Below are 57,671 nucleotides of genomic sequence, written 5' to 3'. Positions count from 1 at the left end.
ACCTGACCGGTTATGTCACGCCCGATACGCTGGTGCGGTTCGGTTACAGCAAGGGCATTACGCGACCCGAGCTTGCATCGCTCAACCCGACGCTGGTGCTGGACGTCAACAGCGGCAACGGATCGCTCGGCAACCCTGCCCTTCGCCCGCAAAAGGCAGACAGTTTCGACCTGTCGTTCGAGCATTATTTCTCGCCGATCAACTATGTTTCGGCTGGCCTGTTCTACAAGAAAATCGACGGCTTTTTTGCCGGCATATCTTCGTGCCAGACCGTTGCGGGCGCCCCCACGCCCATTTCGAATATCAACTGTTCGGGCAACCAGTATTTCCTGACGCGAACCGAAAATGCCGAAAAGGGCACTGCCAAGGGCATCGAACTCGCCGGCCAGACCTTCTTCGATTATGATTTCGTGCCGGACTTCCTGCACCGCTTCGGGGTCGTCGGTTCCTTCACCTATGTAGAAACCAAGAACCCGCTGACGCTGAACGGGCAGCGCGTCACCACTATGCAGCCGCTGACGTCGAAATATTCCTATTCGGTCGCGGGACTGTATGAGAATAATGCGATCTCCGCGCGTGTCGTCTACACATGGCGATCAAAGGCGGTGCTGTTCGGCGTAGCGGCCAACCCGATCGATGGCCGTTACATCCGATCCTTCGGGTTGCTGGACGCATCCCTCAACTTCAAGCTGCCGCATAATTTTTCCGTGTCGCTCACGGCATCGAACCTTACCAACCAGGCGGCGGATCGCTTCGTCGGCGAACCGGGCCTGGCGACGGGCATCGAACGCCAGCACTTCATCAATGGCCGCAATTTCGGCGCAACGTTGCGTTACAGCTTCGGCAGCTGACCCCCCCCGGAACCGGGGCTGTCGCAGATCGCGGCGCCCTGGCTCCTTTCACCCTGATGGCCCGCTGATCGGGACATGAACTGAACATATCTGCTGTACGATGAACGTCGCAGATCAATCCTTGAAGGCATAGGCGGGAGAGCATCAATGGCGTGGAAACCAGCGCGGCGATCGGTTCTGGCGGCGATCGGTGCAGCCGCCGTCAATGGCGCAGGCGTTGCCTTGCCGGCCCGCACGCCATCGCAGCGCCCTGCCCTGACCGTCACGTCCCCCAACGGCAAGCTGGTGGCGTATCTCGATCTCCCGAGCGGAAAAGCCGATTATCCGACATGGTCGGCGACCTTTGACGGAAAGCCGCTGCTGGAACGTTCGACCCTGGCGCTGACACTGGCCAATGGCCGCCTGCTGGGCCCTGGCGGGCGCTATATCGACCATGTCATTGAGGCGATCGACGCAAGCTGGACGCCGCCATACGGGATCGCGTCGACTTATGACGGCAAGGCCAACCAGATCGAAGCCCGGTTCGAGGATCGCCGCACGCGCATCCGCTTCGCGATCCGGCTGATGGCCCATGACGATGGCGTCGCCATCCGCTTCGTGCTGATGGCGGCACCGGGCAACAGCGTGCAACTGGGCGGCGAAGCGATCGAGCTTCGCCTGCCAGCCGGCAGCGAAATCTGGAGCAGCCGCGACGAAGGCGAATATGCCCGCTCTGCGCCGGGCCGGATCAATCCCGTTCCGCATCCCGATTTGACCCGCAGCACCGACAAGGGCGCGTTCGCCGACACCCCGCTGCTCGTCACCACGCCAGCAGGCCTCGCGCTGTCGGTCAGTGAGTCGGATCGGCTGCACTATCCGCGCCTCATGTTCCAGCCGGGGAAGGACGAGCAGAGCGTCGCCACGCGACTGATGCACTTCCCTGGTCGCGCGACGGGCTATTCCGGTCCGGGCGAGACCCATGCGGCGCCGATATTTTCGGTCCCGGTGCCGTTCACGACCCCGTGGCGGCTCATCATCGTCAGCGAGCGCCCTGCCGGACTGATCGAAAAGGCCGGGCTTATCGCTACCCTCGCGACGCCAAACCGGCTGGGTGACACTGGCTGGATCAGGCCGGGCCGCGCCTTTCGCATTCGCAAGCCCTATTCGCTCGCAGGCGCCATGGAAGGCATTGCGTTCGCTGAAAAGCGAAAGCTGGATTACATCGAATTCGATGCCCACTGGTATGGCGACGGCACCGACGCCAGCGACGCGACCCGCCCGATCGACGGTCTGGACATGCCCGCCATCGTCGCGGCTGCGGCGAAAAGGAACATCGGCACGATCCTGTATGTCGACCGGGTGCCCGCCATGCGCCAATTGCCCGACATCGTCGCGACCTTCCGGCGGTGGGGCGTCGCCGGCATCAAGTTCGGCTTCATCTGGGAAGGGCGGCAGGAAGATGTCGATTTCATCTACGACCTGGTAAAGACATGCGGTGAGAACCGCCTCTTGGTGAACCTGCACGACAATCTGCGCCCTGCCGGCCTGGAGCGGACATTGCCAAATTATGTCGCGCTCGAAGGCGTGCGGGGCAATGAGCAGTTTCCGACCGCACGGCATAATGTGACACTCCCGTTCACGCGCGCCCTGTCGGGGCCGATCGACTACACGATCTGTTACGACCATTACAAGAATCTGACGACCAACGCGCATCAACTGGCGATGGCCGCCGTCTATTATAATCCGCTGACCTTTCTTTACTGGTACGACGTTCCGTCCAAATATGCCGTGGGGGCGTGGCCAGCGCTGCAATGGTTCGACGAATGCCCCACGACCTGGGACGAGACCCGCGCCATCGATGGACGACCGGGTGAATTTGTCGCGGTCGCAAGACGCCATGGCAAGCGATGGTTCCTGGGGGCGATGACGAATGAGGACGCACGCAGCATTACGGTTCCGCTCGCCTTCCTTGGCCAGGGCCGTTGGCAAGCGACGATCTTTGCAGACGGCGCCGCAGGACAACAGCCGCGCGCCACCCCGGTCATGATCTCCAGACGAACCGTCACAGCCGGAGACCGCTTGCAGATCGCCATGCAGCCGTCCGGCGGGCAGGCCGTGCTGTTCGAACCCACCGCTTGACACACCATGCAGCATATTCGCCGCCGGGCATCAGCGGCACCACGGACGGAGAGAATGTACATCCGCATGAGACGCACCCTCGCCCTGCTTGCCATCCTGCTGCCGCCCGCGTTGGCCAGCGTTCAGGCCGTCGCCGCCGACGAACCGAGGCTGGCGTTCAACCCCGCCAATATCAGCCGGGTGAAGACGCTGATGGCGAACGATACAGAGGCCGTCCGCCGCTGGGCGGTGCAGAAGGCCATTGCCGACGAGGCGCTCTCCACGACGCCGCGCGGGGATCGCAAGATCGATGCCGCGCTGGAGGCGCTGGCACTCGCTTTCCGCGTGACCGATGATCGCCGCTATGCCGACAAGGCACGCGCCCTGCTGCTGGACCGCGCGGACCGCAAGGACTGGCTGACCGACATGCCCCTGGCGCGCCGCGATCCGCCATGGAAATCGGACCTTGGCATGGGCTATGCAGCGACCAGCAGCGGCATCGCCTATGACGCCATCCGCGCGACGCTGTCCCCGGCAGATCGCAAGCGCATAAGCCAGGGCATCATCCGCGGCGCGATCGAGCCCATCATCAACGACTGGATCGATGGTCGGGCGCGCATCCATGCGCTCGACACGATGGGTCATAACTGGTGGGCGCATATCGTTTTCGGTGCCGGCGTCGCAGCCCTGGCCCTGCGCGATGACGATCCGCGTGCGTTGGAGTGGGCCCGGCGCATCGACCAGGCCAGCGTCGAATGGTATGGCTTCGCCGGCTCCCGGATCGAGAGCAAGCCGCAGACTTACGGGTCTGACGGCGCCTATTCGGAGACGGTCGGCTATGCCGAACTGGGGCTGCACAGTCTGCTGATCTTTCGCCGGTCCTGGGTAGAGACATTCGGCACGCAGCCTTCGCCCATTCCCCACCTGAACAAGGTCGCCGACTATTTCCTTGCCGCCGCCTATCCTCGGAGCGACGGCTGGGTATCGGTGAATTTCGGCGACAGCAGGCCGCCCAGTTGCGGCTGTCACACGCTGGCGGATCTCTGGGCGCTGGGCGACCGGAAACCGGACTATCTGACCTACATCAACGGCTTCGCGCATGTGCCGGAGAAGGACGCCTGGGGGGACGCGACCAACCTGCCCTACCTGCCTGACGCCGCAGCCCGGCAGTCGGCGCAAACCGCCGTCGCGCGGCCACTCACCACGCTCTTCACTAGCCAGGGCTTGCTGACCATGCGCAAGGACTGGAACGCGGATTCTACCTTTTTCGCCCTCAAGTCCGGTTTCACCTGGAATCACAATCATGCCGACGCCAGCAGCTTCGTCCTGTACCACAAGGGCCGCAGCCTGATCGCCGATTCCGGCCATTCGAGCTATTCAACGCCCGAATATGACGGATATTATCGGCAGAGCGTGGCGCATAATGTCGTCACGATCGATGGAAAGGCGGAACCGCCGTCCGACCTGTATGACGGGTCGCATTTCACCGGCGCGATCGACCATCTGATCGACACGCCCGACATGCGTTTTGCCTGGGCCGACGTGACGGGGCCAACGTCTCGCTATTTTCAGCGTAATTTCCGTAATATCTTCTGGATCGGCGACACGATCCTGATCCTGGATGACCTGCGCAGCTGGGATATCGGGCAATATGAATGGCTGCTCCATTATCAGGGGGAAGCCAGGAAGGTCGGCAAGATCGTGCAACTGCGCGACGGCGACGCAGGTGTGGACGTGATGCCTCTCTTCCCGAGCGAACTGCCCGACGGCGGATTGCCGACCGATTACCCCTATGCGATGAAACTGGTCGAGCATGACGGGCTGAAGGATGGCGAGCCCAAGGTCCGGCAAGCCTATCTCGCTTTCCAGCCAGCCGGGAAAAGCGATCGGGAAAAATTCCTGGTCGCGCTGCAACCCCAGGAAGAGGGTAAGGCCGCATCCGCCATCGAGCGGATCGAAGGGCTGAACTGGATCGGCGCCCGGATCATCGGCGCGGACCGGATTACCGAAGTCTATTTCAACCTGCTCGCGGACGGGCGGCTGCGCCATCGCAACGCCAATACGACGATCGCGGGATATGAAACCGACGCCTATATCTTCGCGCTGAGCTGGCCCAGGGGCCAGGCACGCCCGAAGCAACCCGACCAGATGACAGTCATCAACGGCAGCTATGTGCGGCGTGACGGCAGCCTGTTGTTGGACAGCCTGGCGAAAATGTCGCTGCACGTCGATCAGGGTCGCCGCCGCACCGTCACGCTGGGCGTCCAGCCTGATGGCGCTGTTCGACTGGCCTGCAACGCCGACCTGTCGGTCGGCGGCAAAGCGATTGCGTGCAGGGAGGGTATCGGAATCTTTACCAAGCAGGGCAATCGCATAAAGGAATGATCGATGCCAAACGCAGGACATAGTCGCGAAGCCCTGTTCAAATCTTTCGGAATCGGGATTGCCATCTTCTTCGGCGCGGCCGGCATGGCGGCGCAGGCTGCCAGCGAGCTGCGGACATACCCTGTTCCGCCGGCGCTGCTCTATTCCGCGCATAATGACGACTATACCGTTCGCGTTCGCCAGCCGGGCGGCCCGTGGCAGGATCTGTACGAATATCGGGTGCAGGTCGACACCGATACGAAGCGGAATGCGTCGATGGTCTATTTCGACTTCGCGGGTTCGGTCGAGATCGAGGTGCAGAAGAATAATGGCATGGCCCGGTCGGTCGGCGTGTCTCCGCTCTCCAGCAGCGTCCGCCCCATACTGACCGGATCGATCGCCCGGCTCACGCTGAGTGCGCCTGAGCGCCTGTCTCTACAGTTTGACGATGATCGACTTCGCAATCTTCACATAATCGCCGGACCATTGCCCGCGGCGCGTCCGGCCGGCAACCATGTGCGCTATTTCGGACCGGGTATGCATACGCCGCCTGCGGGAACCGACATTTTTCCGGTCAAATCGGGCGATCATATCTATTTGGACGGCGGCGCGGTGCTCAAGGGCGGCGCATTCGACCTGAGCGGTCTCGATGACGTCACGATATCGGGACGTGGCCTCATCTGGGATCCGGGCCGGGGAATCGATCTGGATCGATCGCGCAACATCGACATTGGCGACCTCGTCCTGGTCAACAGCGATCGCAAGGATGCCGCCCGCATCATGAACATCCGCAATTCGAGTAATGTAAAAGTGCACGAGATTACCGGCTTCACGTCCGGCAAATGGTCCGACGGCATCAACATTTCAACGTCTCAGCATGTCCTTGTCGATGGCGGATATCTGCGCGTATCGGATGATGCGGTCGTCGTCTATGCCGTGGCCGACTGCCCCCTGTGCCGCCAGCGTGCGGCCCAGACCGGCGTGCCCGACGCCAACCCACCGGGGGACACCCATGACATCCAGGTGCGCAACCTGCGTATCTGGAACGATGTGGCCCACGCGCTTTATATCGGTCATTTCGGGGACAATGACGTTCCACGAACGATCCGCGACGTGACGTTCGACAATATCGACATCGCTAATCTCGATGAGGATGATCCCGACTGGGAAGGCGCCATGGCGATCTATTCCGGTGACAAGACGCTGATAAGGGACATTCGCTTCAGCAACATCCGCGTGGATCGGATCGAAGAAGGCAAGCTGATCCATGTCGTTGCCGGCAACAACGCCCGGTACAACAAGGCGGCCGGTCGCGGCATCGCCAACATAGCGTTCCGCAACATTCGTTTCACGGGCGCTGGAATGCCAGGGCCGTCAGTCATAAAGGGCCTGTCGCCTGCGACTGCCGTGCGCAACGTGACGATCGAGAACTTCGTCATAAAGGGCGCGCGAGTCCGGTCTCTCGCGGACGCCGATCTGGATGTCGGCAGTCATGTGGAAGACCTTAAGCTGCAATAAGCATTCCCTTGCATACATCAATTGTCTTGCGCGACTGCTGAGGCATCGCTATTAAATTGTTATCGATATCACATAAGGCGCTCGAACGGTTTGATCGCCGCATCTGGTGCGCTGCCACAGCGGCGGGTGAAGAGCCGACGATAAGGCTGCGCCGATAGAATTCGACGGTCTTCGACTGTCGGATCGGGGGGGAAGGGTTTCTGCACGGACACTTCCTCCCCGTCCTCCCCCAAACTTGACGGGCTGCCAACCTCCCTGGCGGCCCGTCTTTCCTTGGAGTGGCGCAGAGCGCTCCGGGTCAGCGGACCCGAAAATCCTTCACGAACGGACCGACCTCCACATCGTCAGCGCGCAACAAGGTGTCGCCAACACGCACATTTTCGATGGAAATGCCACGCACGGCGCGATCGGCGGCAAAGCCGGACACCACCGATGGATTAATCATGCCCGTCCTGAAACGGACATTGCGCACGACGACGTCCTCAATGCCGCGTCCCGGCGCAAGGCTATATTTGTCGTTGAACAGCACGCGGAAGTTGAAGATCATGCCCTCTTCGATGCGGTCGATCCGGATATCTTCGAAAACTATCTTGCGGACCAGATTATTGTCCCCGTCGGTGATGGCCAGCGCGCCCTGATAATTGCGGTCATCCTCATCATGGCCCAGAATGTCGATGTTGCGGAAAATCAGATCCTCGATGACGCGCGGCTCATCCTTGCTGCCGTGCAGGCCGATATTGATAGGATGGGCGACGTCGGCCCACAGGGTCGAATTCGTGACGCGATAATGGCGCGCATCGCCATGATGCTCCCAACGATCGGCGTAGATCGCAATGGAATCATCCGACGTGCGCAGAAACACATTGTCGATCTCGACGTCGGAGCAGCTCATCAGGTCGATGCCGTCGGTCCAGCTGCCGACGCTGAACGTCTTGAAATTGCGAACGGTCAGGCCCGACGACTGGCCGCACAATATGGTATAATGGACCGGATTGACGACCACCGGACCGTCGATGAGGACATTGCGGGCGTTGACGACCGTAATGCCTTCCTTTCCTCCTTCCAGCAGGCCATGGCCGATCACGCGGACATTCGTGGCATTGCTGATATCGAGCTGCCCCTTCACGATGGCGCCGCCCGCGACATAGACGGTCTTGTTCGACGGGATCGGAAAGGACTGTTTTCCTGCCGGCAGCATGTGGATACCCGACCCGAAATAAATCAGGTTGGGATCGGTACGATCGGGGACCGCGGGTTCGGGCGGATTGGCGAACAAGTGCAGATTGTGCAGACGGTCGCCGTCAAATTCGACCGACAGGTTCACCGGCCGAGCCAGCGTGAAATAGGCGATATTGCCATTGAGCCGGGCCGTAATCGCCTTCGAGCCCGGACGGATTTCCACCGCCCTGACCGCGCCGTCATTTTTTTGCACGGCGACTTCGACGGGGCCGTTCATGCCGAAATTGACCATGGAGGCAGGCTGTGGATTGTCGCCATCGACCCGTACGCGATATTCGTACAGATCCTTCCACGGACCGCCCGGTTCACGAACCCGGACGGTGAAACTGTCGTCATGATAGTCGTAGAGCGCCTTGCCGGGCGGGTTTTCGTAAATTATCGGCTGGGCGTCCAGCCGCTCCCCACCCGTCAGGGTACCGAGGCTCATGGCGGTCATGAACATCATGGTCTTTTTCATCGGGATATCCTGAACCAGTCAAAATCGGCATGACCAACGGTGGTCGCAACAGCAGCGGGAGTGCCGGAAGATGCCTGCGCGAACAGGCCGATCTGGGTTCCCACCCATCGACCGGGCCGCGTCTGGAACGGCGCTCCCAGCGGCGTGAAGTCAGTCCCATCAAGGCTGTAGCTGAACATGACGTTCATATGCGTCTCTTTCAGCATGGATGGCCAATAGGGCGAAAATGCCGGTGGCGGGACGCCAATCGTCACCGGACTGGCGTGGATCCGAAGCCATAGCCGGCCCGATGGGACGCGCGGGCCGTTCGCCACGGCCATCGGCACGCCCGGCAGGGCGTCGACCTTCGCGACCTGCACGACACGCATCCCCTCGGCCCCCTGCTCCACGCCGATCCACGCGAAATTCATGCCGTGCACCGACAGCCCCGCCCTCTCCCCCACGCGCAACGGAGCAAAGCGCAGGAGCGCGGTGGCGGTAAATTCGAGGGCAGGCAGCTTCTGCGACAGGATGGCGCCGTTTTCATAATGGTCCTGCGATCCTGTCACGGATTTCAGACGCAATTGCCCATCCTTTACGGCCATCCAGTCGACGGCCGGGTTGCTGCCGAACTGCCAGGCCAGCGATATCGGGCCGGCAAATTCATCATCAGCCGCCGGCGCGGCGCGATCCTGCTTTGGCAGACGGGGTTTGCGATGGCGCAGGACCGGCTCCCCCCTGCCGTCGCCGTCCGGGTCTGCGCCGATGACCGGCCAGTCCTTCGCCCATCGCATCGGTTGCAGGTGCACGATGCGGCCATAGCTGTCCCGGTCCTGAAAGTGCAGGAACCAGTCCTCGCCCGCAGCGGTCGAGACCCAGGCCCCCTGGTGGGGGCCGTTGATCGCCGTGCCGCCCTGATCCATCACGTTCCGCCCTTCATAGGGACCGGTTATGGACTGGCTGCGGAATACGCCTTGCCATCCGCCCTTCACGCTGCCGCTGGGCGCGAAAACATAATAATATCCGTTGCGCTTATAGAGTTTTGGCCCTTCGGTCGTCTGCCAGGGACGATTGCCAAGACTGGTCCCTACCGGGGGCATGGTGTCGCCGTTGATGATGACCTGTTCTTCGCCCTGCGTCGCCGTGCCATCGGCGTTCAGGCGCTTGAGCGCTATGATATTGGCTTTGCCTGCGCGGCTCTTGGCATAGGCATAAGCAAGCCAGCCTTGGCCATCTTCGTCCCAGAAGGGTGCCGGATCGATGATTCCGGGTGTGGCGTCGACCGGAACCGGCGCACTCCACGGCCCGCGCGGGTCGTCTGCGGTCACCAGAAATATTCCGCGGTCCGGATCGGGATAATAAATAAGAAAACGGTTCTTGCGATAGCGGATCGCCGGCGCCCAAACACCGCCGCCGCGGCGCGGCACCCGATAATGATCTTCTGGTAGGACTCGGCTTAGCGCGTGGCCGATCAGGGTCCAGTTCACCAGGTCGCGCGAATGAAGGATCGGAAGGCCGGGAACATCGGTGAAGGAGGAGGCAGTAAGATAATAGTCATCGCCGACCCGGATCACGTCCGGATCGGAATAGTCGCCGATCAGGACGGGATTGCGATAGCTGCCGTCGCGCTGGTCGGCAAACCAGCGTCCGTCGTCGCCGTACGGGTTTGAGGCCGGGGCGTTGGCCCCGGCGGCGACCAGCGGAGCGAGGCAAAGCCAAGCCAGAGACCGCGTCATGTCTCTTTCCTTTTCCGACAGTTCAATGCGCGCCCTGGGCGGCAAGAAGATAAGCGCCGATGAGGCCTGGCGGTTCGGTGCAAACGGGTGGCACGATCCGTTCGGCCATCGCCTCCACGCTGGTGGCTCCGCCGAAATAGCCCGCAAGCAGTTCCGCCGTCCGCTGATGGATGATCGGGAAAAGGCGCTGCTGCTTCATCACGCCACCACCCAGCACAATCCGCTCGGGCGCCATAGTCAGGAAAAGCGTCATGCAAAGCTGGGCCAGATAATGCGCCTCGACGCTCCAGAACGGATGATCGTCGGGGAAATGCGATGGCGTGTCGCCCCAAAATGCCGTGGCGGCTGGCCCGCTGGCAAGCCCCTCGAAACAATCTCCATGAAACGGACAGACACCAGCAAAGCCATCATGTGCAGGATGTCGCCTCGGCAGAATATGCCCGGCCTCCGGGTGGCCGATCCCATGCACCGGCAACCCACCGCTGACCAGTCCAACGCCAATTCCGGTTCCAACAGTGACATAGGCAAGTTGCATGATGTTCGCACAGGCGGCTTCGGCAAGCGCGGCTGCATTGACATCGGTATCGATCGTCGCTGGAATGTTCAGAATGGCCCGGGTTCGCGCGAGCATATCGGCGCCTTCCCATTGCCGCTTGGGCGTGGTCAATATCCGACCATATCGATCGGCGGTCGGCCGCAGTTCGACCGGACCGAAGCTTGCAATACCGATCGCTTCGATAGGACCATGCCGATGAGCCTGGTGGAAAAATGCAGCGACGTCGGCGAAAGTCGAGTCTGGATCACGCGTCGGAATCGTGGTCGTCTCGATCGATCCCGAGTGAATATTGCCAATCCCGCACACAAATTTAGTGCCGCCAGCTTCAATGGCGCCATAAATCGTCATAGATATTTCCTCGGCTTGGACGAGAACTCCGGACTTCAGTCCGCCGGACTGCCCGCTGATGCACGTTTCACCAATGTGAGCATCTCCCGCACATGGCGAACTTCAGGCTTGTTTCCAGTTCGAGCCTCACGGATCTGCTCGCTGAGCAGAGCGACCGCGCGCGAGGCCATATCGGAAATAGGCTGGCGAATTGTCGTCAATTCCGGCCAGATGGTGGACGCGACCTGAGCATCATCAAAGCCGACTACGCTGAGATCATCAGGTATGACGAGCCCCATCCCGTGCGCTATCGCCGTAATCGCGGCAGCCATGTCGTCATTGCTCGCAAAGATTGCAGTCGGTCGCTCCGCACCACCGAGCAACTGCCGCGCGGCGTCGAGGCCTGATCGATAAGTAAAAAGCCCCGGAGCGATCCAGTCATCCTTGATCATCAGGGAAGCGCCGACCATCGCTGCGCGAAACCCCTGCTCCCTTCGTTGTGAAGGCGAATGTTTGGGGTCCCCTTGCACGAACCCGATTTTCCGATGCCCCAATCCGATCAAATAGCGCGTCATATCATAAGCGCCTTTGTAATCGTCCACAATGATCGCGGACACGCGCTCGCGTGGAATGGCAGTTGCAAAAGCCAGCGGAATGACTTCGGAACTCAAGGCAAGGTCTAGCAGCACTTCGGAATCACACAGCGGCGGCGGCAATATGACACCACCGATACGCGACTCGATCAGCCTGTGCAGGCCCTCGACTGCCTCCGCTTCGGTCCGCCCCGGCTCGATCAGAAACTGGCACCCGCTCTCGCCACTTTGGCGAAACGCCCCCATCAGGAAGGCACCCAGGTTTGACGACGATGGATTGGAGTAGATCGCCCCTACACGAACGGCGCTGGAAAAGCTTCTGGCGTTGAGATTAGGGGAATAATTGAGTTCGGCGATCGCCAGATTGACCCGCTCGCGCATGGCTTCGCTGACGTGACGCTTGCCCGTCATGACGCGGGAAACCGTCATGGAGGACACGCCGGCATGACGTGCAACGTCATGGATGGTAACAACCGGACGCTGAGCGCTTTTCACGCCTGCGTCTCTATCCTCATTATCGTCCGCCATTTGCCGAAACGTCCTCACCCAGTTTCCGGCTATCCACCGGCCGGTATGATATCGATAACCGATTTGTCGGTGGTGTCAATCAATAGCGCTTGCCAACCGAGATCGAAAGCGGCATATTTGATATCGATAACAGATCATGAGGATGCCGTGCCCCTTTCCCGACAGCGCAACTATGCAACCCTCAGCGCTTTTCTGTTCTGTTTCTTTTTCGCTCAGGCCATGGCGATTTCACTCTTGTCCATCTGGCTCACGCGCTCGCTGCACTTGAACGGGGCTCAGGCCGGAACCGTCTTTGCCGTAAACTCTGTTGGGGCGATGCTGGCGCAGCCTGCCTATGGCTTCCTCTCCGACCGCATGGGCTTTCGCAAAGTCGTACCCGTCTGCATCGCGCTGCTCGTGATACTGGCTGGTCCGTTCTTCCTGTTCGTATATGCTCCGCTTCTCCGATGGAACCTGCCTGCGGGTGCCATAGTAGGCGGTATCTACCTCGGCTTCACCTTCATGGCGGGCAGTTACGCTCTGGAAAGCTATGTCGATCGGGTCGGTCGCAGATATGATTTTGAATATAGTCGCGTGCGTCTTTGGGGATCGATCGGCTTTGCAACCGCAGCCGCCTTCTCGGGCCGGCTCTACAATGTCGATCCGGCCATCAACTTTTTCCTGGCGAGTGCGGCGGGCCTCCTGCTGCTACCGCTTATCCAGCTTGCGCGGATCGAACCCGATCCAGAAGCGCAGGCAGCGGCCGACCGTTTGAAGCTGCAGGATTCGCTGGAGCTGTTCTCCGACCCGAAATTCTGGCGTTTCATGATCCTTATCCTGGGGGTGACAAATCTCTACCTTGTGTACGATCAGCAGTTCCCCTTCTATTTTTCATCCCTCTTTCAGACCCCCGAACATGGAAATGCGATGTTCGGCTACCTCAACTCGGCTCAAATCTTCGTGGAGGCGGGAGGGATGTTCATCGCTCCATTGATCATTCGCCGCATCGGCGCGACACGCGGCCTGCTGCTCGCAGCAATGATCATGATCCTGCGTATCGCCGGTTCGGGTCTCGCCATCGGTCCGATCACTATCTCGATATGCAAAATGGCCCACGCAATCGAACTTCCGATCCTTGCTGTATCGATCTTCCGTTACATCGCCTATCATTTCGAAGCACGCTTCGCTGCTACCGTTTACATGGTCGGCGTCAGCTTCGGCCATTCGCTGGGCTTGGCGGTATTGTCGCCGCTGGTCGGCATCAGCTATGACAGGATTGGCTTCCAGCACAGCTATTTTCTGATCGCCGGCTTTGCCCTTGTTTTTTGGATATGGTCCTGTTTTGCCCTCGCGCCCACGCCCGCCGAATATGTGCCGCGTCGGCGCCGCCCTATTGACCCTGGGAGCGGGAGCGCAGCTGCGCAAGATCTTCAGCCCCTTGAGGATAAGCCATAATGACAACGATATTGTATGAGCCGTTAGCCGCTAGGAAACTGGAACGCCCCGATCGGCAGGAACTCGACGCAAGGATTGCCGCGGCGTTGGCTCGGGTGGACAGAATGCTCCCCCAATTTGGCGAGTATTTCCCTGCCCCGTCCAGCGAAAGCGGCATTTATGCGCCGATCGACAATGTCGAATGGACCAACGGCTTTTGGACCGGCATGCTCTGGCTGGCCTGGCAGTTAACTGGTGAAGAACGATTCAGGTCGGTGGCTGAGCGGAACATTCAGTCGTTTGCAACCAGGGTCGAACGCCTCGTCAATGTCGATCATCATGATCTTGGGTTCCTCTATACCTTGTCGGCCTGCGCCGCATATCGGCTGACCGGCGACACGCTTGCACGCTCGTCGGGTCTGGAGGCCGCTCGCCTGTTGCTGAAGCGTTTTGATCCCGTTGCGAATGTCATTCAGGCCTGGGGCGACATGAAAGACCCCAAGCAGAGGGGACGCATGATCATCGACTGCAATCTCAACGTTCCGCTGCTCTACTGGGCCTCCCGTGAAACCGGGAACAAGGATTTTGCCGCCGCCGCCGACAAACATCTTGCCCAAGCGGCAAAGCTCCTCGTGCGCGCCGACGCCTCGACTTTCCACACCTTCTATGTCGATACAAAAACAGGGAAGCCCCGCCACGGCAGCACACATCAAGGCCATTCGGACGACAGCAGCTGGGCGCGCGGGCAGGCATGGGGCATCTATGGCTTCGCGCTCGCATGGCGGCATACGTCCGATCCCGCTTATCTCGATATAGCATCCAAGCTGGCGAATCATTTCCTCAATCGCCTGCCTGGCGACGGCATCTGTTGCTGGGATCTCATCTTTACCGACGAAGTTGGCACGCCGCGTGACAGTTCGGCGGCGGCGATCGCTGCCTGCGGGTTGCTGGAACTCGCCCAGGCATTGCCTTTGTCAAACGAGATGCGCGAAACCTATGAGGCGTGGGCCGCTGCAATCGTGCGGACGCTGGGGGACAACTATCTTGCACCGCTGGAAGGCTCCAATGCTGTCCTGCTCCACGCGGTCTATCATATGCCCAACAAGGCTGGCGTAGACGAAGCCTGCATCTGGGGAGACTATTTCTACCTGGAGGCGCTCATGCGCCTGCGTCATCCGTGGGAGCCTTACTGGTCATGAGCGGCAAGGTACAGCGCCTTGATGTCAAATCCGTCCAAAAGCCCTGGGGACGAACGGATCTGCCAAGCCATTTCGGACGGACGAACGATATGCCGATCGGCGAAATCTGGTTCGTCGGCCCCGAAACGATGCAATTACCGATTTTGGTCAAGTATCTTTTCACAAGTGCCCGGTTGTCGGTTCAGGTTCATCCCGACGACGACCAAGCTCGCCATGTCGGATTAACCGGTGGGAAATCGGAATGCTGGTATATCCTGGACGCTGAACCCGGCGCGACAATTGGCATTGGGTTGAATAGCCGGATGCATGAGGCTGAATTGCGCGCTGCTGCACTGGATGGTCGACTTGAAGAATTGATCGACTGGAAGCCAGTGAGTGCCGGTAACTTCTATTACATACCCGCCAGAACGATCCACGCGATCGGAGGCGGCATAAAGCTCATTGAGGTGCAGCAAAATAACGATGTTACCTATAGGATCTATGACTATGGGAGGCCACGGTCTCTTCACCTGGATGAGGCGTTGAAGGTCGCGCGGCTTGAGCCATATTGCCTGCCGGAGCGCCGCCTTTCCTCCGATCAGTCTGAACCGCTCGTTGGTGGAATTGGCAGCCCTTTCATCCTTGACAGCATTGCGCTGCGCCGGGGCGAAACCCGGACATTGGAGGGTGGCCCCATCTGGCTTGTGCCTATTTACGGAAGCGGCACCATAAATGGCGTGCCTTGGTCGGCCGGCGAATGTTGGTTGATTGAAAGCGGAGCGGCGATCGCCGCTAATGGGGACGCCTATCTCTTCGCTGCGAGGACCAACCCGACATCGACATGAAGGGCGGTTAAAGGGCGGATACAAACTAGACTTCGGCCGGCCTCAAATTTTCCAGAAATCAGGAGCGACCCAAATGTTCGACAAGACCTATTACGCCACACACCCGGACATGATGGAGTGCGTGAGCAATGATGAATTGCGCGATCGCTATCTGATCGACGGCCTGTTCCGCGACGGCGAATGCGTGCTGAACTATACCCATGCCGAACGCTTCGTCATCGGCGGGGTCAAGGTGACCGACGCGCCGGTGGCGCTGCCCGTGCAGACCGAGCCTGCATCGGCTGCCGGCCATCCGTTTCTCGAACGACGCGAACTGGCAATCGTCAACGTGTCGGGGGTCGCGGGCACGGTTACCGTTGATGGCGAAGTCTTCACGCTGGGCAACAAGGATTGCCTTTACGTCACTATGGGCGCGAAGGACGTGATCTTTGCAGGCGCCGGCGCGCGCTACTATCTTGCCTCTTGCCCGGCGCACAAGGCGTTCGCAACCCGCAAACTGGGCATTGCAGACGCCAATGCGCTCGAACGCGGCTCGCTGGAGGAATCCAACGAACGCACCATTTATCAGCTCGTGATCCCCGGCATTTGCGACAGCGCGCAATTGGTCATGGGCCTGACCGTGCTGAAACCCGGCTCCGTGTGGAACACCATGCCCCCGCATATTCACGAGCGGCGCAGCGAGATTTATTTCTATTTCGAGCTGGAAGCACCAGCCGATCGGGTGTTCCATTATATGGGTGAAGGCGACGCGATGCGCCACATCGTGATGGCGAACGAGGAAGCGGTGATATCGCCGCCCTGGTCGGTGCATATGGGATCGGGCACCAAGAGCTATGCCTTCATCTGGGCGATGGGCGGCGAGAATCTCGACTATACCGACATGAACGTGCTGGACATCTGCCAGCTCGCCTGAACCTTCTCTCCCTTCAGGGAAGGGTAGGGGATGGTATGTCCGTGACCCCCCTTCCGAAACTCCCCCCAACCCCTCCCTTGAAGGAGGGGGAACAGGAACTTCCATGACGAATTGCTTCGATCTCAGCGGCAAGGTGGCGATCGTCACCGGGGCCAATACCGGCATCGGCCAGGCGATCGCGCTGGCGCTGGCAGCGGCGGGCGCAGATATTGCCGCGGTGGGCCGGACGCCGGCGGACGATACGGTGGACAAGGTGCGTGCGCTGGGGCGCAAGGCGGTAATAGTGTCGGCCGACCTGTCGAGCATCGAACCGGTGCAGGGCGTGATCGACGAAGACGCTGGAAAAGCTCGGCGGGCTCGACATCCTCGTCAACAATGCCGGGATCATCCGGAGAGCCGACAGCGTGGACTTCACCGAGGAAGACTGGGACGCGGTGATCGACACGAACCTGAAGACCAGCTTCTTCCTCTGCCAGGCGGCCGGTCGTCACATGATCGCCCGGGGATCGGGCAAGATCGTCAACATCGCGTCCCTGCTGTCCTTCCAGGGCGGCATAAGGGTGCCGAGCTACACCGCGTCCAAGAGCGGCGTCGCGGGCCTCACCAAGCTGCTGGCGAACGAGTGGGCGGCGCGCGGGGTGAACGTCAACGCGATCGCGCCGGGCTATATCGCGACCAACAACACCGCCGCGTTGCAAGCCGACGAGACACGCAATCGCCAGATCCAGGAACGCATCCCGGCCGCGCGCTGGGGCGAGGCCGGCGATATCGGCGGGGCGGCCGTATTTCTCGCGTCGAGCGCCGCCAACTATATCCACGGCCACACGCTCGCCGTGGACGGCGGCTGGCTCGCGCGCTGAGATAACATGGCGGGGGAGCCAGGCGTCAGGGTGCGCCCGTCGATTGCCCCACATCGGTGCATGGCGTCACGTCATCGATCTTGCCCGTCCCGCCCGTCATGGTGAAACGCAGCACCGCGGCATTGAAGCCCAGGGGGTTTTCCATGTTCATCATATGCCCGCTGTTGGGTATGATGACCTGCGGCACGGTGGGAAAGGCCGTCACCAGGCCGTTGCGACGCCCCCGGTCGGCGTCGCCCGTCAATATCTGCACCGGCACCGGCCAGGCTCGCGCCCGGAGCCGATCCACGAGCGCACGTCCCAGCAGCAATCGCGGTTCGAGATGGAGCGGCTGCCAAGCTGTCCATTTCGCGATCTGCGCCCACAATCCGGGGCGGATCGCGCCGACGCAGCCACCCCCGCGCCTGGTCAGATCGTCCAGCCATCGGCGCTTGAACGCCTGGATGCCACCGGCGCGCAGGGCCGCAATTTCAGCCCGACGGCTCGCGACGGCCGTCGGCGTCAACGGATCATCCGGCGCGGGATAAAAGTCGAACAGGTCTCCGCTCGCTGCCGTCACCGACAGCAGTCGTTCGGGATGAAGCGCCAGCATGTCGAGTGCAACCGTACCGCCCAGTGAAAGGCCGACGACATGTGCGCGGGCAATGCCCAGATTGTCCATCAGCAGCCTGAGATCATCGGCGTGAAGCCGGTTCTCGCCTTCCTGCGGCATGGTCGATCGGCCATAGCCGCGCAGATCATAGCGAATGACGCGAAAATGCTGCGACAGAGCCGCCATCTGCGGATCCCACATCGTCCGATCGAGCGAATGACCGTGCAGCAGAATGAGCGGCGGCCCGTCTCCCGACGCTTCCCAATATAGTCGTCCCCCCGCTATGGGCGCATAACCATGCTGCCAGCCGCGCGCGTTGTCGGCCAACGCATCGCGCGCCAGGACCGGCAGGACCGATCCTGCGAGAAAGGACGAAAAGCCCAACGCCTTGGCCTTCTCGGTATCCACCTTGGCCAGAATGAAGCCCCAGATACCCGACCGACGATCGACCCATGGATAGGCACCAGCCCAGCCAGGACTGGACAATAATGTCGCGCGGCCGGCGCCGTCGATTTCCTCGCGCCATTGTCCGAGCCCATAGACTCCGCTGAAAGAACTGGCGCGGGCCTGATCGACATATTCGCCCGGCATCAGCATGGCCGATCCCAACTGATCGCGCTCCATTTCCTCGATTGCGTCGGACGACAACAACCGCCGTCCGTGCCACATCCCGCCGCCGGCGATCATTTGCAGAAAACGGGCATAATCGCGCAAAGTCGTATGCGCGCTGCCGCCGAGCATCGGGCTGAAACCCGGTTCATCCGGCACCGGGGCAAATCCGGTCGCGATCATCCCCAGTGGTCGGGCGATGCGCGTCTGAAACAGCCTGTCCCATGTCTGCCCGGTAGCGCGTTCCGCCATGCGGCCGGCCACCTGCATCGCCAGCCCGCCATAGCGAAATCGCGTACCCGGATCGGCATCGGGCGCCAGCGGCGCGATATGGGCGACCGATTCCGCCAGCGTCGCATAATGATCGCGGGGACGGCTGGGAGGCTGATAATCGGGATAGCCAGCCGTGTGCGAGAGCAGTTGGCGCAGTGTTGCCCGCGCCATTGGCCCAGTCAGCTCTGCTATCCACTTGCCGGCCGGGTCGTCCCACCGCAACTTGCCCTCGTCGACGAGTGCGGCGATCGTCGCGGCTGCCAGCCATTTGCCGGCCGATGCGACATGAACCCGGGTATCGGCGCGATAGACACCGAAATAGCGTTCAAGCAGGACATTGTCGGCCTGCCCCACGATGAGCCCCGCACCGGGGTAAATTCCCTCTGCGACCCAGGCTTCGACGCGGTCGCCCAGCGGACTGAGGTCGGGGGCCGCCGGAGCGACCGGCTGCGCCGGAGAGGGCGTCAACCACATCGCCGCAGCCAGCAACCCAGCCCCCTGCGACAGGTGCCTCGCTCTCATGGGGTCGGCGCCGCGATTTGCGGATCGAAAAACACCACGGTGGTGCGGGGGGCCATCTCCACTTGTGTTCCTGCCTCCATGGTCTGTCCGGACACCAGTTCCTGACCCTGATGCCGGGGAACTGTGAACAGGAAGGGCTTGGTGTCGCTCATGTTCACCGCGATCGTGTAGCCCGCATAGGACAGGATATGGTTTTCGCCGCGTCCCGCATAGATGCTGTCCTCGCCGGGGGTGAGCGCAATGCCTTCGGGTGGCTGCGCCAGCGGCAGACGCTCGCCCGCCTCCGCCAGCGACAGGCCATAATCCTTGTTGAACGAGGCGTCCTTGAGCAGCACCAGCTTGTCGGGACGGGTCCAGAACAGTCCGCTCGGCACGAACCCGGTCGCGACCGGCACCGTAGCGATGCGATTGCCGCGCGGGCCGCTCAACCAGACCCGGCCAAGCTTGCTGACGCCGCGATTACCCCGCCACCATAGCGATGCGTAGAAGCGTTCATCGCCCCGTTTGATCGCCACCACGCCGTCCTCCGCATCGGCAAAGGCGAAGTCCGGTTGCCCCGCCGTCATAGGCAACCGTTCGGGCCGCGCCGGCATGGCCGTCATCGCCTGCACATCGTCGATGATATCGAGCAGACCATAGGCCTGACGGAAGCCCGGCGCAGCCACGGCCTTCTCCAGTTCCGGCCATAGCTGGTTGTCCTGCACCATCTGCTGCGCATAGCCCACCAGCCGGGGATCGGCGGTCAGCACCGCCGCCTGGAAGGGGCTGGACGCCCCGGCATGGGCGACCTGGACATAGGCGATTTCGCCCGGCGCCTTCAGGTCGCGCCATCCGATGTCGGCCATGTTCCGCATCGCGGCGAAGCCATCATCGTCGGCCGTCGGGTATCGGAAATAACCGCGCGCGGCCGCGATCTTCGCCAATTGCGCACGAATTTTCGGATCGCCTGGCTGGCCGGGCGCCGGACGGGTGGCATTATAGATCGCCGCCACCCAATTTCCGACTTCGCCATAATTGCCGACATAGCCCAGTTCGCGCGTCAGCCCCTTTCGTGTGACGAGATGGTAGCCCTTTGCCACCTTGTAGGGCTGCGCCTTGGTGCCGTCCGGGCCGCCTGCATCATAACTATGCCCTCCATCCGGCAAATCGTCGCCGCGCCATTCCTCGATGCCAATCGCTTCGTACAGATAGCGTCGCGCCTTGTCTTCCGGCATCGCCTTGTCGGGGGCCACGATCGCCAGACCGCGGTTGGCATAATAGATGCCCCAGCAATCGACGATCATGGACTGGTTCGTGTAGAAGCGCCGATGCGTGCGGAGCCATTCGCGGCTGGCAAGCAGCATTTGGGTCAACGCCGCGCGACGCGTCGTGGTGCCGCCATCCTTCCACGCGATTGACTGATCGAGCAATGGCTCGAACGCTGCGGGATCGGTCGTTAGCGCTTCACCCAGGGGGCCGAAGCCAAACCAGTCGGGGTTCCAGGTCGCTTTGTCGAACTTCACCAGATCGGGGTTTTTCGCATAGGCCGCGGCATAATCGTCCAGGCCCTTTACGATCGTGGCCAGCACGCGCGGATCCCTAGCCAGCTTGGTCCATGTCTTCATGCGGAAATGCGCGAGAAAGGCGATCTCGTGCTGGCCGAGCGGACGTTGCGCGTTAAGCAGTCCGTTGACGGTCCCCTCGATCCGGGCACGGATTTTACCAAGCACCTCCGATCCGGGCGTGCCTGACGCGATCTTGCCCTCCCCAGACCGCTTGGTCGGTGTCGTTACCGTCCCATCGGGCAGGCCGGTGATATCGAGCCACGGATCATCATGGGTGAACAGATCATATAGTCCACGCGACGGCGTGGACATGGCAAGTTGAAATTTCTTGAAGTCGTTCGCGTAAGAAAAGATCGGCCCGCTCGCCTCGATCGCGCAGTCGATCGTCGATCTGCCCTTCGTCACAGCATCCGGCAGCCGATAGGTGCGGTAGAAAAATGCGCCGGGAAATGGTGGATGCTTTGCGCCATAGTCAAGTTGGTCATAATCGCTCAGGAGCCGATCGCCGACCTGCTTGCCGCCGCAGATGAGCGTCAGATTGCCATCCACCGCCTCGCCGCCCCAGAGGCGGCTGGTGAAGAAAGTCGGCTTGACCGGATCGACCTCGATGCGGAACGCGATTGCGCCGCCTCTCCACCCGCCATCCACCGCGGCTTCGATGCGCAAGGCGCGCTGCCCCAATCCGCCAGATGACGCGCCGCCATTTTCGATCCGGACGTCGTGCTGTCCGCCTGCGCCCTCCCGTGCCAGGGCGACATGATCGATCGTTCGCGCTCGACCCGGCACTGCAAGCACGGCCGAAACCATGACCGACGACAGCAATAATGTTCGCATCTCGACTCTCCCGATCTGTTTTTAACATCGCATTCCTCGGACACCGGCATCGCGTCACCTGCCATTCCGCGAACAAAGCCTCCGGCGACTGACCCCATTTCCGCCCACCCCCGTCCGCACAAAGCCTCCCACGCCTCGGTTGAGCACTGGCGCGGACCGAAAGGTCCAGACCGTCGAGGACAGAGAGATATCGATATCCGGCTTACATGCTGAGATTGGCCAATCAAGAACATGGCCGGCTTTTGGCAACCGGATCACTAAAAGAAAACTTAGCATTTGAAGGCAAAAACAAACTTTGATATCGATATCAGACAATGACGATTCGAGCCTTGGTGTCAAGGCAAGATTGGCCTGCAATGTCGGGCGATGGTTGGAGGGGATAGAATATGATTACGAGATGTCCGGTTGCCAGTCGGTCGACTTGGGGAGCCGCGCGCATAGCCACCACATTGCTGGCGACCGCATCGCTTGGCGCGATTGGCGTGGCACAAGCGCAAAGCTCGCCCACGGAGCGGCGTCAACCGGCCGCGACACAGCGCCCGGCCGCGCGTTCCAGCGGCAACGAAGAAATCATCGTAACCGGCGTGGGTCGGGCGACATCGGCACGAAAAGCCAACGCGGCCTACTCCGTACTGAACGAAGACGACATGTCGAAGTTCACGCCCATCAGCGCTGACGACATGCTGCGCGACATGCCCGGTGTCGTCGTGGAATCCAATGATGGCGTCGCCCGCAACGAAGTGTTCACGCGCGGCATGACAATCGGAACGGGGTCGAACACATCCGGATATTTCTGGACGACGATCCTGGAGGACGGCTTGCCCGTCATTCCGTTCAAATTCGGCGGTTTCCAGGACGGCTATTTCTATCGTGCGGATATTTCCACCAGTCGTGTAGAATCCATTCGCGGCGGCTCTTCCGCAACCGCAGTTTCGACATCCGTTGGCGCGACATTCAACTACATCACCGGACCCGTAAAGCCTGGAGGCAGCATTCAGGCCCGGCTCGGCCTGGAAGGCGATGACCTGCATCTGTCCTGGAAGCAGATAGACGGCCAATTTGGGTGGACCAACAAGAAGGGCGATTTCGGCCTGGGCATCAGTGGCTTCTACCGCACGTCGAACGGTCAGGTGAACCCCGGCTATAATCTGAACAAGGGCGGGCAGGTCCGGTTGCGCGCGACCAAGGAATATGTATCGGACAATGGCAGCGGCATGTTTCTGCTGGGCTTCAAGCATCTGGATGATGTCAACGCCGAGTTGACCGCATTTCAACAACCGACCTACGGCTATCTCAACACCGAAGAAATCCCCGGCTTCGGGCGAGACGCGAACCTGTATCTGAAGGGCGGCAAGCAAACGGTTCCGAACTATTTCAAGCCCGGTTCCCATTCGCTCGATCCAACCGACGGCTTCCGATACAAGCAGGATGCCGCGACGTTCAATTGGAACCATAGCACAGACAATGGCTGGACTTTTGCCAGCGCCGTCCGGGTTCAGAAATCGACCTATCGCGGCCAGGGGTTCAAGACGGATACGCCGGTATCGCTGACGTCATCGGCGGCGGAGCGCGAACGCTACGGATTGAACATCAACAATCTGGATCGCACGCCAGGATATTATGAATTCCGCGATGGTAACGGGTCGCTCGTCGCCAGGGTGGCCAACAACGTCAATGGATCACAGTTGGGAACCAATTATCGCACCGGCGCGGCATGTCCGCGCGTCACCGCCACGACGTTCCAGTCCAATAGCCTGTGCGTCACCTATAATAGCCTGCCCAATCGCGACATAGACGTACGCGGCGGCGTCGTGACCGGAGCGGCCCCAAACGCCAACGGCACCTACACGACCGCCACCTTGCCCGTGGGTGCTGCATCGCAGGATCTGGTTTTGCGTACGCGGGTGGAGGATACATATCGCGCCTCAAAGGACATCATGCTGAATTTCTCGGTCGGGCATGAAACGCGCGAACTGGCGATCAACGCTGGCGTCTATTTTGCGCATTCGAAACAGCTGAACAACAGCTGGGCCAATGGACAGGGTCTGTCTGCATGGGCTGACGGGCAGGTTGAAAATCTGAACGTCACCTATGTGACGCAGAGCGGCACGACCTATCAACTGACCGATCCGGGCGGATGGGGCTATTATGGCACCGGCATGTTCGCAACCGTAACGCAGGAAGCGAAAATCACCGAAATCGCACCACGGGCCGAGTTGCGTTGGTCGCCCAATTCGCATTGGGATTTCAACGCCAGCGTCAAATATGATCATTTCGACGCCAAGACCAACTCCATAACCTACGACACGCGCAACGCCGCGGCGACATCGCTGACCAATGGCGGCTTGGATGGCAACCCGCTGACGGTTTACGACAATCTCTATTCCGTCGTGACGCCCAGCAAGGTCATCTCGGCGAAACGATCGCTCGGCGTGTTCAATTACAGTGTCGCTCTTGGATACAACTTCAATCCAAACCACAAATTCTACATACGCTATACAGACGGCAAGCAGCCGGCGATGGGTATCGTCCAGCGCTACACGACCACGGCGACGCTGGTACGGCCGCTCGGACCGACCGCTTATGTGAAGGGCTATGAAATGGCCTACACGTTCAACATGCCGCGCGTGAACGGGGCGATCACTTACTTCAAGCAGAATTTCGCGGTCAACGACTACCCCACCGCTATCGATACAGACAATGTAACGACCTATCTGCTGCCTGAAAACTTCAACAAATATTTCACGCGCGGTATCGAAGCATGGGCACGCGTTCGCGCCACCAGGGCGCTGGAGTGGTCGCCGTCCGTGACGTTCCTCAACGGACGGACCAAGGCGGCCTATAACTGGCTCAACACGGGGGCCAACGGCCTCGGCGCGGCGGACGACGTGCTGCGGATCGATTCCGGCGGCCTGGCGCGTTCGCCCAAATGGACCATCAGCAACGTCCTGTCCTATCGGCTGGGCGATGTCCGCCTCAACCTGCGCCATCGGTGGATGTCGGCCCGCCGGCTCAGCACCAACGCGCTCGACCAGCGCACTCTGCCCAAGCAGGATAATCTGGATGCGTCGATCGATTATCAGCCTCGGCGTGGAACGCGGATCATCTTCGACGTGCGCAACGTGATGAACAAACAATATATCTCTGCCTAAGATCCGGTACTCGGCACGAATCTTCCCTCGGGTATCCAGGCCTATGACGTGGCTCAGCAACTACCGGATTCTCTGTTCCTCCTGCGTCGCAACGCACCTCGATCCATGTGGCTGACAATCCGCCAGGATTTTTGACGGCGGATCGATACACAAAAACGGAAAAGGGGAAGAGGCAGACGCTTCCCCTTTTCTGTCCTGAGCGGTTTGGGATATGATTGCATCCTCCACCGCTTTCAGTTTCATTAGCCCCGATCCATGTAGCAGGAAACAATTTCGCCTGATTGGATATCGCTACAGCTTGGCCGGAACTATTTAGTGTTGAGGCTTTATGTCCGCTGACCATGACCTGCAACTCGTCGCTCCCTTCAGCCCCACCCTCATGAAAGCGACAATACCACCCGACCTCATCGCCGCCCTGAATACGCACGCCGACGCGATCACGTCTTCAAGGGAGCAGGTCGAGGCTCGGGACTGGTCGCGACATCTTGCAGGTGTGGTCAGCCAAGAAATCAACGTCACGGACCTGATACGCGCGACACCAGCCTTTTCTGACTTTCTTTTCGATATCGCCCGGGTCTACGCCTATCGTTGCGAGAATGCGTTGCTGCATTTCACCGATTATGATTCGACCGATGAACTGCGTGACACGACGCTGCGCATCGAGATCAAGGAAGGGTGGATCAATGACATGTTGGCCGGCGATTACAACCCGGTCCATTTCCACCAGGGCTGCCATTTCAGCAGCGTCGGCTTTCTTGCTCTGCCACCCGATTTTGAGGCAGAGTTCGCCTTGGGGAAGGCGCGGCAAAATACGGCGGGATGCCTCCAGTTCATCGACAGCCGCAGTGCGGTCGGCGTGAAAAATCTGTTCACGATCAAACCGGCAATTGGTGACTTCTACCTCTGGCCATCCTGGATGCTGCATTGCGTCTATCCATTCAAAAGCGCCGGTATTCGACGCTCGATCGCAATCAATCTGGCTTTGAAATAGGAATGGCATAGCTGTAGCGCCGCCAAGTCATCTCCCCCGGCACGATCGCGGACATACTCCTGCATTCGACCCGTGGCGACCATGCCCGCCCCACCCCCGCGAAATCGCGGAAAGTAGAAATCAGGGCGTCCCGCATCGACGACGAGATCGTAGGCAGTTGCCAATATGCCCGCGGGCGGCGCAAGAACGACGCACTGCCTACCGCCTCCTCCAGCTCGCCTGGCCGCCGCCTGAGCATTTCCTATGAGGGCGCGACGATGATCTCGCTCGCCATTGCCAAGGAGGCAAGCAATCTGTCGGCTGTCGAGGCCGGTGCCCGCGTCGCGGACGGCGGTGACATCATCGTCAACGCGCTTCCAATGTAGGATTTTCTCTGGTTTATCCTGTTCGATGAACCAGCCGCTCCCTGCCCACACCCCTCGTCTGCAAGGTGCGTCGCCGGCGCGTGATCGGCGCGTCGGGGGCGCGTGGGTGACGCGCCGCCGTGACCCGACAGGCGCGTCGGTGACGCCTCGGGGGCGCCTGGCAGGCGCGTCGCGAGCGCTTTACGGCCGCTTCGGCCAAAAAATGCGCGACGACAGTGTGAACTTCGGCGGTGACGCGTCGCCGGTCGGCTTACCCCTTGCCCGGCGCGTGGTCGAGCAGCGTGGCCATGTCGCCGGCGGGGCTCGCGCCCGGCATGGCGGCCATGGCGCGGGCCAGCGTGTCGCCGTCGGCCGATCCGGGCGCGCCGGTCAGCAGATCGAATACGGCTGCGGTCCTCAAGCCGACGAAGCTGGCACGGTAGCGGCTGCGCAGCGTCGTAAGCGCATCCTCCCGCCCCAGCATGGCAAGCGCGATGGCGTGGCGCAGCACCAGGGTCTGGTCGATATCGCCAAACGATCCGGCGCCGGGCAGCGCGTCCGCCGTTTCGTCCGCCAGCCCGCGCCAGTCGCGCTGCTGCCACAATATTTCGGCCCTCAGCGCCGATGCGCCGGGCACATCCTGCAACACCGCCAGTGCCTCGGGCACGCGGCCGATCCGGGCCAGCGCCACCGCCTCCACCCGCTTGCGGGCATGGACCATGGCATCGGGGAAGCTCGGATCAGCGGACCGCTTGAGCAGGTCGAGCGCCCGGTCGGGCCGCCCGGCCAGGATATGCAGCCCGGCGACCCGCGCCGACAGGGGACCGCGCGCCAGGTCGCCAGCACGGTGGAACAGCTGATAGTCCAGCAGGTCCGCCGCCCGGCCATAAATGCCCGCCGCCTGCAAGCGTTCGGCCAGGCGGCTGACCAGCAGGTCGCCTCCCGCACCGCTGGGGGACAGGTCGCGATAATCCCAATACAGCCCCGCCGCCTGCTCCAGCGGCAATTTGCGCGCCGGGTCGAGCGCATCGGCCAGCTTCGCCTGGAGGCCGGGCAGAAAATCCGCGCCCTGTTTCGCACCGTCGAAGTAGCGGAACAGCGTCGCCCCCGCCGACAGCGCGCCGCGCAGGTCGCCGCGATCCGCGCTCAGCCGGTAGCTCAGGCGCAGCGCGCGTTCCTCGATCGCGTCGCCGCGCCAGGCATAGCGCAGCGCCGCCAGCCGCTTGAGCGCGCCGGTATGGTCCAGCGCGCCGTTCGCGACCTCCGCCTCGATCTCGCTGAGGCGCGCGTCCATGCGCAGCGCCATCCCGCCCGACTGCTCGACGCGGGCGAAGCGCAACCGCGCCTGGTCCGGTCGGCCCAGCGCCAGCTCGGCCCGGCCGCGATAGAGATTGGCGGCCGGATCGCGGTCCGGCACGCCCATCAGCCAGCGCAGCGCGTCGGCGGGCCGGCCCGCCTCCACCGCCGCGCGCGCCGCGGCCAGCGCGAACAGCTTGCGCCGCGGACCGGCAAGGGCCGGGGCCGCGCAGCGCATCTGCCCCAATGCCTGCTCGGCAAGGCCGTCCAGCGCCAGCGCCCGCATCCGCCAAAGGCAGGCTTCGGCATTGTCGGCCAGCGTCGCGCCCGACAACATCGTCGACGCGTCCTCGAACCGGCCGAGCTGGATCAGTGCCGCGCCGCGCGCCAGCCGCCAGGCATCGACCATGGCCAGGTCGGGGTCATCCTGGCGCATCACGTCCAGCACGCCCAGCGCCTCGGCCCCCCGCTCCTGCCCGATCAGGCTGCGCGCATAATCCCAGCGCACCTGCTGCCGGTCCGCAGCCCGCGCGGTGGCGAGGCTGCGCCAGGCGCCGTCCTGCTGGACGATGCGCCAGCCCGCGCCGTCGGTGATCGCGGGCTGCTGCGCGAGTTGCGCGGCGAATCCGGGCAGGCGGGCGGCGGGCAGGCTCGGCCTGGCGGGCGGGGGCAGATCCGCGCCCAAGAGCAGGGCGGTCGATCCGAGCAGCAGCAGGCGCTTCACGACAGTGCTCCCGGCATCGGCCCGAACCAGGCGAGGAGCGCGCCGCCGACCGCGCAGCCCAGCAGGAACAGGCCCGCCAGCAGCAGGAACCGGCCGCCGCCCGGCTTCGCGGCGGGTGCGGGCAGGCGCGGCGGATCGGCCACCGGCGCGGCCTCCACGCGGTCGCCGCGGCGCCGGGCCGGCTGCGGCGTCGCCGTGCCGGAAGAAAAGACCCGAACCTTGCCGGGCCGCTGATCGCTGCTCATCTGCACCTGCCTCAAGACATTTCCCTCTATTATAGAAGAAGTGGGGCGCCGGAGCGGTCGAAGGGCCGCAGAGAATCTGACGCGGCGCCCGAACCGGAGGTATTGATGATCCGTTCCGTTCTGGGCCCCAGCGCCCTGACCGTCAGCGCGCTGATGGCCGCGTTCGTCGCGGGCGCCTCTCCCGGCCATGCGCAGGAGGCGCAGGCCGACACCTTCGTCACCATGGAAGAAATCAGCGTCCCGATCATCGACGCCAGCCGGGTCGAGGGGGTGTTGCGCGTCTCCATCATCCTGCAGGCGCGCGACGCGGAGGGAGCGGCGGGCCTGGCACGGCGGATGCCGGAACTGCGCGCCGCCGGGCTGGGCGCGGCAATCGAATTCGCGCGGCTTCATGCCTCCCCCTTCACCCCGGTCGACGTCCGCAAGCTCTCCGCCCAGCTGACGCCCGCGCTGATCAGCGTGGATGCGGGGATCGCAAGGGTGCTGATCGTCAAGGTCTCCGCGCTGGCGGCCTGACGCCTTCATATTGAGAAACAAAAAGGCCGCTCTCCTTGTCGAGAGCGGCCTTTTGCCTTGTCTATTTCCCGGCGGCGGGCGGCGCGCGGCGCGAAGGCGCTGGCCCCCGCCCTGCCAGCGGGGGCCGCTGCTGGATCACCTTGCGCCCCGCCAGCGACATGGTGAGTTCCGCCGCCGCGTTGGGACTCATCGCCGCCATCAGCAGCGCGGTCGATCGTTCCCGCATCCGCCGGGCCACCTGCGTCTGCACCTCCAGGTCCAGCTTCTCGAAGATCGGCGCGGCGCGGGCGGGCTTCATCGTCTGGTAGATGCGGGCCAGATCGTCATAGGGCTGGCTGGGCGGAGTTGCCGCCCCCGCCTGCGCGCCCGCGGCGTCGGCCTGCTCCTGCCGCGCCCGCATCTCCGCCGCCAGCCGCGCCTCGCCGGCCTTGGCCGCCTGCTCCCGCATGTCCAGCTTGCGCTTTTCCGCCGCCAGCGCGCGATCGCGTTGCGTCATGCTGTCCTGGAGCGATACGCCGAGCCGCGTCGCGACCTCGCCATCCGCCCCCAGCGGCGCGGCGAGCGCCAGGGCGTTGGCGATGACCCCCACCCCCGCCGCGCCGAGCAGCAAGGTGGACGGCCGGAGCGCAAATTGCAGCAGGCCATTCCCCTGGGGCGGCGCTACCGTCCGGATCGCCATCATGCGTGCCCCGCAACGCGCGTATCCGCCGTCACCGATGGCAAGAGGACGAGATTGGTGGGCTGCTTCCCCTTGCCGGACGTGGTGCGCGACCGCGCCTTGCGCGATCCCTGACGCCGGGCCGGCTTGGCAGGTTCAGCCGCCTTTGCTTCATTCTGCGCGGCTACGGCCTCCAATATCCGTTCGGCCACGGCATTGCCGATCCCGACCATCACCGACAATTCGTCGCGCAACGCTTCGCTGCTGGCAGCCGCGCGGCTCTGCGCCACCACCTCGGTGGCGAGCATCATCTTCAGTTCACCCAGCACCGCCCTGGCCTGCCCGGTCGCTCGCTCAAGCTGCGCCACGCTGTCATGAAGCGCGGAGGAACGCAGTTCGCGCACGCTCCTGCTCAGGCGCAAAGTCTGTACGATCACGGCCATGCACAGCAGCATCAGGATCGCATTGCTGAAAGTCGCGAGGCTCATCTGGGAAATCCTTTCGAGATGTCGGTTGCCATGCGGATGGCGATATTTTGGGAACGCTGGCCGATATGCGCCTGGCCGAGCGGCACGCCGCCGCACTGGACCTGAAGCGCATCGTCCGGGCTGCGGTTAAGGGCGATGGTCTGCCCGACCTTGAGGCCCGTCACTTCGCGCAGCGGCATCTGCTTTTCGCCCAGCACCACGTCGACGGTCACGGCGGTGCTGGTGAGTTCGCTTGCCATATGCGCCTCCCACATGCGGTCGCGGCCGAGCTTTTCGCCCATGAAACGTTGCAGCAGCTTGGCGCGCACCGGCTCCAGCGTGGCATAGGGCAGGAGGATGCTGAACTTGCCGCCGCGTCCCTCCATATCGACGCGGAAGGTCGCGACCGCAGTGATGTTGCTGGGGCCGGCGATGGCGGCGAAGCGTGGGCTGGCCTCGATCCGCTCCAGCGCCATCGTCACCGGCTCGACGGCCTCGAAGGAGGAGGACAGCTCCTCCAGCGCCAGTTCGACCATCTTCCAGACCAGTTGGGTTTCGATGGTGGTGAAGGCGCGCCCTTCGACCCGCATCGGCGCGTTGCCGCGACGGCCGCCGAGCAAGGCATCCACCACCGCGTAGATCAGGCCGCTGTTGACCGTTACGACACCGAAATTCTCCCACTCTCGCACCTTGAACACGCCGAACATGGCGGGCAGGGCGACGTGGTTCATGAACTCGCCGAACCGCGTCGAGGTGATCTCTTCCAAGCTGACGTCGATCGCGTCGGAGGTAAGGTTGCGCATCGAGGTGGCAAAGGTGCGGACCATGCGTTCGCACACGACCTCCAGCATCGGCAGCCGTTCATAGCTGATGACGTTGGATTCGATGACCGCTTTCAGGCCGCTCTTGGGCTGTTGCGGCACGGCGTCGCAGAAGCCGAAAAGCGCGTCGATGCCCGCCTGGTCGAATGTGTCGCCTTCGCCCGGCACCATCTTGGGTGGGTCGGGAAGGACGAAATCGTCGAAATCGTCGCTCATTGCTGCACCAGATCCTGGATCAGGACGTCGCGCACGGTACCCGCGCCCAGCGCTTGGGTCGCGCGGGCCATCATCTCTTCCTTGATGCGGAACACCGCCGCGGAGCCGGCCAGATCGTCCGGGCGCAGCTCCCGCAAAAAGGGTTGCAGCGCATCCAGCACCACGGGCAGACGCTCCTTGATGCTCTCCACCTTACCCGCATCGGCAGCGACCAGGATGAAACGCAGCTTCAGGAAGCGCGCCTGCCCATCGCCGCTGCGGAGATTCACGATGATCGGCTGCACTTCTATATAGGATGCGCCATCGGCTTCCGCCGATGCAGCGGGCGCCTCAACTGCCCGCTCGCCATCCTGGTCGCGCAGCATCCACCAGGCGCCACCGCCCGCCAGCGCCAGCAGCAACGCCGCGCCCGCCCCGATGATAAGCAGTTTCTTGCGGTTTTTCGGCTCTTCCTTGCGCACCTCTATCGGCGTCACGTCAATGATCGCATCACTCGCCACTTTCATTCCCCTTGAAGCGCGGGCCGGACCATCGATTATCGCTGTCCGCGTCCGCTTTGGCGTTCACGCCTCTATTATAGGAGGGACGCACGGCAATTTCTGCCTAGCGGCAATTATCGTCATCTTTTTGAACAAGGTGCCCGGAATGGACGTTTCCTCCTTCGTTCTGCTTAGCCATGAGCAGGCCCTGCGCCGGCAGATGGACATTACGGCGAACAATATCGCCAACGCCAATACGGTCGGCTTCAAGCGCGAACAGGCGCTGTTCCACGAATATGTGGAGGAGGTGAAGCAGGCCCCTATCGAGGATGCCCGCAAAACCAGTTTCGTGCTGGATTTCGGCGCCATCCACGACACCAAGCAGGGCAGCTTCCAGGCGACCGGCAACCCGCTGGACGTGATGATCGAGGGGCCGGGCTATCTGAACGTCGAAAGCGCCGACGGCACCACCGCCTATACGCGGGCCGGCTTCGTCAAGATGCTGGAGAATGGCGACCTGGCGACTTCGGGCGGGCAAAGGCTGCTCGACGAGAATGGCCGTCCCATCAACGTGCCGTCGGACCAGATGCGTAACGTCACCATCGCACAGGACGGGTCGGTGATGGCTGGCGACAATCCGGTCGGACGCCTGGCCGTCACGAGCTTTGCCGACGAAAACATGCTCGATGTGCGGGGCGACGGGATGCTGAGCGGCACCGGCGGTCGACTGATGACCGCCGCCCAGACGAAGCTGCGCAGCGGCGGTGTCGAAGCCTCCAATGTCGAGCCCATCGTCGAGACGACGAACATGGTCGACATCCTGCGCGCCTACCAGACCAGCCAGCGCATGAGCGAGGACATGGCCGACATGCGCCAGCAGGCCATAAACCGCCTCGGCCGGATTAACTGACCCTAACCCCCTACCATTTTCCGCAAAGGAGTTTTCATGCGTTCGCTTTCCATCGCATCCACCGGCATGTTGGCCCAACAGACCAATGTCGACGTCATTTCCAACAATATCGCCAATATGAACACCACGGCCTTCAAACGACAGCGGGCCGAGTTCCAGGATCTTCTCTACCAGCAGGTGGCGCGCCCAGGAGCGGCGACCAGCGCGGACGGGACCAAGGTGCCTTCCGGCATCCAGATCGGCGCGGGCGTGCGCACCGGCGGCGTCTATCGCATCACCGAACAGGGCGCGCTGACCAACACCGGCAACCGCTACGACATGGCGATCGACGGCCCGGGCTATTTCCAGATCATGATGCCGTCCGGCGACATGGCCTATACCCGCGCCGGCTCATTCCAGCTGTCCGACCAGGGCGAACTGGTGACGAGCGAGGGCTATCGCGTGCAGCCCGACATCACCATCCCGCAAGGGGCGCTGGACGTAATCGTGTCCAAGACCGGCGAGGTGCAGGTCAAGATCGCCGGGCAGACCGAATTGCAGACCGTGGGTCAGCTCGAACTGGCGACCTTCATCAATGAAGCGGGACTGGAAGCGGTCGGGTCCAATCTGTTCCTCGAAACCGGCGCATCCGGACAGCCCACCGTGTCGACGCCCGGCGAGCCGTCCTTCGGCACGCTGACCCAGGGGTTTGTCGAAGCCTCCAACGTCAATCCGGTGTCGGAGATCACTTCTCTCATTACCGCACAGCGCGCCTATGAGATGAACAGCCGCGTGGTGAAAGCGGCCGACGAAATGCTTGCCACCTCGACGCAGCTGCGCTGATGATCGCGCATCTCGTCCTGCTCGCGACAGCGGCACTCGCGCCCTTAACCACGGTCGATACGCCCGTCCTCGCCCGGACGGTCGAAAAGGGAGAAAGGCTGGGCGCAGCGGACTTCACCAGCGCCCCCCTGCCACCCGCGGCGGCGCGCGGCGCCACGCCGTCCCAAGAAGCCGCCGGGCAGGAGGCAACACGTCGCCTGTCCGCCGGCAGCCCGGTGCGCGCCAACGATATCGCCGCGCCACGCATCGTTCGACGGGGCGAGGCCGTGACGATTGCGCTGTCGTCGGGTGCGCTGCGTATCACCGCCGGCGGCCGTGCCTTGGGCGACGCCGCCCAAGGCGAGGCCGTGCGCGTTGTCAACCTCGGCACCAACCGGACGCTTGATGCAGTGGCCGACCGGCCCGGCCAGGTGCGCGTCATCCTGCCATGAGGGAGCCAGTTCCGATGAAATATCTCCTGCCCACCATCCTTGCCGCGTCGATGTTGTCGGGCTGCGGCGCGGTCGGCCGACTCAACAATGTCGGGAAACCGCCGCGCATGAGTGAAGCGGAGACGCCGGTCGCACCGCATATCATCCCTTCCATCGGCAACCAGGCGGCGGCGGGCCGCGCCGGGGCCAGCTCCCCGGCCGAGACTGCCCCGACGGGCGCATCGCTCTTCCGCACCGGCGCGGGGGCCTTTTTCCGCGACCAGCGTGCATCTCGCGTCGGCGACATCGTCACCATCCGGATCAATATCGCCGACAGCGCGAGCGTGGACAACAGCACGACACGGACCCGCACCGGCAGCGAAACCGGCGGCATCGCCGGGCTACTCGGGCTGGAGAGCCAGATCGGCAAGATCCTGCCCGGCAATCCCGATCCCGGCGCGCTGGTGGATACAAGTTCCGCTTCTAGCGCGATCGGTACGGGCAGGACGTCGCGCAACGAACAGATCAACATGACCATGGCGGCCTCCGTGGTCGATGTGTTGCCCAACGGCAATTTGCTGATCCGGGGGCGACAGGAGGTTCGCGTCAATTATGAGTTGCGCGAGTTGATCGTCACCGGAACCATCCGGCCCGAGGACATCGCCCGCGACAACAGCATCCGTCACAGCCAGATCGCCGAGGCGCGGATCAGCTATGGCGGTCGCGGCCAGTTGACCGATGCCCAGCAGGCGCGCTGGGGCCAGCAGATCTACGACGCGCTTTTTCCCTTCTGAGCCTCGCCCCACCTTCCCGCGTGCCAGCGCGGGAAACCTTGCCTGGGCCCGCATCCAGTGGATGCGGGCCTTTTCTTTCCCGCGCATGACTTCGAGAAATAAAAATCGCTGCGGGGAACGGCCGAACCAAATCCCTTCCTAGAATGAAGCATGACCCGCAGAAATTGGGTCATGCGGGTGGCAGCGCTCTCCTGCCACAGGCCGCAGAAGTCGGCCTTTTTATTCTAGAAGGAATGAAGAAATGGCGTTTTCGGTTAACACCAATGCTGGTGCAATGGCGGCTCTTCAGAGCCTGAACGCGACCAACAACAAGATGGATGTCACGCAAAGCCGTATCAACACCGGTCTGGCTGTCAGCTCGACCAAGGATGACTCGGCGAAATACACGATCGCACAGACTCTCCGGGGCGACCTGGGCGGCCTGAGCGCGGTGACCTCCTCGCTCAACAATGCGAAGAGCGTGACCGACACCGCGATCGCTGGTGCCGAACAGATTTCCGATCTTCTGAACCAGATGAAGTCGAAGGCCTATGAGGCGGCGGACGCCGGCCTCGACGCCGATAGCCGCACCGCTATCGACAAGGACTTCACCGCGCTGAAGGAACAGATCAGCACGATCATCGAATCGTCGGAATTCAACAACACCAACCTGCTCGACTCCGCCTTCACGGGCACGACCTCGGTCGCCGCCCTCCAGTCGCTGAAGGTCGCGACCGGTACCGACACGCTGGACGTCGCCAACCAGTCGTTCGACACGGCTGTCTATGACGTCATCGACGCGTCGGACGTCAGCAGCCAGGCCAACGCCGAAGCGATGGTCGCAACGATCGATACCGTGATCTCGACCGTCAACACCAGCCTGAGCGATCTCGGCGCGGCTTCGCGCAAGATCGAAGGTCAGCAGAGCTTCACCAGCAAGCTGTCCGATGTGGTGACCGCCGGTATCGGCAATCTCGTCGACGCCGACCTGGCGAAGGAATCGGCGAACCTTCAGGCCCTGCAGGTCCAGCAGCAGCTGGGCGTCCAGGCCCTGTCGATCGCCAACCAGGCGCCGCAGACGATCCTGTCGCTGTTCCGTTAAGGTCCAGCCGGCCCTTCCGCCCCCCAAGACAGAAGGGCCGATCGTCCGGGAGGCCGGGATGGTTCGCCATCCCGGCCTTTTTCGCGCCACTACCCCCTTGGGCAGCCTCTCTTCCGCCTCGCGCCGCTGATCGGATCCCGGCTGCGCACGACTGATCAACCATCTGGAAATGGAATGGATATGATTGCAATTCTCGATAATTGGCGGCTGCCCAAAAAGCTGCTCGCCGCCTTCTCACTTCTCGGCCTCCTCCTCTGCGTGGTCGGCTTCAACGGCTATTATTCGACCAAGGAACTCGACGCAGTCGCGCAGCGGCATCTCAGCCGCGGTGTGGCTGGCATGTCCGGCCTCACCGACATCATGGGCAATGTCAAGGAACAGCGGATCGTCGTCTATAGCTACTACAACGCGGTGGACGGGAAGGAAGAAGCCAACCTGCGCGAACGGCTCGACAAGGGCGCTGACAAGCTCGCCAAGTCCATCGAAGCCTACGCACAGGTTGCGGGCGACGATTTCAAGGCGGAAGTCGACTCGCTGCGTCAGAAGGTCGCCGACCTGAACCAGACCAACGAGGATATCTTCGCCCTGCGCACCGACGGGGATCTGGCCGGAGCCATGGCGCTCATAAAGGATGAGGGCAAGACGCGCTCGCGCGCGGTCATCGACCAGACCGAGAAGCTGATCGACATGTCGCGCGCACGATCCAGCAAGGCGGCCGAAGCAGGGTCGGCGACCGCTGCCTCCGCTATCATGCTGTCCGTTCTGCTAGCACTGGCGAGCCTGGCCGGCATCGCAGCAATCTGGTTCGTCATCAACCGCTCTGTCGCGCTGCCCATGTCGCGCATCGCGTCCGTCACAACCACCCTGGCCGAAGGTGGCAAGGCCGACATTCCCTATCGCGATCGCAAAGACGAGATCGGCGACATTGCCGGTGCGCTCGACCATTTCCGGGCGGCTGCCGAAGCCCGAGCGGAAGCCGACTCGCGCGCTGCAGCCGAACAGCGCATCGTAACCACGGCCCTTCGCGACAGCCTCTCGGCGATGACCGAGGGTGATCTGAGCCGCACGATCAACGCTGATTTCCCACCAGCCTATGCCGAACTCAAAACCAATTTCAATGCCGCGCTCGGCTCGCTACGCGAACTGATCGGAGCCGTCGCCGAAAGCGCTGTCGCCATCCGCACCGGATCGGGCGAAATCGCCCAGGCATCAGAGGATCTGGCGCGTCGCACCGAAAGCAATGCCGCGAGCTTGGAAGAAACGTCTGCGGCGATCACGCAGATGGACGGCCGGTTGCGCGCCACTGCAGCCGCTGCCAGCCGCACCGTACAGCGCGCTGACGGCGCCATGGCGGTGGTCGATTCGGGCCGCAGCATCGCCGACGAGGCAGTGCAAGCCATGGGCCGGGTCAGCGAAAGCGCCAAGGGTATCGACAGCGTGATCGAGGGCCTGGACAAGATCGCTTTCCAGACGCGCGTTCTGGCCATGAACGCCGCCGTCGAGGCGGGCCGTGCCGGCGATGCGGGTCGTGGCTTCGCGGTGGTGGCTGACCTCGTGTCCGCACTTGCCATGCGCTCCGAGGAAGAAGCAAAGCGTGCCCGTGAGCAGCTGACCGCAACCCAGACCGACATCGGCACCGCCGTCGGTGCAGTCCAAAAGGTCGACGGCGCGCTGCAGAATATCTCTGCCGATGTCTCCGAGGTCCATACGCTGCTGAGCGACATCGCTACCGACAACCAGGCTCAGTCCTCGACCATCACTCAGATCAGCGCCGCCATTGGAACGATGGATCAGGCCACGCAGCAAAATGCCGCTATGGTTGAGCAAACATCGGCCGCCGCACGCAACCTGAGCAGCGAGGTGACCGCACTGGCCGATCGCGCTTCCATGTTCAGCATCGGCGACAATCCGGGTCGCGCGGCCGCGTCCGCCAACCGCCCTGCCCCGGTCAGCTTCGCGCCTGCCGCAAACAGCGCGTCCAAGCCGCTGAGCGCGCGCGCCACCGCGGACGACTGGCTGGATTTCTGAGCCAGGAGATATCGGTGCATCCCACGGCTCCAGGATTTCCCCAGGTCCCTTCTAGAATAGGGCTTCGGACATATTCTGAAATTCGCGGGACGCACGCGAGGGTTAATCCGTCCTGGTCAGCGGTTCCTCCCCCTCCCCATGCCGCTGACCCCTGAACCTTGGCCCCCAGCATCAGCTGGGGGCTTTTTCATGACCTCCCGACGCGCAACTCATCCGCCCGCCTGTTGCCGATATTAAATGGGCAGCATTCCGCCAGGAAACAGCGGCGATCCGGCACAATCGCAAGTGCCTTGTGGCTTAGCGACACGATCTCTGTCTCCGCTGAGGGGCACGACATTGAATACCGAAGAAGAAACACAAGCAGGAAGAGATCATCGGCGGGCCGGGTGAAGTTAAGACTTTGCTCGCGAGGACCCTGCGTCCTCGTTCCGAACCCCGGCATTGCCGGAGACCCTCGACGACATCCCGGATATAGGTCCAGATCCGGCCCGTATCGGCCTTGGTCTTGGCGGCGAGGACATGGGCTTCGATCAGCAGATAGAGCGGCATGAGCGCGGCGGTGCTGGCGCCCACCTGATCGGCCAGGGTAGAAAGGCTCAGGGCCACGCCTTCCCGAGCATAGCGATCACGCTGGCGGTTGAGCGGCTGAAGCGCACCGAACTGCTCGAACAACAGCATTGCTAGGCCACGCTGCCTAATTTTTCGATCACATACGATGTCGCCGATCTTGATCTTCACCAGATCGCAACGACGAAGTTTGCTGTCGATGGCGAGGTCGAAAAGCGCCCGGTCGCGAATCCGGCCGTGCTGATCAAGGAAGAAACGGATCGCCCAAATCTGACGGGTTTCAATGCGCGCTTCGCGCCGACCTTGCGCCCTGAGTTCCACGACACTCGCTCGCGTTCGGCGCGATCAAACTCTGATAATCCCATGAAACATCTCCATTGGCCATGATAGCCAATAGAAAAAACGTCCAGCCAAACAGGAGGCAGAAGATCAGAAGCCCACTGCAAGAGACATAAAAGTTACCGAATTTTGATAAACCGGACTAACTTCCTTCTCGACTGCCTCGGGATGACGACCCCTTGCGACCATTCCGAGGCTATTTTTTGTTCATCACTTGCGGGCCTCCTGCTCGTCTTCGGCCTGAAAGAAAAGCCCCACAAGGCGGCCGCAATTACTGGCTCGGATGCGCTGTGGAAGCCATCTAACGCAGTTTATGGTGAAAATCGCCTATTAGCGCTGATCATGAACGTCCGCGGTTCGCCGGGCGTCGTCCGCGTCAGTGACGCTGTGGGAAAGTAGCGCGCATTGAAAATATTGCGCACATTTGCCTGTATCGACCAGTCGCCGATCGAATAGAATAGCGCGCCATCGACCAGCGTGTAGGCCTTGAGCGCGAAAGGCGCCGCCGCCCCCGTCACGGCCGACGCGGTGCTTGCCATCCGGCTTCCTTCATGGTGCAGCCCGAAGCCCGCGCCCAGATTGGCCAGCGGTCCATCCTGGATCGTGTAACGGCTCCAGAGATTGGCGATAACATGCGGAATGGAGCCGAGCCTGGAGCCGACCCGCAACCGGTTATCGGCGGTCACGATCGCATCGAGATAGGTGAACGCCCCCGTAAATTCGATACCTGGTGCGGGCAGCCATGCCACCTCTGCCTCCACGCCGCGAGTGCGCTGCTCACCGGTCAGCACATAGACGTTCGGCAGGACTGCATCTGCCGTCGCCACATTGGTGCGCGTCAGTTCGAACAGCGTGACCATGCCGGTCAGGCCGCCATCGGAGCGCGCCAGCTTCACCCCGCCCTCATAATTGACTCCGCGTTCGGGCGGCAATGGCGTGCCGTCGGCCGACTTGTAGGTGCCCTGAGGATTGAAGGATTTGGCATAGTTGATATAGAGCGAGGCCCAGTCGGTCAGCGTCAGCGTGGCCCCCGCGCGCGGGCTGAAAGCATTGTCTCTCACTTCCGGCGCGGGCGTACCGTTGCTGTTGGTGCGGCTGATCGCCTTGTCCCAGCGCCCGCCCAGCGTCACCGTCAGCGTCTTGCCCAGCTTGATGTGATCCTGCACATAGATGCCGCGCTGCTTGGACAGGATGGCGTAAATGGTCGAGGAAACCGACGGATTATGTGTGCTGACCGCGCCATAGACCGGATCGTAAAGGTCCAGCGAATAAGGCATGCTGGCGTCGTACAAATTGGTGTCATGCGCCGACCGGCGGCCATAGTCTACGCCGAGCAGCAGATAATGGTTGAGTGGCCCGGTGTCGAAGCGCGCGCTGGCGTTGGTATCGACCCGGAAATATTTGCCATGCTGATTATAGGGACCGTAAAAGGCCCGCGTCACCGTGCGACGATCGGCCGAAATGCCGGTGATGAACAGCCAGTTGTCCCAGCTATTGTGGAAATCCTGATAACGCAGCGACTGATGTACGGCGATGTTCTCGCCGACCTTATGATCGAACACATATCCGACATTCCAATAGTCGTTATTCTGGACAGCCGGATGTTCGCCATCGTTGATCGACAGCCTGCGGCTGATCGGGCCATTGGGATTGGGCAGCGCCGTGCCATAGGCCGTGGTCGGCGACCAGGGATTGATATGATCGTCGACATAGCGGCCCAGCAGCGTCAGTGTGGTGCTATCATCGGGTTTCCACGTCAGCGATGGCGCCAGAAAGATGCGGCGCTGGCCTGAATAGTGGACGAAGAAATCCTGATCGCGATACACGACCGGCAGGCGCGCCAGCAGCGTGCCCGATGCGTCGAGCGGCCCGTTGGCGTCGAGCGTGATCTCCTTGAAATCATAGGAGCCGCCAGCAATCCCCACATCGAGAAAGGCTTCCTGCTGCGGCCGCTTGCTGACCAGATTGACCATGCCCGAAATCGGCCCCTGACCGAACAGACCGGACGCCGGACCTTTGACAACCTCGACCTGTTCCAGCGCCGTCATCTCCGACGTGCCATAGCCCGTATCGTCGAGCAGCCCGTCCAAATAGGTAGCGCCGGTTGAAGCGTTGAAGCCGCGGATATTGAAGCCGTCGAAAAAGCCGTAATTATTGCTGCGGGACACGCCTGCGACATTCAACAGGGCATCGGCGATGCGGCGCACACCCTGCCCCTCCATCAACTCCTGCGGAATGACGGAAATGGTCTGACTATTTTCGAGCGGCGCTATGTCCGCCTTGGCCGCGACGGGCGCTTCAGACAGTTGTGCGGTCACCGTGATGGCGTCGCGGCTGGTCAATGGTACATCGTCGGCAGCGGCGGCCGATACGCTCGTCATCAAGGTCAAAAGGCTGACGGAAAAGGATAAATGGTTTTTCATGATCGCCCCTTCATATTTTGAGGGCCGTCTAATGTTGTTAATTATGGTTCGCAATAGCACATTTCATGATGTTTCGTGCCTGTTGCCGTCGGACACGAGATCATCAGGCGGACGCCATCGGCAAAGCGACGAAGAAACCCACGACCGCCAACGTAAAGGCGGCGCGCGACCGCCACGATAGCATCAGCACGAAAACAGCGCCCGCCACGCAGGTCTGGCCGATCCACGCTACCACGCCCTGCGGCCCGCCGAACCTCCAGAGGGAAAGGAGCAACGCGACAGCCAGCAACAACCACCCCGTCATGCGGGCCATGGTCGGCGAGGGCATGAACGCCAGCGGAGGGGTAGGCCGGTGTTTCTTTACCGACAGCGCCAAGCTGGCGAGCGCCGCATAGCTGATCAGACCCGGTTCAAGCGACATCGAGCAATTCCTTCGGGCGAAATTCGGCAGCGGCTGCCTTACGCTGTCGGCGTGGCGGAGCGACCCGCACCTGCCCGGCCCGCCATGACCCAAAGCCCAGCAGAGCGGCGATGGCCAGCATGGCACCATCAAAGGAAAGGAATAGCCAGTCCCCCGAAGCGATGCTCGTAAACAGCCCGCGATCCGTCATCACCATATTGACCAGCGGCAGGGCAGCGAAGGCGGCAGCGGACAGCGCCAGCGCCTCGACCCAGGCGCGCCGCACGGGTCGCAGCAGCGTCAGCGCGGCCAGCCCGAACCATGTCCAGAACATGGCCGACACCTCCAGCGCCGCTCGCCCTTCCAAACCCGCCGGGATCAGACGGTTAGCGAGCAGGAAAGCGGCTATGCCCGCGGGCAGGCAGGCGATGGTGGCGATGTTCAGCCGCTCAACCAGACGGAAGCCGAAAAAGCGGTCCGCGCCCGGCTTGCGGCGCTTGGCGGTCCACAGCAGCGATCCCGTGCCGACCATCGCCGTCCCGGTCAGCCCCAGCAGAAAATAGGTCCAGCGCAGCACTGGCCCGGCGAAATTGCCCAGATGCAAGCCCAGCATCACGCCCGCCGTCGTCAGCGCCGCGCCCGGCGGCGAGGACTGCGACAGCTTCGCCCCGGTCGCGCCAGAATAGGTGATGCTTTCCCCCCGGGCATTCAGCCGATCCGCACCACTGCGCAGGATCGTAACGGTCGCGGCGGCATCATTGGGATTGCGAATGACGATCGTGCGCGGCCGCCCACCCTGCCATTGGCGCGACGCGGCGTCGACCATCGGGCCAATCGGCATCAACGGGATCGCTTTGCCCAACGCCTTGTCATCGGCTTCTCTGCCATAGGCGTCAGCGTAGAAATCGGCAGGTTTGGCGTAGTTGGCCGCGATCGGCCATGGCATGTACATCACGAACAGGGCGATCAGCCCGGTGTAGGTAATCATCGCGTGGAACGGCAGCGCCAGTACGGCCGAGACATTATGCGCGTCGAGCCAGCTGCGCTGCCCCTTTTTCCAGCGCAGGGTGAAGAAATCGACGAAGATGCGCTTGTGCATGATCACGCCGGACAGGATCGCCGCCAGCATGAAAATGGCGCACAGCCCCGCAAGCCATCGCCCCCAAGGATGCGGCAGTTGCAGTTGAAAATGGAAGCGGTAGAAATGCTCGCCGCCCCGCGTAGCGCGCGCGTTCAGTGCCCCGCCGGTGGCCGGATCGAGCTTGATCTCGGCGCTGCGCTTTTTCGGTCCGTTTGCGGTAGGATCTGGCTTCGGCATCGCGAAGATGCGTGTTTCGGGCGTGCGATCGTCGGGCAGATAGATGAACCATTGCTGGTCGTCGGGCGACGTCGCCTGCATGTGGGCGACTGCGGTTTCCGCCGCCCGGCGCGGCGCGACCGGCGCCAGACGCAATTCGGGCTGCATCCATTGGGTGATCTCCGGCCGGAAATAGCTGGCGGTGCCGGTCAGGAACATGGCGAACAATATCCAGCCCGCCAGCAGACCCAGCCAGGTGTGAATCCACGCCATCGACTGGCGCAGACCCTTTTCGTCCGAAACGGCTTTGCTCATTGGCCGTATCCCCATCGCCATGACGATCCCGACGGACAGCAGCGCGCTGCCCCAGATGACCCGCGCGACCTTCCACAGACGCTGCTCATGAAAGGCCCACAGACCCAGCGAAGCGAAGATCGGAAAAGACAGGATCATACCCCAGAGCGTCGCTTCGACCCGTGCGATCGGCAGCAGGCGGCTGCCCAGCGAAGCAAGGCCTGCCGCCGCCGCATAGCCCCCAACCAGCGCCGTGACGCAGCGGGCCGTCATGCGCCAGGCGCAACGCGACGACAGCAAAGAACGTAATAGGCTTTGGCTGTTCACGCCGGTCCCCTGTGACTTGTGCGCTTGCGCATAGCGAGACATGACCCTAGAGGCAATCGCGAATCATTATCATTCGCAATCAAGAGGGGGATACATGCGATATCATCAGCGGGCCGCGTTGCTGGCAGCGACGGCCGTGGCTCAGTTGCTGGCGTCCGGCCTCGCCAATGCGGAGGAGTCCGCCGAAGCTAATGCCGACACCATCATCGTCACCGGCATCAACGACAGCAAGGCGAGCACCGGAACCAAGACGGATACGCCGCTGATCGCCACCCCGCAGAGCATCACCATTATCGACCGGGAAGAACTGACCCGCCGCAACGCGCTGTCGATCAACGAGGCGCTGGGCTATGTCGCGGGCGTATCGACCAACCAGCGCGGCGCACTGGCGACCCGTTACGACCAGTTGGTGCTGCGCGGTTTTTCCCCCGGCGTCTTTCTGGACGGCATGCGCCTGATCGCAGGCCCCTATTCCACGCCGCAGATCGATTTCAACCGCATCGACCATATCGACGTGGTGAAGGGCCCCGCCTCCGTTCTCTATGGCAATTCCACACCCGGCGGCCTGGTCAATTTGACCAGCAAGATGCCCGAAGCGACCGCTTTCGGCCGGTTCGAAGGGCAGATCGGCAATTATGACACGTTCCGCTTCGCGGGAGACGTCAATCAGCTGCTCGATGCCGAAGGACGACTGAGGGCCCGTCTGGTCGCAGGCTGGCAGAAGGGGGACAATCTGGCGCAGGGCACTTTCAGCGAGCGCTGGCACGTCAGCCCGATGCTGACCTTCTCCCCGGACGATGCGACCAGCCTGACCCTGGTCGCCACCTATCAACATACGCCCCATGGCGGCGGCTATTCGGGCACGCCTGCTGCTGGCACTGTGCTGCCCAACCCTTTTGGCACGCTGCCGCGCAACATGAATACCGGCGATCCGGGCTATGAGCGCTACGACCATAAGGCGAAGTCGATCGCGGCCTTTTTCCGCCACGATTTCGACGAGCATCTGAGCTTCGCATCGAATTTCCGCTACCAGAGCAACAAGCTGTCCTACCGCCAGATTTATACTTCGGGCTTCGCCACGACCGGCACCGGCACCAACCGCAACAGCGACTATTCGACCATCGTGCGCGGCGGCGGCGGCGCGGATGAAGATTTCAATACGCTGACGATGGACAATCATCTGAACGCGAAGTTCGCGACCGGCTTCATCCAGCATAGCTTGCTGGTCGGCGTCGACTATCAGCGCATCACCGGCGAGAATGTGCAGCAATTCAACAGCGGCGTGACCAGCAATCCGCTACCCAGCATACCCAATCTCAGCCTGTTCGCGCCGGTCTATGGCGGTACGTTGCCGAGCTTCGACCTGAAAATTCTGTCCGCCAGCTACACCAACACCTATGGCAAGCGCGATCAGCTGGGCGTCTATTTCCAGGATCAGATGGCGATCGGCCGGTTGCAGTTGATCGCCAGCGGCCGTCAGGACTGGTATGAGCAGACCTCGCTCAACCTCAACCCGACAACCGCCGCCGCCCGCGCCGCGCCGGTGACGAAGCTGGTGCAGAGCGCCTTCACCATGCGTCTGGGGGCGCTGTACGAGTTCGAATTCGGCCTGTCTCCCTATGTCAGCTATTCGGAATCCTTCGAACCGCAGGCGGGCACCAGCTATGTAACGGCGACCGAAACTGCGCCCTTCGTGCCGATCACCGGCCATCAATATGAGGCGGGTCTGAAATATCAGCCCAAGGGGATCAATGCGATGTTCACCGCGTCGATCTATCAGCTCAAACGGCAGGGCAATCCCGTTTCTGATCCACGCGCGGGAACCGGCGGCATCCCTGCCAACGCCACAGTCCAGATCGGGGAGACGCGGGTGCGCGGCGGCGAGTTCGAAGGGCGCGGCGAAGTGATCCCCGGTTTCGACATCGTCGCGACCGCTAGCTATACCGACGCGGTCATAACCGAAGGAACCCCGGCAATCGCCGCGACCGCGACAAACAGCGGCACGCCGACGACTACCGGCACGCGTCAACTGGGCACGCCGAAATGGAACGCATCGACCTTCCTCTCCTATGATTTCGGTAAGGCGAATAACGCCGCAGGCGCCCTGTCCGGCCTCAGCTTCGGAGCGGGCGTGCGCTATGTCAGCGGATCGGACGGCACCACCAACTATGCGGTCATCAGCGGCGTGACGACCTTCCAGCGCTTCCATACCGACAGCTTCGCGCTGGTCGATGCGATGCTGGGCTATGACCTGTCGAAGCTGGGCCTCAAGGGCTGGAGCGCGTCGATCAACGCCGCCAATCTGTTCGACAAGTCCTATATCAGCGCCTGCCCCTTCCTTAACAGCTGCTATTACGGCGGCCCCCGGACGGTGGTCGGATCGCTCCGCTTCGACTGGTAGTAATGCGCCGCGCGGCTACACAGCGCCGCCCTGCCTTAATCGCTTGTGACGCAAGTCCGTTGGCCAACGCCCCATCCCGGCCATTCAGCATCGCGAGATTCAGTTCCAGGTGTCGACAGTCCCCTTTGCCTGTAAACTTTTAATACTTCGGTTACATTTGTTCAAGGATCGGACATGGATGGAAACGGACCAGTTGCCTCCGCATTTTCAATATGCCGGGGCAACTAGCCGGTCTCACCTTCGAGCCTGATGCGAAAGTTGTTGAGCAATACCAGTATGTTGTGATTCACGCCTCTTTGCGAAGAGATGGAGTGAATGGTGGCATGGACTGGTATTGCCCGGCGGGAGCATAGCCGGGATGGATTGCGATATCCAAGCGATATGACGGATCGCGAATGGCTTTTGGCAGCGCCGTTCATTCCGCCCGCGAAGCGAGGTGGTCGGCGGCGTACAGCTGATATGCGCGAGGTTCTCAATGCGATGCTCTACATTGCGGCGAGCGGTTGTGCGTGGCGTCTGCTGCCAAAATGCTTCCCGCCGGTGTCGACGGTGCGACGCTACTTCTACGCCTGGCGGGATGCTGGTCTGTTCGACGCGATCAACACGGTGCTGGTAATGAACCTGCGTGAGATTGAAGGGCGTGAGGCGTCGCCCAGCGCCGGGGTGATTGACAGTCAGTCTGACAAAACCACCGAAAGTGGCGGAATTTCGGGCTTTGATGCAGGCAAGAGGGTGAAAGGCAGGAAGCGCCATATTCTGACCGACACCTGTGGCTTGCTCGCGAGCCACCTATGGTTCCTTCGGCCCTTCCTGCAAGAACTGGGTATCACCACCAATGCCGACCTTGGTCGCCTGTCCGGGCGCGAGGTGTCGCTCTATGTCGAGCGGCATGCCGGGGATGGCGGATCGACGACTGCCAGGATCATGTGCTCGCGCCTGCGGGTGTTCCTACGGTATCTGCACGCCGAAGGTTTCATCACCACCGATCTGACGGCTGCGATCCCGTCCATCCGGCGGTCTGGCGAAGCGCGATTGCCGAGTTTCATGCCGATCGAGGGCGTTCAGCGCGTCCTTGACGGCTGCGACCGGAGCACTGCGGCCGGTCGAAGAGATCATGCGATCCTGATGCTGCTCGCCCGGCTGGGATTGCGGGCGTGCGAAGTGGCGAGGCTCAGCCTTGATGATATCGATTGGCGCGCGGGTCAGTTCACCGTTCGGGGCAAGGGACGGAAGATCGCCACCATGCCGCTGCCACATGATGTCGGCGCCGCGATTGCCGCCTATCTGCAGCATGGTCGTCCCCGTTCTGACAGCCGGCGGGTGTTCCTGCTTGTGGATCGGCGTGCAAAAAGGACCCCGTTAGCGGGGTGATCGGCGTCTAAAAGGGACCCCTCATTTCGATAGCTTACACAGTCGCGTGGAAGTTCATGCGGCGAGATCGGGATGTTGGTTTTGGAGACAGTGGTTCGTATCCGGCGTGAGTATGCCGGCGGGAAGGCGATCAAGGCGATCGCGCGTGATCTGCATGTGTCGCGGAAGGTGATCCGCAAGGCGATCCGGGCGCCGGAAGGCGCATTTGATTATCGACGCAAGGTTCAGCCGCTACCGCGGATTGGTCCATTTCAGGATCGTCTTGATGTGCTGCTGGAAGAGAATGAGTTGCTGGGCCGACGTGACCGGCTTCGGATGACCCGTATCCATGACCTGCTGGTGCGCGAGGGGTTCGATGGATCCTATGATGCGGTGCGCCGCTATGCGGCGCGCTGGCGTGCTGCGCGGCGGAAGGATGCTGGCGAAGGCGCACCGGCGTTCATCCCGATGACCTTCCAGCCGGGTGAGGCCTACCAGTTCGACTGGAGCCACGAGGATGTGGAGATCGCCGGCAAGCCGATGCGGGTGAAGGTGGCGCATATGCGTCTCTGCGACTCGCGCGCACCCTATGTCCGGGCCTATCCGCGCGAGGGCCAGGAGATGCTGTTCGATGCCCATGCCCGGGCGTTCGCGTTCTTCGGCGGTGTGCCGCGACGCGGTATCTACGATAATATGAAGACGGCGGTGACGGCCGTGTTCACCGGCAAGGAGCGTGTGTTCAACCGCCGCTTCCTGATCATGACCGATCATTACATGGTCGAGCCGACCGCCTGCTCGCCGGCGGCGGGATGGGAGAAGGGCCAGGTCGAGCAGCAGGTCCAGACAATCCGAGGCCGCTTCTTCCAGCCGCGGCTCCGGTTCGCCAGCCTGGCCGAGCTCAACGGGTGGCTGGAGGCCGAGTGCCGGCGCTGGGCCGAGCATCATGCCCATCCCGAACGCGGGGATATTACCGTCGCCGAGGCGCTGGAGATGGAACGCCCTGCATTGCAGCCGATCCTGGGGCCGTTCGACGGCTTCAACGAGAGCGAGCATGCCGTCACCGGCACCTGCCTCATCAGCTTCGATCGCAACCGCTACTCGGTCATGTCGACGGCCGCACGCCGGACCGTTCAGGTGCGCTCCTATGCCGATCGCATCGTCATACGCTGCGGCGATGCGATCGTCGGGGAGCATGAGCGCCACTTCGGTCGGAACCGCACGATATACGATCCCTGGCATTATCTGCCGGTCCTCGCGCACAAGCCCGGCGCGCTGCGTAACGGCGCACCGTTCCAGGACTGGGATCTGCCGCCCGCCCTGCACCGATTACGGCGAAGGCTCGGCACCGGGGACGAGGCCGATCGCAGGTTCGTGCGGGTCCTCTCGGCGGTGCTCACCGATGGCCTGGAGCCGGTAGAGGCTGCCGTGCGCGAAGCGTTGGCGAACGGAACGGCCAGCGACGAGCTGATCCTCAACATCCTCTCCCGGCGCCGCGAGCCGGCGACACCCCACAGCATCGTCACTTCGGAAGACCGGATGCTGCAGCATCCTCCGCTCGCCGACTGTGCCCGCTATGATCTGCTGCGAGGCTATGATGCAGCGGCATGATATGATCGACACGATGCGCGGCCTCGGACTCAAGGGCATGGCGGCGGCGTTCGACGAGGCGGTCACCACCGGCCTCCAGCGCAAGCGCACCACCATGGAGATACTGACCGACCTGCTCCGTGCTGAGGCGACCCACCGGGATGCAGCCTCCATCCGCTATCGGATGACGGCTGCGAGGCTGCCCGTGGTGAAGGACCTTGATGCCTTCCACTTCGAGGGGACGCCGATCAACGAGGCGCTGGTCCGTTCGCTACACAGCGGCGCGTTCCTGCCTGCACGGCGCAATGTCGTCCTTGTCGGCGGCACAGGCACCGGCAAGACCCATCTGGCCATCGCGATCACCGCCAATGTCGTCCGCGCCGGAGCGCGGGGGCGCTACTTCAACACCGTGGATCTGGTGACCCGTCTCGAAGAGGAAGCCCGGATCGGCAAAAGCGGCGCGCTTGCCGCCCAGCTCTCCCGGCTTGATCTCGTCGTTCTGGACGAGCTTGGCTATCTGCCGTTCGCCCGCTCAGGCGGGCAGTTGCTGTTCCATCTGGTCAGCAAGCTTTATGAGCAAACCAGCGTCATCATCACGACCAACCTGGCGTTCGGGGAATGGCCGACCGTGTTCGGCGATCCCAAGATGACCACCGCTCTTCTCGATCGTGTCACCCATCATTGCGACATCATCGAGACCGGCAATGACAGCTGGCGCTTCAAGAACCGAAACTGATCCTCGCCGCAGGTCGGGATGAAGATGCTTTGCGCTGCGCGCGCCTCCGGTCGGGCTCCGCCCTCCCTACGCCGCGCGCAGCGCAAGGAGCATTCCTCGACCGTCGTACCATCTTTGAAAGGGGGTCCCTTTTGCGCGCCGATTGGGGGTCCCGTTTGGACGCCGATTGACAACGGTGAGCGATACCGGCATGGTCGCGGGCGCTGCGGCTTGCGCGGGCTGTGCATCCACTTGCGGGGCTGCTGCCAGCGCAGCCGCTGCGGCGCTGCCGGCGAGGACACCTCGCCTCGACATTTCCATCTCGGTCATCCTCGCCGCCTCTCCCATTACAGCTTGTTGTATAAGTCGTCGGCGACTGGTTCGAGCCAGGTCACGGACGTACCGTCGAGCGCTTCGGACACCGCGACATGGGTCATCACGCTATCGCGCGCCGCTCCATGCCAGTGCTTGACGCCCGGCGAGATAAACACGGTGTCGCCCGTCGCGATCGGCTTCGCGGCCTCACCGTCGACCTGGACCCATCCGTGTCCAGCGGTGACGATCAGCAATTGTCCCAGCGGATGCGTGTGCCAGTTCGTATGCGCGCCCGGTTGGAACGTCACCGTCGCACCGCCAAGGCGCGCATCGCCGGTGCCTTTGAAGGGCGATGCGACCGACACGCTGCCGGTGAAATAGTCGGCGGGACCGGGCTTCGGCTCCTGACCGGGACGGATAAGCTGAACGTCTGACATGGCGGCAACCTGCTTCTTGGCGAACACCTTGCCCGCGACGCCGATGGCGGCGTTCGCCTTCGGCCACCCTGCGTAGAAAGCGAGATGGGTCAGTACCTCGGCGATTTGCGGCTGCGTCAGCCCGTTTTCGAGGCCGCGCTGGAGGTGGAAGGCGAGCTGTTCGCCATCACCGCCCGCGGAAAGCGCGGCGATGGTGACAAGGCTACGGTCGCGGGGCGATAAGTCGGTGCGCCGCCACAAGTCGGCGAACACGACGTCGTTGGTAAGCTGCGCGAGCTTGGATGCGATCGGGGCGAGCGTCCTGTTGACGGCTGCGGCACGCGCGGGATCGGAGCCCGGGAGCGGCGCGGTGGCCGGAGGCACCGCTGCAAACAACTTTAGATCGACATGGCGTGCGGTAAATACCTTCTCGACTTCATTCAAGGCAGACACGGCGTTCGGCCACCCGGTGTAGAAGGCCAGCTGCGTCACCATGCCAGCCACCTCGGATGGCTTGATGCCGTTGTCGAGGCCACGATTGAGATGGCTAGTCATCTGCGCGGTCTTGCCCGTAGCGATTAGCACCGACAGAGTGACGATGCTGCGGTCACGCGGTGCAAGCTCGGGACGCACCCACACGTCGCCAAACAGCACCCGGTCGGTATAGCCAGCTAATGTCGGCGCGATTGCCTGCATGTTTTTGGGCGCAACCGACGGACGCTCCTGCGCCTCGACCGGCACAGCCATCGCCAGCGCGGCAGCGGTTGCATAAGCGACCTTCATCATCTCGTCTCCCATGCCGATACTTGGATCAGGATCAATTGCTGCCAGCGCTCGCCTTCACCGGACGAACTAGGCGCGAGAATGTGAGCTGGGCCAAGCGCCACTTGCCAGCCTGCTTGTTATAAACTTCCGTGACCATGAAGGGATTGGTGACGGAGCGGCCGCCAACCACGGCTTCCAAATCGAGGTCTTCCAGCACGATCGCGGTGTTGCCGAACACCCGCACATCAACCGCGTAGATCGATGCCTTCTTGTACCAGATACCGCCGCTCTGGATGGTGGTAAGTTCCTGGGTCTTGCCCCACGTTCCGCCCATGTGGGTGAACATGGCCCGGTCGTCGAAGAGCGTCGCCAGGGAGTCGACCTTCTTGTCCGCCATCCAATCCCATTTGGTCTTCGACAGGTCGATGACCTGCTGCTCGGTCGGGGTATGCGTGGCGGCCGTCTTGATCGTCTCCATTGGCGGTGCCGGCGTTTGTTGCGCGAGTAAGGGCTGCATGGGCAGCACCGGCAAGGCAACGGCACCTAGCATACGAAGCCACTTCATTCCGTGGGTGGATCGAGTGTCCATCGCACCTGCTCCCCTACAAGGTTGAAAGAGCGAAGGCCGATGCCGGAACATCGGCCTGGAAATGACGATCAGAGCTTCCGTTCGCCGAGCCACTTCACCATTGCCGGATCGCGGTGGTCGAAGAAGCTGCTGGCGTTCTGATCGAGCTTGGTGATCGCATCGAGGTCGCCGGCGTCGAGGTCGAAATCAAAGATATCGAAATTCTGCGCCATGCGCTCCTTGCGCACCGATTTTGGGATCGCGACGATGCCCCGGTCGGTTAGCCATCGAAGCACGACCTGGGCGATGCTCTTGCCATGCTTGTCGGCGATCGGCTGCAACACCTCGTTCGTGAACAGGCCGTTCTTGCCCTCGGCGAACGGTCCCCATGCCTCTGGCTGGACGCCGTACTCCTCAAGGATCTTCACTGCGTTGGTCTGCTGGTGAAACGGATGGATCTCGATCTGGTTGACCGCCGGCTTCACCTCGTTGTGCAGCACGAAGTCGACAACGCGATCGGGGTAGAAGTTGCTGATGCCGATCGCGCGGATGCGTCCGGCCCTGTGCAGTTCCTCCATCGCGCGCCATGCGCCGTACACGTCACCATAGGGCTGATGGATCAGCCATAGGTCGAGATAGTCCAGCCCGAGCTTGTTGATCGACCGCTCGAAAGCGGCCTTGGCACCCTCATAGCTGGCATCCTGTACCCAGAGCTTGGTGGTGACGAACAGCTCGCTCCGATCGATACCGTGGCTTTTAATGGCAGCACCAACCGCCTCTTCGTTGCCGTAGGACGCCGCGGTGTCGAGCAGGCGATAGCCGACGTCGATCGCGTCGCGGACGCTGCGCTCGCATTCTGCGGGATCGGGCACCTGAAACACGCCGAACCCGAGGATTGGCATCTTAACGCCGTTGTTGAGAGTGACGCTGGGAATGTTGCTGGTCATGACGTTGGTTCCTCGTTCGGTTCAGCGATTCACGAACTGCTGATGCGAAGCCGCGTAGCGCTCGCCATGAACTTCGATTTCCGACAGGGCGTCGGCTATGCGCGCCAGGTCCTGATCGGTCAGCGCCAAATCGGCACCGCCGAGGTTTTCCTCTAGCCGGTGGAGCTTGGTCGTACCGGGGATGGGCACGATCCACGCACGCTGTGCGAGCAGCCATGCAAGCGCGACCTGCGCGGGCGTGGCCTCCTTCTCGCTGGCGATCGTCGTGACCAGATCGACAAGCACCTGGTTCGCCGCCATCGCATCGGCCTGGAAGCGCGGCACGGTGCTGCGGAAGTCATCGGCCGCGAACGTTGTGTCCGCCTTCAGCTTGCCGGTGAGGAAGCCCTTGCCGAGCGGGGCGAACGGCACGAAGCCGATCCCCAGCTCTTCGAGCAGTGGCAGGATCTCTGTCTCCGGCTCGCGCCAGAACATCGAATATTCGCTTTGAAGTGCCGCGACAGGCTGTACCGCATGGGCGCGACGGATCGCGTCTGGACCGGCTTCCGACAGACCGAAATGCTTGACCTTGCCCTCGGCGATCAGGTCGCGAACCGTTCCAGCCACGTCCTCAATCGGCACGCTGGGATCGACGCGGTGCTGATAGAAAAGGTCGATGCGATCGGTACGCAGCCGGGACAGCGCCTCGTTCGCGACCTGCCGGATACGCTCGGGACGGCTGTTCAAGCCATCACCCGGTTTGCCGTTCTCGAATCCGAATTTGGTGGCGATGACCACCTGATCGCGAACCGGCGCCAGTGCTTCGCCGACAACCTCTTCATTGTCCCCCGGCCCATAGGCTTCGGCCGTGTCGAAGAAGGTAACGCCGCGATCATACGCTGCGCGAATTAGTGAAACCGCCTCCGTGCGATCGGTAGCTGGACCGTAGCCGTAGCTCAGACCCATGCATCCAAGCCCAAGAGCCGATACCTCAAGGCCGCTGCGGCCCAATACGCGCTTCTGCATCATCAAAATCCTCGTTTGGCCCGTTGGCCACATGCCGGGCCACGATGATCGAAAGGTAGCTTGAAGCAGTTCTGATAATTAGACAGGGTAAATCGCTTGGGTCTATGACGTGATGTCATGAAACTTGATCGGCTAGGCTGAGTATGAAACGTGAAGAATTGGGCAATCTCGCGATGTTTCTGGCAGTCGCAGAGGAGCGTAGCTTCACCAAGGCTGCAGCAAAGCTCGGTATTTCGCAATCAGCGCTGAGCCATACCGTGCGCCGCCTAGAGGCCAAATTGGGGCTGCGGTTGCTTACCCGCACGACACGCAGCGTCGCACCTACGGAGGCCGGTGAACGTCTGATCGAGACTCTGCGACCTGCATTCGATACGATCGATGACAAGCTGGCGACGCTGACGGAGCTTCGCCAGCGTCCCGGAGGGACTGTTCGAATTACTTCCAGCGCTCATGCGGCGCGTGCAGTGCTGTGGCCGGTCATCGACCGCCTGACGGCCGAAAATCCCGACTTGAACATCGAAGTCAGTATCGAGGGTGGCTTCGTGGATATCGTTGCCGATCGATATGATGCCGGGGTTCGCCTTGGTGAAGCGTTGGAACAGGACATGATTGCGGTGCCAATCGGCCCCAAACTCCGAATGGCTGCGTTCGCTTCTCCATCCTACCTGGCTCGCCAGGGAACGCCCCTGACGCCTTATGATCTGGCGAACCACAATTGCATTAGCCTGCGAATGTCCACGTCCGGCGGACTATATGCCTGGGAATTTGAGCGCGGCGGCAAAGAGCTGAGGGTCAAGGCCGAGGGTCAGTTGGTGTTCAACGACGCGCAGCTCATCATAACAGCCGCGCTTGCCGGACATGGCATTGCGTTCATGATCGAGGATCATGTTCTCAATCACTTTTCTGACGGGTCCCTTGTTCGTGTGCTCGACGAATGGTGCGAGCCTTTCGATGGATATTATCTCTACTACACCAGTCGCAGGCAGCCTTCTCCCGCGTTCAAGATGGTGCTTGAAGCGCTTCGCTACCGGTCCCAATGATGTTCTCACCACTCGACGAAATGGCAGGTTTCGTCACGATCTGACTATCAGCAGTCGACGTGGAAACGGCAGCTTCGTCCCACGATCCGGCGTTCGCCTTCGGTGAAATCGACCCTTGCCAATCATTCAGCGGCCAATTTTCGTCTCCTGGGTACAGACTGGCCGGTGGTATCTGGCTAGCCGCTTCCGAGCCTTCCGCCGAAGAAGGGATAATCACCTGCGGATCAAGTGCTATAGATCCCATGGCGGTACTATGGGGTTGTCGTCGCGCCGCCGCTAGTTGTACCAGCCACGCAATCGCCATGCGAGAAAGGAACATTGATCTGCCCGCACCGAGTGGACGGTGTGGTTTGTTAGTGAATTATTCTCACCGCCGCCATATTCGGGTGGAGGTGGAGCGAAGCGGAACCGGAGGCCGGATATTGCGGTGAAGCCGTTTCCGGTGCCGGTGGTTGGTAGCCCAGGCTGCTGTGCGGACGGACGGTGTATAATGCCGCCGCCAGGTTTCGATCAGCACCTAGGCTTCGGTAAGGCTATAGAAGATTTCGCCGTTGAGCAGTTCGTCGCGAAGCGATCCGTTGGGCCGCAGGCCGGAACCTTATGGTTCACTGTCCACCCTGCATGGCACAGCAATGCCGTCACCCGGCGATAGCCGTAGCGACCATATTGCTTGGCCAACGCGATAATGTCCTCGGTCAGCGCCTGTTCGTCATCTGCCCCGCGCGGCACCTTGCGCTATGTCGATCGATGCTGGCCCAGCACCCGGCAGATCCGTCGCTCGGACACAAGAAGCTCGCGTTGAACATTATCGATGCAGCGTCGCCGCCGCCCGGGGCTTAGAAGTTTAGCTGCGCTGGCCTCCGGCTCCCTTTGCCGCCTCCTGCAGGATCAGCTTGTCTAATGTCAGGTCGAAGATCGCACGGCGCAGCCGCTGGTTTTCCTTCCCTACATCCTTCATCCGCCGCGCCTGATCCGTCTTCAGGCCGCCATACTCCTTGCGCCAGCGATAGTAGGTTTGCTCGCTGACCGCGATCCGCCGACACGCCTCAGCGGTCGATGCTCCCTGTGCCAGCACAATCTCAACTTCACGCAGCTTGCCGATAATCTCTTCCGGCTTGTGCTTCTTGCTCGGCATTCAAAGTCCCTTTCATCGTCCAGACTATCATAGTCTCTGGACCACTCAGCGGAAGGCAGATCAATAGCGGTCAGACCATCCCCGTCGCTTGGCGATCATCCATTCCTGGGCCAGTTGGACACCTCGAAAAACCGCTGGTGATTAGCACTGCTGCATGATTCATTGGCTTTCGCGACGAGCGGAGGCGGTGATGGCAGGGCAGCCTGGTTTCTTTGATCTTTCGGACCGTTATGAGGCGCTGAACGCTGCGGGTGATCCGCTGGAACGGCTGTCGGCTGCGGTGGATTTCGAGCTATTTCGAGGACCGCTGGTGGCCGCACTGCGACGCGGCCCCCGCAAAAAGGGCGGGCCCCCGCCGTTCGATCCCGTGCTGATGTTTAAAATCCTGGTTCTGCAGGCCTTGTATTCGTTGTCGGACGAGGCCACCGAGTTCCAGATCAAGGATCGGCTGTCATTCCAGCGGTTCCTGGAAATCGGGCTCGATGGCACGGTGCCCGATGCCACCACGGTCTGGCTGTTCCGGGAGCGTCTCGTGAAGGCCAAGGCGATCGACCGGTTGTTCGCGCCCTTCGATGTCGCGCTCAAAGATCGCGGCTACCTGGCCATGGGCGGGCAGATCATCGACGCCACCGTCGTGCCCGCACCCAAGCGGCGCAACACCCAGGAGGAGAAGACCGCCATCAAGGAGGGTGGTATTCCCCAGGACTGGACGCCCGCCAAGGTCCGGGAGAAAGACCGCGATGCGCGCTGATCGATCAAATATACCAAGGCCAACGTCAGGGAGGGTGCCGATCCCAAGGCAGCAAAGCCGGTCGATCTCGCCATCCCGATGTTCGGCTACAAAAATCACATCGGTATCGACAAACCCATGGGCTGATCCGCACCTGGGATGCCAGCGCCGCCAATGCCCATGACGGCGCAAGGCTGCCGGTTCTGATCAGCAAGGATAACACTGCCTCCGGCGTCTGGGCCGACACCGCCTATCGATCGAAGAAGAACGAGGCGTTCCTCGCAAGGGGCATGTTCACCAGCAACATCCACCGGAAGCGGTTGCCCCGGCGGCCGCTGCCCGAGCGGATAGCCAGAGCCAATGCAAGGCGGTCAAAGGTCCGTGCGGCGGTCGAGCATGTCTTTGCCGGGCAAAAGCACCGCATGGGCCTCGTCGTCCGCACCATCGGTATCGCCCGCGCCAGGATCAAGATCGGCATGGCCAACCTGGTCTATAATTTTCAGCGCCTCGCATGGCTCGAAGGTCGAACTGCGCCTGTTTGAGACCGGAAGGGCTCGCAAAGGAGCAGTTCGCCCGGCAAGACCAGCCAAAACAACCCCGAAAGGCGGCCAGTTAGGCTGCCCCGCGCCGGCAACGCTACCTCAGCCCCGGAATGCTGAGGTTTTTCGAGCCGTCCAGTTGGCGGAACGTCGTCCGCTAGGCCTGATCCTCATGCTTTTTCTGCCGCTTGATGTCCGCAGGGTCCTTTCCGGCAGAGAGAACCGCTTTCATCTCCTCGCGCCAGACCCGTGCACGGTCAATGCTCATCGCCGGATAGTCACCGCCGGTGATGCTCTTCTGCTTGTGCGCAAAGCGATAGGAGAGTCGCCACTCGCGTCGGCCGCCCGCCAGGACGCAGATATATTGAGACCACCACCATCGGCTTTCTTGATGGGGCGAGCGGCGGGAAGAATGGATTGAATAAGGCTATCGGTCAGCACGGATCAGTCTCCTGGACGCCGTGCGCGAGACTTGAATCCTAACTTTGCACCAACAAATTTACCAACAAATCTCATGGTAACCACCTGGGCGGTTATGATCCTGTGTGAGACCATGTTACATGAGATAACAGCCTGAAAACAGGCTATTCTTTGACGTCCATTTGGGACTTTGTTGGTCTTTTTGGACCTTGTTTTGGTTGCGGGGGCAGGATTTGAACCTGCGACCTTCAGGTTATGAGCCTGACGAGCTACCGGGCTGCTCCACCCCGCGACGTTGTTCTGCCTGAG

Annotated in this window: 42 protein-coding genes, 1 tRNA gene and 6 pseudogenes (1 of these 49 running past the window's edge); 25 read left to right on the top strand and 24 right to left on the bottom strand. The window is 62.1% G+C overall.

The window, feature by feature from the left end:
• From A7Q26_RS14950 to A7Q26_RS14935, 4 genes are all read left to right on the top strand, one after another.
• Positions 1–851 carry the 3' portion of a TonB-dependent receptor gene (locus A7Q26_RS14950; protein ID WP_066861220.1) on the top strand. 2,038 nt of this gene lie to the left of the window's left edge, so only the last 851 of its 2,889 coding nucleotides appear in the window; its start codon lies beyond the left edge, outside the window; it ends in the stop codon at positions 849–851.
• 147 nt (positions 852–998) lie between these two features.
• Positions 999–2,969 carry a glycoside hydrolase family 97 protein gene (locus A7Q26_RS14945; protein ID WP_066861217.1) on the top strand — a complete coding sequence of 657 codons (1,971 nt, stop codon included), beginning with the start codon at positions 999–1,001 and terminating at the stop codon, positions 2,967–2,969.
• Positions 2,970–3,035: 66 nt separating this feature from the next.
• Positions 3,036–5,333 carry a heparinase II/III domain-containing protein gene (locus A7Q26_RS14940; RefSeq protein ID WP_198162953.1) on the top strand — a complete coding sequence of 766 codons (2,298 nt, stop codon included), beginning with the start codon at positions 3,036–3,038 and terminating at the stop codon, positions 5,331–5,333.
• 3 nt (positions 5,334–5,336) lie between these two features.
• The gene (locus tag A7Q26_RS14935; protein ID WP_066861211.1) at positions 5,337–6,830 is read left to right on the top strand and encodes a glycosyl hydrolase family 28 protein; all 1,494 of its coding nucleotides are present in this window, start codon (positions 5,337–5,339) and stop codon (positions 6,828–6,830) included.
• Positions 6,831–7,128: 298 nt separating this feature from the next.
• On the opposite strand, the gene A7Q26_RS14930 is transcribed toward A7Q26_RS14935, so the two are convergent.
• From A7Q26_RS14930 to A7Q26_RS14915, 4 genes are read right to left on the bottom strand one after another with little or no spacing between them, the layout of a single operon-like run.
• Complete coding sequence (locus A7Q26_RS14930) at positions 7,129–8,526, bottom strand: glycosyl hydrolase family 28 protein (RefSeq protein WP_157102570.1); 1,398 nt, start codon at positions 8,524–8,526, stop codon at positions 7,129–7,131.
• Positions 8,523–10,241: a glycoside hydrolase family 43 protein gene (locus tag A7Q26_RS14925; RefSeq protein WP_066861208.1), complete on the bottom strand. Its 1,719-nt coding sequence runs from the start codon at positions 10,239–10,241 to the stop codon at positions 8,523–8,525. The genes A7Q26_RS14930 and A7Q26_RS14925 overlap by 4 nt, the downstream gene beginning before the upstream one ends.
• Positions 10,242–10,263: 22 nt before the next feature.
• Positions 10,264–11,145: an ROK family protein gene (locus A7Q26_RS14920; RefSeq protein WP_066861205.1), complete on the bottom strand. Its 882-nt coding sequence runs from the start codon at positions 11,143–11,145 to the stop codon at positions 10,264–10,266.
• A gap of 35 nt (positions 11,146–11,180) precedes the next feature.
• Positions 11,181–12,146: a LacI family DNA-binding transcriptional regulator gene (locus tag A7Q26_RS14915; protein ID WP_198162955.1), complete on the bottom strand. Its 966-nt coding sequence runs from the start codon at positions 12,144–12,146 to the stop codon at positions 11,181–11,183.
• Between the two features lie 15 nt (positions 12,147–12,161).
• Here A7Q26_RS14915 and A7Q26_RS14910 point away from each other — a divergent pair, with 15 nt between their 5' ends.
• From A7Q26_RS14910 to kduD, 5 genes and pseudogenes are all read left to right on the top strand, one after another.
• Positions 12,162–13,679, top strand: coding sequence for an oligosaccharide MFS transporter (locus A7Q26_RS14910; RefSeq protein WP_198162952.1), 1,518 nt, complete (start codon positions 12,162–12,164; stop codon positions 13,677–13,679).
• Positions 13,679–14,857 (top strand): glycoside hydrolase family 88 protein, encoded by a 1,179-nt coding sequence (locus A7Q26_RS14905; RefSeq protein ID WP_066861196.1) that lies wholly within the window; start codon positions 13,679–13,681, stop codon positions 14,855–14,857. Before A7Q26_RS14910 ends, A7Q26_RS14905 begins: the two co-directional genes overlap by 1 nt.
• Entirely contained in the window at positions 14,854–15,681 is an 828-nt protein-coding gene (locus A7Q26_RS14900) for a class I mannose-6-phosphate isomerase (protein ID WP_066861193.1), read from the top strand. The genes A7Q26_RS14905 and A7Q26_RS14900 overlap by 4 nt, the downstream gene beginning before the upstream one ends.
• A gap of 73 nt (positions 15,682–15,754) precedes the next feature.
• Positions 15,755–16,594: a 5-dehydro-4-deoxy-D-glucuronate isomerase gene (gene kduI / locus A7Q26_RS14895; RefSeq protein ID WP_066861191.1), complete on the top strand. Its 840-nt coding sequence runs from the start codon at positions 15,755–15,757 to the stop codon at positions 16,592–16,594.
• 103 nt (positions 16,595–16,697) lie between these two features.
• A pseudogene (gene kduD, locus A7Q26_RS14890) lies at positions 16,698–17,454 on the top strand (2-dehydro-3-deoxy-D-gluconate 5-dehydrogenase KduD).
• A gap of 25 nt (positions 17,455–17,479) precedes the next feature.
• On the opposite strand, the gene A7Q26_RS14885 reads toward kduD, so the two are convergent.
• Positions 17,480–19,450, bottom strand: coding sequence for an alpha/beta fold hydrolase (locus A7Q26_RS14885; protein WP_084439145.1), 1,971 nt, complete (start codon positions 19,448–19,450; stop codon positions 17,480–17,482).
• Positions 19,447–21,828, bottom strand: coding sequence for a hypothetical protein (locus A7Q26_RS14880; RefSeq protein ID WP_157102568.1), 2,382 nt, complete (start codon positions 21,826–21,828; stop codon positions 19,447–19,449). The genes A7Q26_RS14885 and A7Q26_RS14880 overlap by 4 nt, the downstream gene beginning before the upstream one ends.
• A gap of 386 nt (positions 21,829–22,214) precedes the next feature.
• Here A7Q26_RS14880 and A7Q26_RS14875 point away from each other — a divergent pair, with 386 nt between their 5' ends.
• Both A7Q26_RS14875 and A7Q26_RS14870 read left to right on the top strand, forming a co-directional pair.
• Entirely contained in the window at positions 22,215–24,980 is a 2,766-nt protein-coding gene (locus A7Q26_RS14875; RefSeq protein WP_084439144.1) for a TonB-dependent receptor domain-containing protein, read from the top strand.
• Between the two features lie 328 nt (positions 24,981–25,308).
• The gene (locus A7Q26_RS14870) at positions 25,309–25,971 is read left to right on the top strand and encodes a putative 2OG-Fe(II) oxygenase (protein ID WP_066861178.1); all 663 of its coding nucleotides are present in this window, start codon (positions 25,309–25,311) and stop codon (positions 25,969–25,971) included.
• Between the two features lie 615 nt (positions 25,972–26,586).
• Here A7Q26_RS14870 and A7Q26_RS14865 read toward each other — a convergent pair.
• Positions 26,587–28,335, bottom strand: coding sequence for a hypothetical protein (locus A7Q26_RS14865; protein ID WP_066861175.1), 1,749 nt, complete (start codon positions 28,333–28,335; stop codon positions 26,587–26,589).
• Positions 28,332–28,580, bottom strand: a complete 249-nt coding sequence (locus A7Q26_RS14860) for a hypothetical protein (protein WP_066861172.1) — start codon at positions 28,578–28,580, stop codon at positions 28,332–28,334. The genes A7Q26_RS14865 and A7Q26_RS14860 overlap by 4 nt, the downstream gene beginning before the upstream one ends.
• Before the next feature lie 105 nt (positions 28,581–28,685).
• On the opposite strand from A7Q26_RS14860, the gene A7Q26_RS14855 reads away from it, so the two are divergent.
• Positions 28,686–29,096: a hypothetical protein gene (locus A7Q26_RS14855; RefSeq protein WP_066861169.1), complete on the top strand. Its 411-nt coding sequence runs from the start codon at positions 28,686–28,688 to the stop codon at positions 29,094–29,096.
• Positions 29,097–29,157: 61 nt separating this feature from the next.
• On the opposite strand, the gene A7Q26_RS14850 is transcribed toward A7Q26_RS14855, so the two are convergent.
• From A7Q26_RS14850 to A7Q26_RS14835, 4 genes are read right to left on the bottom strand one after another with little or no spacing between them, the layout of a single operon-like run.
• Positions 29,158–29,778, bottom strand: a complete 621-nt coding sequence (locus A7Q26_RS14850) for a MotE family protein (RefSeq protein ID WP_232313811.1) — start codon at positions 29,776–29,778, stop codon at positions 29,158–29,160.
• A complete protein-coding gene (locus A7Q26_RS14845) occupies positions 29,775–30,242 on the bottom strand; it encodes a hypothetical protein (RefSeq protein WP_066861166.1) in 468 nt (155 codons plus the stop codon). The genes A7Q26_RS14850 and A7Q26_RS14845 overlap by 4 nt, the downstream gene beginning before the upstream one ends.
• Positions 30,239–31,258, bottom strand: a complete 1,020-nt coding sequence (gene fliM, locus A7Q26_RS14840) for a flagellar motor switch protein FliM (RefSeq protein ID WP_066861163.1) — start codon at positions 31,256–31,258, stop codon at positions 30,239–30,241. Before fliM ends, A7Q26_RS14845 begins: the two co-directional genes overlap by 4 nt.
• Positions 31,255–31,758 (bottom strand): flagellar basal body-associated FliL family protein, encoded by a 504-nt coding sequence (locus A7Q26_RS14835; RefSeq protein WP_066861301.1) that lies wholly within the window; start codon positions 31,756–31,758, stop codon positions 31,255–31,257. The genes fliM and A7Q26_RS14835 overlap by 4 nt, the downstream gene beginning before the upstream one ends.
• A 145-nt stretch (positions 31,759–31,903) precedes the next feature.
• On the opposite strand from A7Q26_RS14835, the gene A7Q26_RS14830 reads away from it, so the two are divergent.
• The 6 genes from A7Q26_RS14830 to A7Q26_RS14805 all read left to right on the top strand — a co-directional run bounded on the left by A7Q26_RS14830 (position 31,904) and on the right by A7Q26_RS14805 (position 37,782).
• Positions 31,904–32,647 (top strand): flagellar hook-basal body protein, encoded by a 744-nt coding sequence (locus A7Q26_RS14830; RefSeq protein WP_066861161.1) that lies wholly within the window; start codon positions 31,904–31,906, stop codon positions 32,645–32,647.
• A 36-nt stretch (positions 32,648–32,683) separates the two neighbouring features.
• Complete coding sequence (flgG, locus tag A7Q26_RS14825; protein ID WP_066861158.1) at positions 32,684–33,469, top strand: flagellar basal-body rod protein FlgG; 786 nt, start codon at positions 32,684–32,686, stop codon at positions 33,467–33,469.
• The gene (gene flgA, locus A7Q26_RS14820; protein ID WP_066861155.1) at positions 33,469–33,900 is read left to right on the top strand and encodes a flagellar basal body P-ring formation chaperone FlgA; all 432 of its coding nucleotides are present in this window, start codon (positions 33,469–33,471) and stop codon (positions 33,898–33,900) included. Before flgG ends, flgA begins: the two co-directional genes overlap by 1 nt.
• Before the next feature lie 14 nt (positions 33,901–33,914).
• Positions 33,915–34,673: a flagellar basal body L-ring protein FlgH gene (gene flgH / locus A7Q26_RS14815; RefSeq protein WP_066861152.1), complete on the top strand. Its 759-nt coding sequence runs from the start codon at positions 33,915–33,917 to the stop codon at positions 34,671–34,673.
• Between the two features lie 241 nt (positions 34,674–34,914).
• The gene (locus tag A7Q26_RS14810) at positions 34,915–35,754 is read left to right on the top strand and encodes a flagellin (protein ID WP_066861149.1); all 840 of its coding nucleotides are present in this window, start codon (positions 34,915–34,917) and stop codon (positions 35,752–35,754) included.
• Positions 35,755–35,934: 180 nt separating this feature from the next.
• The gene (locus tag A7Q26_RS14805) at positions 35,935–37,782 is read left to right on the top strand and encodes a HAMP domain-containing methyl-accepting chemotaxis protein (RefSeq protein ID WP_232313810.1); all 1,848 of its coding nucleotides are present in this window, start codon (positions 35,935–35,937) and stop codon (positions 37,780–37,782) included.
• Positions 37,783–38,244: 462 nt separating this feature from the next.
• Here A7Q26_RS14805 and A7Q26_RS25640 read toward each other — a convergent pair.
• The 5 genes and pseudogenes from A7Q26_RS25640 to A7Q26_RS14785 all read right to left on the bottom strand — a co-directional run.
• A pseudogene (locus A7Q26_RS25640) lies at positions 38,245–38,466 on the bottom strand (IS66 family transposase); the annotation flags it as partial.
• Positions 38,458–38,714 (bottom strand): annotated as a pseudogene (locus tag A7Q26_RS24670) (tyrosine-type recombinase/integrase); the annotation flags it as partial. The pseudogenes A7Q26_RS25640 and A7Q26_RS24670, both read right to left, overlap by 9 nt.
• A gap of 285 nt (positions 38,715–38,999) precedes the next feature.
• A complete protein-coding gene (locus A7Q26_RS14795; protein ID WP_066861143.1) occupies positions 39,000–41,111 on the bottom strand; it encodes a TonB-dependent siderophore receptor in 2,112 nt (703 codons plus the stop codon).
• 103 nt (positions 41,112–41,214) lie between these two features.
• Positions 41,215–41,532: a DUF3325 family protein gene (locus tag A7Q26_RS14790; RefSeq protein ID WP_066861141.1), complete on the bottom strand. Its 318-nt coding sequence runs from the start codon at positions 41,530–41,532 to the stop codon at positions 41,215–41,217.
• Positions 41,522–43,375 carry a PepSY-associated TM helix domain-containing protein gene (locus tag A7Q26_RS14785; RefSeq protein ID WP_198162950.1) on the bottom strand — a complete coding sequence of 618 codons (1,854 nt, stop codon included), beginning with the start codon at positions 43,373–43,375 and terminating at the stop codon, positions 41,522–41,524. The genes A7Q26_RS14790 and A7Q26_RS14785 overlap by 11 nt, the downstream gene beginning before the upstream one ends.
• A gap of 148 nt (positions 43,376–43,523) precedes the next feature.
• Between A7Q26_RS14785 and A7Q26_RS14780 the strand changes: the two genes are divergently transcribed.
• The 5 genes and pseudogenes from A7Q26_RS14780 to istB all read left to right on the top strand — a co-directional run bounded on the left by A7Q26_RS14780 (position 43,524) and on the right by istB (position 49,503).
• On the top strand, positions 43,524–45,830 hold the full coding sequence (locus A7Q26_RS14780) for a TonB-dependent siderophore receptor (protein WP_066861139.1): 2,307 nt from the start codon (positions 43,524–43,526) through the stop codon (positions 45,828–45,830).
• A gap of 315 nt (positions 45,831–46,145) precedes the next feature.
• Positions 46,146–46,610: pseudogene (locus A7Q26_RS25950) on the top strand (IS5 family transposase); the annotation flags it as partial.
• A 144-nt stretch (positions 46,611–46,754) separates the two neighbouring features.
• Positions 46,755–47,201 carry a tyrosine-type recombinase/integrase gene (locus A7Q26_RS25945; protein WP_084439154.1) on the top strand — a complete coding sequence of 149 codons (447 nt, stop codon included), beginning with the start codon at positions 46,755–46,757 and terminating at the stop codon, positions 47,199–47,201.
• 72 nt (positions 47,202–47,273) lie between these two features.
• Entirely contained in the window at positions 47,274–48,788 is a 1,515-nt protein-coding gene (gene istA, locus A7Q26_RS14770) for an IS21 family transposase (RefSeq protein WP_066861136.1), read from the top strand.
• The gene (gene istB / locus A7Q26_RS14765; protein ID WP_066861293.1) at positions 48,775–49,503 is read left to right on the top strand and encodes an IS21-like element helper ATPase IstB; all 729 of its coding nucleotides are present in this window, start codon (positions 48,775–48,777) and stop codon (positions 49,501–49,503) included. Before istA ends, istB begins: the two co-directional genes overlap by 14 nt.
• Before the next feature lie 326 nt (positions 49,504–49,829).
• Here the strand turns inward: istB and A7Q26_RS25940 are convergent, their stop codons facing one another.
• From A7Q26_RS25940 to A7Q26_RS14745, 4 genes are all read right to left on the bottom strand, one after another.
• Positions 49,830–50,999 carry a (R)-mandelonitrile lyase gene (locus A7Q26_RS25940; RefSeq protein ID WP_066861291.1) on the bottom strand — a complete coding sequence of 390 codons (1,170 nt, stop codon included), beginning with the start codon at positions 50,997–50,999 and terminating at the stop codon, positions 49,830–49,832.
• Positions 51,000–51,030: 31 nt separating this feature from the next.
• Positions 51,031–51,504 carry a nuclear transport factor 2 family protein gene (locus tag A7Q26_RS14755; protein WP_232313818.1) on the bottom strand — a complete coding sequence of 158 codons (474 nt, stop codon included), beginning with the start codon at positions 51,502–51,504 and terminating at the stop codon, positions 51,031–51,033.
• Positions 51,505–51,635: 131 nt separating this feature from the next.
• Positions 51,636–52,493: an aldo/keto reductase gene (locus tag A7Q26_RS14750; protein ID WP_066861130.1), complete on the bottom strand. Its 858-nt coding sequence runs from the start codon at positions 52,491–52,493 to the stop codon at positions 51,636–51,638.
• Positions 52,494–52,514: 21 nt separating this feature from the next.
• Complete coding sequence (locus A7Q26_RS14745) at positions 52,515–53,498, bottom strand: aldo/keto reductase (protein ID WP_066861288.1); 984 nt, start codon at positions 53,496–53,498, stop codon at positions 52,515–52,517.
• A gap of 143 nt (positions 53,499–53,641) precedes the next feature.
• Between A7Q26_RS14745 and A7Q26_RS14740 the strand changes: the two genes are divergently transcribed.
• The gene (locus tag A7Q26_RS14740; protein ID WP_066861127.1) at positions 53,642–54,538 is read left to right on the top strand and encodes a LysR family transcriptional regulator; all 897 of its coding nucleotides are present in this window, start codon (positions 53,642–53,644) and stop codon (positions 54,536–54,538) included.
• A gap of 353 nt (positions 54,539–54,891) precedes the next feature.
• Here the strand turns inward: A7Q26_RS14740 and A7Q26_RS24660 are convergent.
• Positions 54,892–55,673, bottom strand: a pseudogene (locus A7Q26_RS24660) (integrase core domain-containing protein).
• A 190-nt stretch (positions 55,674–55,863) separates the two neighbouring features.
• On the opposite strand from A7Q26_RS24660, the pseudogene A7Q26_RS26240 reads away from it, so the two are divergent.
• Positions 55,864–56,945: pseudogene (locus tag A7Q26_RS26240) on the top strand (IS5 family transposase).
• Positions 56,946–57,099: 154 nt separating this feature from the next.
• On the opposite strand, the gene A7Q26_RS24655 reads toward A7Q26_RS26240, so the two are convergent.
• Positions 57,100–57,294, bottom strand: a complete 195-nt coding sequence (locus tag A7Q26_RS24655; protein WP_232313816.1) for an Arm DNA-binding domain-containing protein — start codon at positions 57,292–57,294, stop codon at positions 57,100–57,102.
• Positions 57,295–57,577: 283 nt separating this feature from the next.
• Positions 57,578–57,654 (bottom strand) — tRNA-Met (locus A7Q26_RS14725).
• Positions 57,655–57,671 lie beyond the last annotated feature (17 nt).

The sequence above is a fragment of the Sphingobium sp. TCM1 genome (assembly GCF_001650725.1).
GTDB lineage: Bacteria > Pseudomonadota > Alphaproteobacteria > Sphingomonadales > Sphingomonadaceae > Sphingobium.
The sequence above is the reverse complement of the archived record's forward strand: the minus strand, read 5'-3'. Positions and strand labels throughout refer to the sequence as shown.

Bases quoted from the DNA above. Each gene is read 5' to 3' on its own strand.
- A7Q26_RS25945 (WP_084439154.1), top strand. From the start codon at position 46,755: ATGTGCTCGCGCCTGCGGGTGTTCCTACGGTATCTGCACGCCGAAGGT.
- A7Q26_RS14855 (WP_066861169.1), top strand. From the start codon at position 28,686: ATGATCCGTTCCGTTCTGGGCCCCAGCGCCCTGACCGTCAGCGCGCTG.
- A7Q26_RS14875 (WP_084439144.1), top strand. From the start codon at position 22,215: ATGATTACGAGATGTCCGGTTGCCAGTCGGTCGACTTGGGGAGCCGCG.
- A7Q26_RS14885 (WP_084439145.1), bottom strand. From the start codon at position 19,450: ATGAGAGCGAGGCACCTGTCGCAGGGGGCTGGGTTGCTGGCTGCGGCG.
- A7Q26_RS14935 (WP_066861211.1), top strand. From the start codon at position 5,337: ATGCCAAACGCAGGACATAGTCGCGAAGCCCTGTTCAAATCTTTCGGA.
- A7Q26_RS14810 (WP_066861149.1), top strand. From the start codon at position 34,915: ATGGCGTTTTCGGTTAACACCAATGCTGGTGCAATGGCGGCTCTTCAG.
- flgG (WP_066861158.1), top strand. From the start codon at position 32,684: ATGCGTTCGCTTTCCATCGCATCCACCGGCATGTTGGCCCAACAGACC.
- A7Q26_RS14900 (WP_066861193.1), top strand. From the start codon at position 14,854: ATGAGCGGCAAGGTACAGCGCCTTGATGTCAAATCCGTCCAAAAGCCC.
- A7Q26_RS14905 (WP_066861196.1), top strand. From the start codon at position 13,679: ATGACAACGATATTGTATGAGCCGTTAGCCGCTAGGAAACTGGAACGC.
- fliM (WP_066861163.1), bottom strand. From the start codon at position 31,258: ATGAGCGACGATTTCGACGATTTCGTCCTTCCCGACCCACCCAAGATG.
- A7Q26_RS14870 (WP_066861178.1), top strand. From the start codon at position 25,309: ATGTCCGCTGACCATGACCTGCAACTCGTCGCTCCCTTCAGCCCCACC.
- flgH (WP_066861152.1), top strand. From the start codon at position 33,915: ATGAAATATCTCCTGCCCACCATCCTTGCCGCGTCGATGTTGTCGGGC.
- A7Q26_RS14940 (WP_198162953.1), top strand. From the start codon at position 3,036: ATGAGACGCACCCTCGCCCTGCTTGCCATCCTGCTGCCGCCCGCGTTG.
- flgA (WP_066861155.1), top strand. From the start codon at position 33,469: ATGATCGCGCATCTCGTCCTGCTCGCGACAGCGGCACTCGCGCCCTTA.
- istB (WP_066861293.1), top strand. From the start codon at position 48,775: ATGCAGCGGCATGATATGATCGACACGATGCGCGGCCTCGGACTCAAG.
- A7Q26_RS14915 (WP_198162955.1), bottom strand. From the start codon at position 12,146: ATGACGGTTTCCCGCGTCATGACGGGCAAGCGTCACGTCAGCGAAGCC.
- A7Q26_RS14850 (WP_232313811.1), bottom strand. From the start codon at position 29,778: ATGATGGCGATCCGGACGGTAGCGCCGCCCCAGGGGAATGGCCTGCTG.
- A7Q26_RS14930 (WP_157102570.1), bottom strand. From the start codon at position 8,526: ATGAAAAAGACCATGATGTTCATGACCGCCATGAGCCTCGGTACCCTG.
- A7Q26_RS14790 (WP_066861141.1), bottom strand. From the start codon at position 41,532: ATGTCGCTTGAACCGGGTCTGATCAGCTATGCGGCGCTCGCCAGCTTG.
- A7Q26_RS14860 (WP_066861172.1), bottom strand. From the start codon at position 28,580: ATGAGCAGCGATCAGCGGCCCGGCAAGGTTCGGGTCTTTTCTTCCGGC.
- A7Q26_RS14945 (WP_066861217.1), top strand. From the start codon at position 999: ATGGCGTGGAAACCAGCGCGGCGATCGGTTCTGGCGGCGATCGGTGCA.
- A7Q26_RS25940 (WP_066861291.1), bottom strand. From the start codon at position 50,999: ATGATGAAGGTCGCTTATGCAACCGCTGCCGCGCTGGCGATGGCTGTG.
- A7Q26_RS14750 (WP_066861130.1), bottom strand. From the start codon at position 52,493: ATGACCAGCAACATTCCCAGCGTCACTCTCAACAACGGCGTTAAGATG.
- A7Q26_RS14880 (WP_157102568.1), bottom strand. From the start codon at position 21,828: ATGCGAACATTATTGCTGTCGTCGGTCATGGTTTCGGCCGTGCTTGCA.
- A7Q26_RS14795 (WP_066861143.1), bottom strand. From the start codon at position 41,111: ATGAAAAACCATTTATCCTTTTCCGTCAGCCTTTTGACCTTGATGACG.
- A7Q26_RS14925 (WP_066861208.1), bottom strand. From the start codon at position 10,241: ATGACGCGGTCTCTGGCTTGGCTTTGCCTCGCTCCGCTGGTCGCCGCC.
- istA (WP_066861136.1), top strand. From the start codon at position 47,274: ATGTTGGTTTTGGAGACAGTGGTTCGTATCCGGCGTGAGTATGCCGGC.
- A7Q26_RS14780 (WP_066861139.1), top strand. From the start codon at position 43,524: ATGCGATATCATCAGCGGGCCGCGTTGCTGGCAGCGACGGCCGTGGCT.
- A7Q26_RS14805 (WP_232313810.1), top strand. From the start codon at position 35,935: ATGATTGCAATTCTCGATAATTGGCGGCTGCCCAAAAAGCTGCTCGCC.
- A7Q26_RS14920 (WP_066861205.1), bottom strand. From the start codon at position 11,145: ATGACGATTTATGGCGCCATTGAAGCTGGCGGCACTAAATTTGTGTGC.
- A7Q26_RS14910 (WP_198162952.1), top strand. From the start codon at position 12,162: ATGACGTGCAACGTCATGGATGGTAACAACCGGACGCTGAGCGCTTTT.
- A7Q26_RS14845 (WP_066861166.1), bottom strand. From the start codon at position 30,242: ATGAGCCTCGCGACTTTCAGCAATGCGATCCTGATGCTGCTGTGCATG.
- A7Q26_RS14785 (WP_198162950.1), bottom strand. From the start codon at position 43,375: ATGACGGCCCGCTGCGTCACGGCGCTGGTTGGGGGCTATGCGGCGGCG.
- kduI (WP_066861191.1), top strand. From the start codon at position 15,755: ATGTTCGACAAGACCTATTACGCCACACACCCGGACATGATGGAGTGC.
- A7Q26_RS14740 (WP_066861127.1), top strand. From the start codon at position 53,642: ATGAAACGTGAAGAATTGGGCAATCTCGCGATGTTTCTGGCAGTCGCA.
- A7Q26_RS14830 (WP_066861161.1), top strand. From the start codon at position 31,904: ATGGACGTTTCCTCCTTCGTTCTGCTTAGCCATGAGCAGGCCCTGCGC.
- A7Q26_RS14745 (WP_066861288.1), bottom strand. From the start codon at position 53,498: ATGCAGAAGCGCGTATTGGGCCGCAGCGGCCTTGAGGTATCGGCTCTT.